The following is a 51,774-nucleotide window of genomic DNA, read 5'->3' on the forward strand; positions in this document are numbered from 1 at the left end:
GGACAGTAGCCTGACGCGTCATGCCCGCCGAGCGAAGCTGGACCCCGTCCGGCCCCCACGCCCGCCTCTACGACCTGCGCCGCAGCCTGATGGTGCTGCGGCGCGGGCCGTACGACCCGGCGTTCCGCGCGGGCCGGGACGGCGTGATCTGGCGGGCGACCAGGACCCCGGAGGGCCCGGCCACCCTCCGCCTGCGCCGGCCGGAGCCGCCCCGCGTGGCGGCCACGGCCTGGGGTCCGGGCGCCGACTGGGCGCTGGAGCGGCTGCCCGCGCTGCTCGGCGAGGAGGACCGGCCCGAGGAGTTCGTGCCGCACCACCGGCTGCTGGCCGAGGCGCTGCGCCGCCACCGCGGGGTGCGGCTGATCCGCACCGGCCTGGTGCTGGAGTCGCTGATCCCCTCCGTGCTGGAGCAGCGGGTCACCACCCAGGACGCCTACCGGGCCTGGCGGCTGCTGCTGCGGCGCTTCGGGGAGCCGGCCCCCGGCCCCGGGGCGGACCTGGGGATGTGGGTGATGCCCACGCCGGAGGCGTTCGCCCGCGTCCCGTCCTGGGAGTGGCACCGGGCCGGGGTGGACGGCAAGCGGTCGGCGGCGACCGTGCGCGCGGTGCGCCTGGCCCGCCGGATGGAGGAGGCCGCCGGGATGCAACTCCCCGAGGCCATGGCCCGGTTGCAGGCCGTTCCGGGGATCGGCCCCTGGACGGCGGCCGAGGCGCTGCAGCGCGTGTGCGGCGCGCCCGACGCGGTCACGGTCGGGGACCTGCACCTGCCGGGCATCGTCGGCCACGCGCTGGCGGGCGAGCGGGACGCGGACGACGCGCGGATGCTGGAGCTGCTGGCCCCCTACGCGGGCCAGCGCCACCGCGCGACCCGTCTCCTGCTGCTGACCGGAGTCTCCCCGCCGCGCCGCGCCCCGCGCCAGCGCCACGCGGACATCGCCCGCATCTGAACTCCCGCTGCGGTGGCGCCCGTCGCGGGGCCCGTCGCGGGCCGCGAAGCCCGCGGGGGCCATCGTTTGCGATGTTCCGGGTAGGCGCTGCGGCCCCGGAAACCGGGCTTCGACGGCCCGCGCGCCCCGCCGGAAAGGGCGTGAAACGTCCGCGATGCGCACCCGGTGCGCAAGGGCCCCCCCACCCGGCCCACACATCACCCGCCTTTAGCACCCGCATATTTCACGCCCCGGTCACGAGCCCCTGGCGTCACCCGGCGTGCGCCTCCTGCGCCCTGTCACGTCGCGCAACCTCTCCGTAACGTTTGACGCGGTCCTTCGACGGCTGTCGGAGGAACTATCCGCACAGCTCAACCATCCATGGAGGTGCAGCAATGAAGCGCGCCAGGATACTGACGATCACGGCGACCGCTCTTCTGGTGGCCGGCACGGCAACGGCCGCCGCCCAGGGCAGCGGCGGCGACGCCCGCGGCAACAACGTCAAGCGCGCCCCCGGCGCGGAGGTCGTCTCGCCGCTGGCCGCCCACAACCAGTACACGAGCACCCCGGTCAGCATCGCCCCCGGGACCTCCGGCTCGGCCTCGGTGGCCTGCCCGGCCGGCCAGGTGCCGACCGGCGGCGGCGCCGGCACCAGCGCCTTCGACATCTACCTGCTGGACACCCGCCCGTCGGGCAACGGCTGGGTCGCCTTCGGCCGCAACGTCGGCACCACCGCGCAGACCCTCACCACCTACGTGGTCTGCACGGTGCCCTGACCGGTATCTCCGCTCAGCCCGCACGCCCCCGGGCCGGCCGTCACGCGGCCCGGTACTCCGCGAGTCCCCGCCCGCCGGCTTCCCGCCGGCGGGCGGTCCCGCGTTCGCTCACTCCTCCGGCTGGCCCTGCCTGCCCCTGCGCCGGAGTTCGAGGATTTCGCGGCGGCGTGCGAGCCGGTGCGTGCGCCGGATCTGCGCCTCCTGGAAACGCCGCCGGTCACGGTCCGTGGCCGGGATGACGGGCGGCACGGGCCGCGGCCTGCCCTCCTCGTCCACGGCCGCGAACACGAGATATGCGGTCGCGACGCGTGAGGCGGCGGTCGCCTCGTTCCACCGCTCGGCCATCACCCGCACTCCGACCTCCATCGAGGTCCGCCCCGTCCAGTTCACCTGCGCGTGGGCGTGCACGAGGTCCCCGACCCGCACGGGCACGAGAAACACCATCTCGTCCATCGAGGCCGTCACGGCGGGCCCCCCGGAATGCCGCCCGGCGACGGCCCCCGCCGCGTCGTCCACGAGCTTCATGACCACGCCCCCGTGCACGGTCCCGAGCAGATTCACATCGTTCTGCGTCATGATCCGCGACAACGTGGTCCGCGAAGCGGCAGCGGCCTTCCCCGGCAACTCGGTCATGGGCCCCAGCGTAGGCGCGCCCCCCGCGCGCCGGTCCGCGAGCCGGGGATATGCGAGAGATACTCCTATTCATCCGACTCGATCGGGAGGGCGGCCGATGACCGACCACGAAGCGCTGGCGGAGGCCGCCAAGGTCTTCGGCACCCGGACGAAGAAGGACTCGGTCAACACCGCGCTTCGCGAGGCGGCCCTGCGCATTCGGCGCGCCCGTGCACTCGACCGCCTCGGCGAGATGGCCGACCAGGGCGACTTCGACGCCTACGCGGAGAGCAAGGACTCCTGACAGGGCTCCCCGTCCGTCGCCTGACCTGAGGCCGTTGGCCGCAGCAGGTCTGTCTCAGTCCGGCTCGTGCCCTTCCCGACCAGTGCGCGGACGTTCGGGCCCACCGGTCAGGCGCCGGGCGTGAGCCTCGCGCCACCGCCCGTCTCGGGACCGGCGTGGCGGGCGTTGGCTACGGCGTCGGTGTACAGCTCGGTGGTCAGGTCGCCCTCGTCGATGCCCAGCCCGGCCAGGACGCGGCGGATGCCGGCCAGCGCGGCGGGCACGTCCACCTCCTCGGGCACCAGCGTCTCCACCTCCAGGAACGTCCCGTCGATCTCCGGCACCCGCACCAGCGTGGCGAGCATCGCGCGCCCGTACGCCTCGAAGGCGTGATTGCGGCACAGCTTGCGAAACGCGATCACCGGCTCGTACCCCAGACCCCGCAGCACGGCCCCGGCCGCCTCCGCATCCCCGACCGGCGTCTCGTGCTCCGCCTTCGCCCCGGACGCCTCGTCCACCACCGCCCCCTTGAACGTCAGCACGCCCCTCCCCCAGCACCGCCAGCCCCTGGCCGCACCCTCGGGATCCCGGACCCGGTCCTTCAACTCCGCCTCGAACACAGACCGTCCTCCTCCTAGGATGCGGGCTGAAGGGGGAGGATCATCGCGGTGTAGAGGGGTGCTTCGGGCCAGGGGCGGGTGGCGGTGAGGGGGCGGTAGCCCCAGGCGGTGTACGCCGCTCGGGCCGGGGCGGCCTCGGGTTCCGGGCGGACGGTGAGGGTGGCGCGTTCGACGGGCTGGCCTTCGAGGAGCGCGGCGTGGAGGCGGCGGGCAATGCCCCGGCGGCGCCACGGCTTGCGGACGCCCAGCTCGACGACGGCGAAGGTGCGCCGCCCGTCCTCCCGGGTCAGGTCCGGCGGAAGGGGAGTCAGGGCACCGGTCCACCACGCGGTGTCGGCCGGTAGCCGGAAGCCGAAGGCGAAGCCCACGGTCTGGCCGTCGTCCTGCGCGAAGGCGACCCGGACGCCGGGGCGTTGCCTGGCCTGGTGGTGGTAGAGGTGGATGAAGTCCGCGATGCCCTCGGGGCCCTCGTGGTAGGGCGGCTCGGCGTACACCTCCGCATAGAGAGGCAGGAGCGAGTCCAGGGCAGCCAGAACGGCGTCGGCGCCCTCTTCCCGGCGAACGGTGACGGGCATGCTGCGGGCCTCCTCAGTCCGGTCAGCCGAGGTAGCCGGTGATCGCCTCGATGGCCTCGCGTGCGGGCGCGGTGTCGGCGGGGGCAAGCGCGCTGCGGACCTCGGCCAGCCGGGCGCGGACACGGCCGGAGTTCAGCTCGGAGACGTGGTCCAGCGTGCTCATGGCCTGGCCGGCCGCTTCCTCGACTTCTCCGGCAAAGGCCAGGCTGCGGGCGAGGGTGAGCCGGGAAAGGGTCCAGTTGCGGCCGTGGGTGGTTCGGTCCTCGTGGGCGACGGAGGCGCGCAGGTAGGGCACGGCGGCCTTGTGCTTTCCGGCCTCCACGTACAGGAGCCCCTGGACCCAGTTGAGCTCCGCCGGGCCGTAGAAAGAGGTCCAGGCGGGGGCGGGCCTGCCCTTGGCACGGTCGGCGGTACGCATGGCCTCGGCCATGGCGCGGTTGGCCGCAGCGGATTGCCGCATCTGAGCCAGCGCGCGGGCCTCGCGGGTGGCGGTGAGGGACACCAGAACCGGGATGTCCAGCTCCCTGGCCCGCTGCCCGGCCGCACGGGCTAGGTCGTAGCCCTCCCGAGGACGGCGCTCGACCAGAGCCTGGAGACTCATGCCGGCCAATACCTCGATCTCCAGCTCCTCATCGTTCAGGAGACGCGCCACCGACAGCGCCTCTCCCCGGTATCCGTGCGCTCGTTCCCGGTCACCCGCGTCGTAGAACAGCCAGGCGCACACGGCAGCAGACTCACCGGAGATCAACTGGAGCTCCCGCCCGATGGACTGGGAGTAACTGGCGGTGCTGATGACCCGGCGCACCCGCTGGAGGTGACGTAATCCGAGCTGGAGTAGATCGCCGCCGCCGTAGGAGGCGTCGAGGTTGACCAGCGAACGCAAGCCATCACGGAGTTCCGCGACGTGGGCCGTTCCCACCGCGCCTGCCACGACTGGAGCGGTCACGGCCAGACCGGTCGTTGCGCCGACGGTGCCTGCGACAAACGCGCGACGTTTCACGATCTCTCCTTCGTCGGGTTGGGAGACGGGCGCAGGACCGGGAAAGCCGAGGTGGAGCGGGCTCAGGCCGAACATCGCGTGGAGGACTCGCCAGGCGCGCGGGCGCGGACGGGGCGGGAACGGCTGGCGCCAGCGGCGGAACTGCCGGTCGGTCAGCGATACTTCCTCGCCGATCAGCCGGGCCGTCTCCGCGTACGCCCGCAGGAACCGCTGCGCCGAGCCCCAGCCGTGTCGGTCGCATTCACGCGCGCATGGCGTTTGCCCCATGCACCCCTCCAACTCCTGGCGGTCACCGTACTAGGAACACATCCCCGGAAAAGTCCGCTCGGCACCGGAAAGTCCATCCGAAAGTCCGCCCCGGATTCCGCCGGTGGCCGCACCGGAAGCGTTGCCTAGAGGTGACGACCAAGGCACGGAAGGTGATGATGGCGACAGCGATTCCCCTGTGGATTCCCCCGGATGAGGATGGGCCGCAACTGCTGCCCTGTGGGGGGTTGTTCGATGCGGTGCGGGTGCGGGTGGGGCTTGCTCCGTATGTGCTGGCGCGGCTGAACTCCGCTTCCGGGCCGGTGATTCAGGACGCCTGTGCGTGGACGTGGCTCGTGGAGGCCGGGGGTGCGCGGGGGTGGGACCTGGCCGGGGCGGAGGTGGTGTGCGGGGAGGCGGGGGTTCTGGTGCCGCCGTTGCGGCCGGAGCCCAGGGCGTTGCCCCGGTGGATTCTGCCCGGGGCCACGGCGACGTTTCTCATCGAGGCGGGGGCGCTGCGCGCCGCGCTCGCAGCGTTCGCGGGAGGCCGTATGGGGCGTGAGGTGCTGCCGCCCGCGCGGCGGCTGGTGAGGTGTGGCGGGTGTCCGGAGTACTACCCGGAAGGGTCGGTGCATGTGTGTGGGCCGCCGCCGGAGCTGGCCGGGGTGGATCTGGAAGCCCGGCTGAGTCTGGGGCAGTGGGCGCAGGAGGAGTGTGTGCTGTGCGGGGTGGCGTTCAACGGAGAAGAGAAGACGCGGACGCTGGGGCCCGTCTTCGACCGGATGCGGCAGCCGCACACGGTGCGGGCCTGCGCCAGCCGGTGCGAGGGGAAGGCGTGATCGCCGTACCCGTCCTCGTGGACGTGAAGAGCGTGCGGCGGGGGGATCAACTGCTCGTCGGCGGGTAGGCGTTCACCGTCGTCGACATCCTCGGGCAGCCACGCGGCGGGAAACGGCTCGACCTCGGGGACGGCGTTCAGCTCGTGATACAGCCGAACACCGTGCTGTACGCGACCAGGGCCGCCAGGCCGAGGCGGGCCGAGAGGCGTTCGTCACGTGACCCCCGTCACTGAGGCAAGGGGGACGCGGGGTGCGCGTGCCGCGACGCAATGCATCAGGTCTGTCTCAGTCCCGAAACCGGGTCCTCCGGGGGTCCGCGCGGCCAGGCACACTGGCTTGTCATGAGCGGCATGCACGGGTGGTCGGGAAGCGACCCGAACCAGGACCAGGACAGATACGGACGCGGCAGCGACGCCCGCCCCGAAGGGGCCCGGGTGATGCCGCACGTACCGCGCCCGTCGCAGCCGCGCGGGCCGGCGCAGCGGCCGGCCGTTCCGCCGCAGGCCCCGCCACGGCAGAGCTATGACTCGGGGTACAACGAGGGCCAGGTCTACCGGGGCGCGGGCCGTCGCCCCGCTCCCCCGCCGCCGGCGCCGCCGCAGCAGCGCGGCCCCCGCCCGCCGCGCGGGCCCCGGGGCCCGCGGAACTGGAAGAAGATCACCGGCTACTCGGTCCTGGGCCTGGTGCTCGTGCTGCTGGTGACCTCCGTCGCGACCTACTTCTGGGCGGAAAGCCAGCTACGCCGGGAGGTGGACCTGGCCTCCGTGGAGGACCGGCCGCCGGAGGGCGAGGGCACGAACTACCTCATCGTCGGGTCCGACAGCCGCGAGGGCCTGAGCGAGGAGGAGCAGCAGGAGCTGCACACGGGCGACACGGGCGGCCAGCGCACCGACACGATCATGATTTTGCACGTCGGGTCGAACGGGAACACGATGGTCAGCCTCCCCCGGGACTCCTGGGTGACCATCCCCGAATTCACCGGCTCGGTCAGCGGCAACCGGATACCCGCCTCGGAGAGCAAGATCAACGCCGCCTACTCCTCCGAGGGCGCCGAGCTGCTGGTCCGCACAGTCGAGTACAACACCGGCCTGCACATCGACCACTACGCGGAGATCGGCTTCGGCGGCTTCGCGAACGTCGTGGACGCCCTCGGCGGCGTGGAGATGTGCTTCGACGAGCCGATCCAGGACGAGAACTCGGGCGCGGACTTCGAGGCCGGCTGCCAGACGCTGGACGGCGCCGAGTCGCTGGCGTTCAACCGGCAGCGCTACCAGGAGGCGGAGGGCGACCTCGGCCGCACGCAGAACCAGCAGGAGTTCCTGGGAACGCTCTCCAGCCAGGCCGCCTCGCCCTCCACGATCCTCAACCCCTTCGTCCTCTACCCCACCCTCAACGCCGGGCTCGACGCGCTGATCGTGGACGAGGACATGAGCCTGTGGAGCCTGCGCGAGATGTTCTGGGCGATGCGCAGCGCGGAGCGGATGAACATCCCGGTCGCGGACCCCGGCTACAGCACGGACCAGGGCTCGGCGGTGCTGTGGGACATGGAGCAGACGGAGCGGCTGATGAACCAGCTGATCAACGACGAGGAAGTGACGGTCGGGCGCGAGCAGTAGCGTTCGCGTTCAGGACCGGACAGGCAACGGCCGGGGCGGGAGTCATTCCGCCCCGGCCGTCGGCGTGTGCGCGGCCCGCCGCGGAGTCAGCAGGCGCAGAGGCAGAAGGGGTGGCCCACCGGGTCGGCGTAGACGCGCCAGTTGCGCTTGCCGCCGTGGTCGTCCTCCAGGAGGCGGGCGCCGAGGCGGATGACCTCCTTCTCGGCGGCGTCCATCCGCTCGCGCGGGACCTGGAAGTCGAGGTGGAACTGCTGCGGCTGCTCCGTGCTCGGCCACCGCGGGGGCTGGTACCCCACGGAGCGCTGGAAGGCGAGCTGCGGGCCGTTCGGGCCGACCAGCTCGATCCACTCCCCGTCCGGGTCGCCGTCGTCGTCGATCCGCCAGTCCAGCACGGCGGCGTAGAACGCGGCGAGCTCGCGGGGGTTCGGGCAGTCCAGGACGGTGACGCCCAGAGTGGCGATGGCCATGTCGGTCGCTCCTTGATCGATGGCGTTACCTCATGATGGGCGGTTACCGGTAACGTTGCAACCGTGTCGTCCGACCGAATCCGGCCACCCGGGGATCTGGCCCTCATCGAGTCCCTGATCAACACCCTCGACGTGGAGCGCGGCGCGGACGGGCTCGCCGCGCCCGAGGGGCGCGCCGCCTTCGCCCGCGCGACGGGTGTCGCGGAGCTGTCCGAGGACGAGGTGCCGGCCGCCGTGCGGCTGCGGGAGCTGCTGCGCGCGGCCTGCGCCGCCCACGCGGGTACCCCGATGGCGGAGGCGGAGACCTCCGCGCTGAACGCCCTGCTGGCGGGCGCGCCGCTGCGGGTGCGGGTCGGCGCGGACGGGGGCGCGGAGCTGGTCCCGTCGGGGGACTCGCTGCTCGCCCGGGTCGCCGCGGCCCTCGCCGCCGCGCGGGCGGACGGCACCTGGGAACGCCTCAAGGTCTGCCCGGCGGACGACTGCCGCTGGGCGTTTTACGACCACAGTCCGGCGGGGCGCCGCCGCTGGTGCTCGATGCAGGTCTGCGGCGCCCGCGCGAAGATGCGCGCGTACCGCGCGCGGCGGGGGTGACGCGCGTCCCACGGACGCCGGGCTTTCGTAGAATCGTCGGACCATGTCACCGCTGATACCGCCGCCCTGGCCGCCCTCGCCGCCGGGGCTCGGCGGCGGGGCTCTTCCCTCGCCGCTGTCGGGGCCCCTGCGGGATCCGGCGCTCGACCGGGCCGGAGTCGTGCTGCGGCTGAAGCGGGACGACCTGATCCACCCGGACGTGCCGGGCAACAAGTGGCGCAAGCTCTCCCTCAACCTCCGCGCCGCGCTGGAGGCCGGGCACACCCGCCTGCTCACCTTCGGCGGCGCGTACTCGCACCACGTCGCGGCCGTGGCCGCCGCCGCGGCGGCGGCCGGGCTCGGCTCGACCGGCGTCATCCGGGGCGAGGAGCTGGCCGGCGCCCCGCGCAACGCCGTGCTCGCGCGCGCCGAGGCGGACGGCATGGCCCTGGCGTTCGTCAGCCGCGCGGAGTACCGCGCGACCCTGCGTGCGCTGGGGGAGCCCGAGACGGCCCGCGCGCTGCGCGAACGCTTCGGGCGCTGCTACGTGCTCCCCGAAGGCGGGTCGAACGCCCTGGGCGCGCGCGGCGCAGCGGCGACCGTGGAGGAGCTGACCGACCTGGGCCCCGGGGACGTGGTCTGCTGCGCGGTCGGCACCGGGGGCACCCTGGCCGGGCTCGCGGCGGCCCTTCCGCCGGGGGCGCGCGCCCTGGGCGTGGCCGTGCTGAAGGGCGGCGCCGGCTACCTGGAGGGCGAGGTCGCCCGGCTGCACGCGGCGGGCTGGGGGCGGACGTTCCCCGGCGCCTGGCGCATCGAGCACGGGCACCACCACGGCGGCTACGGCCGGGTGCCGGTGGGCCTGGCCGCGTTCGCCGCCGCGTTCGAGGAGCGGCACCAGGTGGCCGTCGAGCGGCGTTACGTCGCCAAGATGCTGCACGCCGTCCACGCACTGGCCGGCACGGCGGCGCTGCCGCCCGGCACGCGCGTGACGGCGGTGGTCACCGGCCCGCCGACTCCGGAGAGTCCGCCTGCTGGTCGGGCTCCGGCGCACGCTCCGGCGCGGAGCCCCGGCGGGAGGCCGTCCAGCGGTTGAACGCCCACACCCCGGCCCACAGCGCCAGGCCGACCACCATCAGCCAGCCGGCGATGCGGTAGTCCTCGCCGGCGCGGCCGGAGAGCGGGGTGGCGAGGTAGGCGCACAGGATCGCCCCCAGCACGGGCAGCGCCGTGGGGGCGCGGAAGTGGGCGTGCTCCACGGGGCTGCGGCGCAGCACGAGCACCGCGACGTTGACCACGGTGAAGACGCACAGCAGGAGCAGCGAGGTGGTGCCGCCCAGGGCGGCGAGGTCGGCGTAGCCGATGAGCAGGAACGCCAGCAGCGTGGTGAAGACGATCGCCACCCAGGGCGTGCGGCGGCGGGGCAGCAGGCGGCTGAGCGGGCCCGGCAGGACGCGGTCGCGGGACATGCCGTAGAGCAGGCGGCTGGCCATCAGCATGTTGATCAGCGCGGTGTTGGAGACGGCGAACATCGTGATCCACGCGAAGAGGTCGAGCGGGAAGCCCGGCGCCCCGGCCTCCACCACGCGCAGCAGGGGCGTGTCGCCGTCGCCCAGGTCGCCGGGGGACACCAGGGTGATGCTGGCGATGGCCACGAGGACATAAATTGCACCGGTGATGCACAGCCCTATCAGCATCATCCGGGGAAAGATGCGGACGGGGTCCTTCGTCTCCTCGGCCATGTTCACCGAATCCTCGAATCCGACCATGGCGAAAAACGCGAGGGCGGTCGCGGCGGTCACGGCGCCGAATGCGCTGTCGCCGCCTGAGGTGTCGAACTCGGTGACGCGCGAGAAATCTCCCTTTCCGTCGAGGACCGCCCAGACGCCGATCGCGATGACGATCAGCAGGCCGGTCAGCTCCACGAGGGTGAGGGCCACATTCGCCTTGACGCTCTCGCCCACGCCACGCAGATTGACCAGGCTGATCAGCGCCATGAACGCCAGCCCGACGACGAGGGTCAGGCGGGCGTGCTCACCCTCCACCTCCAGGGCGGACAGGAGGTTGGCGGCGAAGGCCTCGGAGGCGCTGGAGGCCGAGGTGAGGCCGGAGCACATGACGGCGAACGTCACCAGGAAGGTGAGGAAGTGGACGCCGAAGGCCCGGTTGGTGTACGCCGCCGCGCCTCCCGCCCGGGGGTATTTCGTGACCAGCTCCAGGTAGCTGGTGGCGGTGAGCAGGGCGACGGCGAAGGCGCACAGGAACGGCAGCCAGACCGCGCCGCCGACCTCCGCGGCGACGCGGCCGGTGAGCGCGTAGGCACCGGTGCCGAGAATGTCGCCGACGATGAAGAGCAGAAGCAGGCCTGGGCCGATGACGCGCTTGAGTTCCGTGTGTTCTTCCCGGGACGGCGGATCGGTGGCCGCCGGGCCCTTGGTCCCCGTCGTTTCTGTCATGCGCGGACGATAGCGCAGAATCCGCGGCCTAAATACGGGGCAAATCGGTCACAATTCCTTCGCAAATGCCCGCCCCAATGGACGTTTGGCGGAGGCGGCGGGCGTTCCCGGGGAATTCCGCGGCCCGCCCGCCTTGGCCGTTCGGACCGCGGTCCGGCTCAGACCGTGGGGCGGCCCAGGGCCCGGTATGTCCAGCCCGCCTTGCGCCACAGCGCCGGGTCCAGCGTGTTGCGCCCGTCCAGGAGGTGCCGCTCGCTGACCACCTCGCCCAGCACCGCCGGGTCCAGCTCGCGGAACTCGCGCCACTCCGTCAGGTGCAGCACGCCGTGCGCGCCCTCCGCCGCCTCCCGGGCGCTGCCGGCGTACCGCAGCGTGGGGAAGACGCGGCGGGCGTTCTCCGTCGCCTTGGGGTCGTAGATGGTGACCTCGGCGCCCTGGAGGTGGAGCTGGCCCGCGATGTTGAGCGCGGGCGAGTCGCGCACGTCGTCGGAGTCGGGCTTGAAGGCGGCGCCCAGCACGGCCACCCGCTTGCCCAGCAGGGAGCCGCCGAGCATCTCGCGGGTCAGCTCGACGGTGTGGACGCGGCGGCGCATGTTGATCGAGTCGATCTCGCGGAGGAACGCCACCGCCTCCGCCGCGCCCAGCTCGCCGGCGCGGGCCATGAAGGCGCGGATGTCCTTGGGCAGGCAGCCGCCGCCGAAGCCGATCCCGGCCCGCAGGAACTTGCGGCCGATCCGGTCGTCGTGGCCCAGGGCCTCGGCCAGCCGGACCACGTCCCCGCCGGCGGCCTCGCAGATCTCGGCCATGGCGTTGATGAAGGAGATCTTGGTGGAGAGGAAGGCGTTGGCGGCCGTCTTCACCAGCTCGGCGGTGGGCAGGTCGGTGGCCAGGAACGGCGTGCCGCCGTCGATGGGCGCGGCGTAGACCTCGCGCAGCAGGGCCTCGGCGCGCTCGCTGGTGACACCGGCGACGATCCGGTCCGGGTGCAGCGTGTCCTCGACGGCGAAGCCCTCACGCAGGAACTCGGGGTTCCACGCCAGCTCGGCGTCCTCGCCGGCCGGGGCCAGCTCCGCAATGCGGCGGGCCAGGCGGGCGGCGGAGCCCACGGGCACCGTGGACTTGCCGACGACGAGCGCGGGGCGCGCCAGGTGCGGGGCCAGGGATTCGACGGCCGCGTCCACGAAGCTCATGTCGCAGGCGTACTCGCCGGGCCTCTGCGGGGTATTGACGCAGATGAAGTGGACGTCGCCGAAGGCCGCGGCCTCGGCGTAGGAGGTGGTGAAGTCGAGGCGCCCGGAGGAGCCGGGGAGCCCGGCCACGTGCCGGCGCAGGATGTCCTCCAGGCCCGGCTCGTACATCGGGGTCCGGCCGCGGCGCAGCAGCGCGACCTTCTCCTCGGAGATGTCCAGGCCCAGGACCTCGAATCCCAGCTCGGCCATGGCGGCGGCGTGTGTGGCGCCGAGGTATCCGGTGCCGATCACCGTGATCTTCGGGGACATGGCACCGAGCATAAACCCGTGGGCTGTCGGGAACCTCACGTATCCGTGGCCCCCCGGGCGTCCTAGAATGACCTCCGGGAAAACAAGTTACTTAACGGTAGTTAGCAGCAGGCAGTCCGACAGGCAGCACCAGCAGCGTCGCTCGCAGGGAGAAGTGAGACAGGTGGCCGGTTCCGCAGACTTCGATCTCTACCGCCCGACCGAGGAGCACGCGCTGCTCCGCGAGTCCGTGCGTGCGCTGGCGGAGGCGAAGATCGCCCCGTACGCGGCCGAGGTCGATGAGGAGGGGCGTTTCCCCCGGGAGGCCCTGGACGCGCTGGTCGCCAACGACCTGCACGCGGTGCACGTCCCCGAGGAGTTCGGCGGCGCCGGCGCCGACGCCCTGGCCACGGTGATCGTGATCGAGGAGGTCGCGCGGGTGTGCTGTTCCTCCTCCCTGATCCCGGCCGTCAACAAGCTCGGCTCGCTCCCGGTCGCCCTTTCGGGCTCCAAGGAGCTGAAGGCCAGGTACCTCACGCCGCTGGCCCGCGGCGAGGCGATGTTCTCCTACTGCCTGTCCGAGCCGGACGCCGGCTCCGACGCCGGGGGCATGAAGACCCGCGCGGTCCGCGACGGCGACCACTACGTCCTCAACGGCGTCAAGCGCTGGATCACCAACGCCGGCGTCTCCGAGTACTACACCGTCATGGCCCTCACCGACCCCGAGAAGCGCACCCGCGGCGGCATCTCCGCCTTCGTCGTCGAGAAGTCGGACGAGGGCGTCTCCTTCGGCGCCCCCGAGAAGAAACTCGGCATCAAGGGCTCGCCCACCCGCGAGGTCTACCTCGACAACGTCCGCATCCCCGCCGGCCGCATGATCGGCGAGGAGGGCACCGGCTTCACCACCGCCATGCGCACCCTGGACCACACCCGCATCACCATCGCCGCCCAGGCCCTGGGCGTCGCCCAGGGCGCCCTGGACTACGCCAAGGGCTACGTCCGCGAACGCAAGCAGTTCGGCAAGCCCATCGGCGACTTCCAGGGCATCCAGTTCATGCTCGCCGACATGGCCATGAAGCTGGAGGCCGCCCGCCAGCTCACCTACGCCGCCGCCGCGAAGTCCGAACGCAACGACCCCGACCTGACGTTCTTCGGCGCCGCCGCCAAGTGCTACGCCTCCGACGCCGCGATGGAGATCACCACCGACGCCGTCCAGCTCCTGGGCGGCTACGGCTACACCCGCGACTACCCCCTCGAACGCATGATGCGCGACGCCAAGATCACCCAGATCTACGAAGGCACCAACCAGGTCCAACGCATCGTCATGGCACGCAACCTGCCGTAACCGCCGCCGTAACGGCGCCCGCGCGGGGCGGCGGCTCGTGTCATCGCGGGCTGCCGCCGCGGATGGCCCGGATCAGCAGGGTGCCCACCGTGCGCTTCCCGCCCCGCGGGGCGTCCAGGACCGTCGCGGTCGCCTCGCGGAAGCCGTGGTCCCGCAGGAGGGAGCACCAGGCTTCGGGCTCGTGGTCCCAGCGCGTGACGATAGCGGGGTCCTCGTCGGCGCCCCGGGGGATGTACGCGGCCTGGCGGCCGTAACAGCCCTCCCTCGGCGGCCGTTGGGACATCGCGAGGACGCCGCCGGGCCGGATGCGCGCGTGGACGGCCGGCAGCAGTGAGGCGGGGGCGCAGAACCAGGCGGCGCCGAACACGCTGTAGACGGCGTCGAAGACGGCGGGCGTCTCCGCCAAGTACGCCAGGGCGTCCGCCCGGTGCCACTCCGCGCCAGGCACATCGGCCCACCGCTCACGGGCCTTCCGCAGCTGCTCCTGCGAGAGGTCCACCCCCACGGCCTTCATCCCGAGCGCGGCGAGGTGGGCCGCGTTCCCGCCGGCCCCGCACCCGAGGTCGAGCACGCTGTCCCCGGGCCCGAGCGCGAGCACTTCGGCCCCGGGCCCGTGGTCGGCGTACTGCGTCCAGTTGAACCACGTCCTCTCCCCCCACTTGTTCGCCTGCCGCCGCGGCTTCTCCGCCCTGGCGTAGACGTCCCAGGCTGCTGCGCTTTCGGTATCGGACACCTGTCGTCCTAGTCGTCCTTCTGAACGCCGGGCGGCTGGTAGTGGTTGTCACCTGTTGACCGGGCTGCCGTGGCACCCGGCGTAGCTCTGGCTGCAGTCCGCCGCCGCGTTCTCGGGCCAGAAGTCGGGGTCGATGGCGAAGCCCGCGGCGCGGATCGCGTCGCGGGTCCTGGCCATGGCGGCGCGGCCCTCAGCCGGGTCGTGGCCGCGCCGGTCCGGCACATGGTGGATGAAGCCGGTCCCGAGCGCCGCGCAGAACGCGGCGTACCGAGCGGTGTGCAGGACGAAGGCGTGCCAGAAGAGGCCGACCCGCAGACTGGGGGTCATCCTTCCGGTGACGTCGATGGCGGAGGCGAGGAAGGCCGCCATCTGATCCACGCCCCTTTCACCGAGGTCGTCGGTGAGGTCGGGCCCAGTAGTCCTCGCGCACGACCGCGATCAGGTCCGCCCGCGTTTCGGGGCCGATCAGACGCAAGACCTCGGTCGGGGAGGGCCGCGAAGCGCGGCCCTGTAAGGCTTCGTGGGCAGTGGTCACGTCAGTGTCTCCCTCGCTGGACAGCTCGGTTTCCTGCGTCGACCGTAGGAGCCGGCGACTCGCAGGGGCCATCTTGTTGCACTTTGTTGCGGGCGAACTACGGAAGAGAATCGATGGCGCCATTGTTCAAGGCGCGGGCGCGGGGGCCGTACACCGCCATGCCGGCGAGGCGCCCGAAGGCCCGGCGGCAGACCTCCACCTACGCAGGGAGCGGGGGATGATGCCGAGCGATACGGCGGGATACGACATGGCGGCCAGAAGATGGCCGAGTTGGTCCGCCATCACGGCGTTGTCTCCAATGCGGTGGGTCAGTACGTCCTCCTCGACAACCAGGACGACGCGGTGGACCCGTCACGGGCGATGTGCGAGCGCTCCACGCGAGCGGCGGCCTCCTCACTGACGTCATCCGGGAGTCCACGGAAATCCGCGATCAATGCCAGCAGGGCGTGGGCGTACGCTTCCGTCTGAAGGAGTCCGGGCATGACGCGGGAGCAATACACGCGGAACAGCTCCGTGCGCTCGTAAAGCGGGACGTTGGCTTGCCGGAGCCGGCGAAGCCCCGTGCGCTGCATCCGGCGCCATTCGACGTACATGGTGTCTGCCGAGCGGGACGCGGCGATGAGGTCGACTGCCTGTCCCTCAGCGCCGCAGGCCGTGCACCATGCCCTGATATCGGCGTCGGAGGGTGTCGTCCTCGTGGCCTCGATGCGGGAGCTCTTCGCCTTGCTCCAACCGCAGCGATCGGCCAGTTCTTGCATCGTCAAGCCGGCATCCAGGCGTAGTTCCTTGAGCCGCGCCGCGACGGAGGCGCGGGCGGCACGCGTGCTGGAGAGCGGCGAGGAGGACAGGGGCCGGCTGCGGTTCAGTAAGTGATCAGACCCAGAAGTTCTCGTGCGGGATGCCGCGTTCCCAAGCGGCTTCGAATGACATGGCGAACAGCTTGAGGAGGGCCGGGTCGGAAGAGAACTGGTCCCGGACGAGGGAGCCGTCTCCGGCGAAGTGGTGCACCCTGGTCAGCGCCGACCGCTCCGGCGATCTGGTCGTGAAACGGCCGCCACCAGGATGACCGGTTGTCCCAGTCGATGCGGGCTCCCCCTCGCCACGCGGCAAACCGCTCGTTGTCGCCGTAGTCGTCGCGCATCTCCAGGTGGACCGCCGAACGGTCCGTGTCACGGAGGCACTCAGCGAAGCTCGGCTGCTGAGCGTTCTGCTGCATCGCACGCCTTCCGGATCTGCTCCACCATGCGGGCCGGGATGCGGATGACTGCTTCCGTCTTGTCAAGAGGGCGTGGCCGGCGCGGCCCTTCCGCGGCCGGAGGCAGGCACGTAGTCCTCGCAGGGAACGGCGTGCCTCAGCGCGACGCGTTTCTCTGCGTGGTAGGGCCCCGGGTTGCCGTCGGACACGACAGTTCGGAGCGTGGGCCCGGGGCGTCCACGCCGTCGGGGCGTTAGCAGCGTTGTCGGGTAAAGGCGTCAGGGCGCGCGCAAGCGCTTCGTGGCCTGGTCGCGCCAGGCCGGGTTGGTGAGGAGTTCGGCGGGGCCCGTGAAGGCCGTGGCGGCGCGGGAGTCGGAGAGGAGTTGGTAGCGGAGCCAGGCCGTGAGGTAGCCGCGGTAGCGACCGCCGTCGTCGGCCACCTCGTCGTGGTCGGCGCCGGTGAGGATGCCGAGGGCGGCGGGGCCGGCGACGCGGTCGTAGTAGCGGCGCTGGGTCTGGGGCGGGGCCATGACGTAGTCCGTGCTGCCGCCGATGAGGAAGGTGGGGACCCGGACGCTCTGCGGGCTGATGCGGTGCTCGGGGACCCAGATCCAGAACTCGTCGGGGAGGGCGACCGTCGCCAGCGCGGTGATCAGGCCCCGGCCGTTGACCGTGGCGTTGACCGCGCCGCCCGCGCCCTGGGAGTGGCCGGCGGCGGCGACGCGGCGGGGGTCGAGGCGGTTGTGGAGGTCGCTGCGCGGGTCGTCGTTGAGGGCGAGGACGTGGCGGGCCGCGGCCAGGATCTCCTCGCCGGTGCCGGTGAACGTCTCCTCCGCCGCCGCCACGACGAAGCCCCAGCCCGCCAGGTGCTCCAGCAGGCGACCGTAGTAGTCGGGCGTAGCCCAACTGCCGTTCCCCCAGGTGAGGACGGGGTGGCGCAGGCCGTTGGCGCCGAGGCGGGCGGGGCGGTAGACGCGGACGCCGTCCTCGGCGGTGACCGTGGCCGGGGAGTGGGGGCCGCGGGCGATGAACCGCTGCTCGACCGAGCCGGTGGCCTGGCCGGGCCAGGCGGCCCAGAGCCCCAGGGCCCCGGCGCCGGCTGCCGCGAGGAGACCGCGTCGGGTTGTCTTGCGCACGTCGCTCACATCCTGGGGGGCTCGCGTGGCCCGTGGGGGAACTGCTCAACGAGCGATGCTAGTTAACGCCCGGCCCCTCGGGAACCCCCGCGCCACCACGCGCTGCCCGGTGCGCCCGCGCGCCGATGAGCGCCTCCACGCCGTCCAGGATGAACGACAGGCCGTACTCGAAGTCCTCCTCCGGCCCCGAGCGTTCGTCCCCGAAGCCGCCCGCGCGCGCCACCCGTGCGAGCGTGGGGTAACGCCCGTCGCCGGCCACGCGCTCCAGCATGGCCGCGTACGCCTGGCCCCACTCGGAGTAGCCCACGCCGGTGCGGGGCGCCGCGCGGCTCATGGCGAGCTGCTGGCCGGCCTCGAAAAAGGTGTAGCCGCTGAGGATGGAGAGCACGCCGACCATCTCGCCCTCGTCGAGGCCGGTGCGGGCCAGCCGGGAGAGGGCGGCCTCCATCCAGGCGAGGTTGTTGGGGCCCATCGGGGGCGCGCTGATGGGAACGTCCAGCATCCAGGGGCGGGCCAGCAGCAGGGCCCGGGAGGCGCGGGCGAAGGCGGCCAGGCCGCCGCGCCAGTCCTCCGGCCACGCGGCGTCGTCGGGCAGCCCGGTGGCCATCTCGAACATGAGGTCCACCAGGTCGTCCTTGCCGGGGACGTAGCGGTAGAGGGACATCGTCGTCACGCCCAGGCGCTCGGCGACCCGGCGCATCGAGACGGCGGCCACGCCCTCGGCGTCGGCGATCTCCACGGCGGTGGCCACGACCCGGTCCAGGGAGAGCGAGCCGCGCGGGCCCCGGCTGCCGGGCGCGTGGGTGCGCCAGAGCAGGTCGAGGAGGTGCCCGGGGTCCCTCCGGTCGTCCGCCATGCCTGCCCGTCTCCTGCCTTCCGCCTTCCGTCCGGCCCGGCCACCGGAAGACCCTCCGGAGCGAGCCGGAGCGCTGGACCGCATCCTAAAACTGTGTAGGGTGTAGACCCAAGTCTACGGTGTACACGGTTTCGGGAGATCCGGGAGAGAGGAACGGCCGATGGAGCGGGAGGACGGCCCGGCGATAGCCGCCGAGGGCCTGCGCAAGCGGTTCGGGCGCGCTGCCGCCCCGGCGCTGGACGGCGTGAGCCTGTCCGTGCCCCGGGGCGTGGTGCACGCCCTGCTCGGGCCGAACGGCGCGGGCAAGACCACGACCGTCCGCGCGCTGGCGACGCTGCTGCGCTACGACGCCGGCCGCGCGGCGATCTGCGGCCTCGACGTGGCGCGGGAGCCGGAGCGGGTGCGCGAGCGGATCGCGCTGACCGGGCAGTACGCGGCGGTGGACGAGCAGCTCAGCGGGCGGCAGAACCTGGTGATGTTCGGGCGGCTGCACCGGCTCACCCCGCGCGCCGCCCGCCGCCGGGCGGAGGAGCTGCTGGAACGCTTCGGGCTGGCCGGGGAGGCCGCCGGGCGCAACGCCGGGACGTACTCCGGCGGGATGCGCCGGCGCCTGGACCTGGCTGCCGGTCTCATCCGCAGGCCGGAGGTGCTCTTCCTCGACGAGCCGACGACCGGCCTGGACCCGCGCAGCCGCAACCAGGTCTGGGAGGCCGTGCGCGGCCTGGTCGCGGAGGGCACGACGGTGCTGCTGACCACGCAGTACCTGGAGGAGGCCGACCAGCTCGCCGGGCGGATCTCGGTGATCGACGCGGGCCGGGTGGTCGCGGAGGGAACGGCCGACGAGCTGAAGACGCGCACCGGCGGGGACAGGGTGGAGGTCGTGGTGCGGGACGCCGCCGACCTCGGGCCGGTCGCGGCGATCCTGGGGCGGGTGTGCGGGGCCGAGCCGGAGACCGACCCGGACACCCGGCGGGCCGCGGCGCGGGCGGCGGACCGGGTGGCCGCGCTGACGGGCGTGGTGCGGGCGTTGCAGGAGGCGGGCATCGCGGCCGAGGACATCGGCACCCGGCGGCCCACTCTGGACGAGGTCTTCCTCGGCCTGACCGGGGCGGCAGGGGCGGCAGGGCCCGAGCGGGAAGGCAGGGCGGCGTGAGCGGGGCGACGGCGGGGGCAACGGTCGGGGCGGGCGCCGGGGGCCGGCCCGGTCCCATGGCGCGGCTGCGGCGCGCGGTCGCGGACGGGCGGGTGATGACCCGGCGGAACATGGCCCACCTGGTGCGCGCGCCCGAGGAGATGGCGCTCTACTTCACGCTGCCGGTGATGTTCGTGCTGGTCTTCGGGTACGTCTTCGGCTCGGGCATGCGGGTGCCGGGCGGCGGCTCGTACCGGGAGTTCCTGCTGCCGGGGGTGTTCGCGATGACGATGCTCTACGGCATGGGCGCGACGGGGACGGCCGTGGCCATGGACGCGGGGCGGGGTGTGGTGGACCGGTTCCGGTCGATGCCGGTGGCACGTTCGGCGCTGCTGACCGGGCGGAGCGCGGCGGACCTGCTGCGGGCGCTGCTGGAGATGGCCGTGCTGGTGGTCTGCGGGCTGCTCGTCGGCTGGGAGTGGCACCGGGGCGCGGGGCGGGCGCTGCTGGCGGTCGCGCTGGTGCTGGCGCTGCGGGTGGCGGTCACCTGGATCGGGATCTGGCTGGGCCTGGTGGTCCGCAACCCCGACACGGTCGGCACGATCGTCTTCCCGCTGGCGTTCCCGCTCACCGCGCTCTCCAACGTCTTCACCGCGCCGGAGCTGATGCCGGGCTGGCTGGCCACGGTGGCGGAGTGGAACCCGCTTTCCGCGACGGTGGCCGCGATCCGGGAGCTGTTCGGGAATCCGGGCGTGGCGGGGACGGGCTCGTGGGCGGCCGAGCACCCGCTGCTGCTGGCGGTGGCCTGGCCCGTCGCGCTCACGGCCGTGTTCGCGCCGCTGGCCGTGCGCCGCTACCAGCGCCTCTCCGCCTGAGGCGGACGGGGCGGGAAAACGCCGCTCGCCCCGCCCGGGCACGGGGCCGGGCGGGGCGAGCGGTCGGGGACGGGGCGCGGGTCAGATGGCCACGCCGTTGGCCCTCAGGTAGGCCAGCGGGTCGACGTCCGAGCCGTAGTCCGGGCCGGTGCGGACCTCGAAGTGGAGGTGCGGCCCTGTGCTGTTCCCGGTGGAGCCGGACAGGCCGATCTGCGTGCCGGCGGAGACCGCCTGGCCTGCCGAGACGGAGACCGAGGACAGGTGGGCGTACTGGCTGTAGTGGCCGTCGGCGTGCCGGATGACGACCTCGTTGCCGTAGGCGCCGCCGGTGTTGCCCGCGGAGACGACCTCGCCCACGCCGATGGAGACGACGGGGGTGCCGGTGCCCACCGCGAAGTCCACGCCGGTGTGGTAGCCGGAGGACCAGGAGGAGCCGGCCAGGCGGTAGGCGGTGGAGGGCGCCGCGTCCACGGGGGCGGTGAAGCCGCCCGCGCTCGCCTCGGGCGCCGGGGCCGGCTCGGGCTCCGGGGCCGGCTCGGGGGCGGGCTCCGGGGCGGGCTCCGGGGCCGGGGCGGCGGCCGGGGCCGCGGCGGCTCCGGCCAGGGCCAGCTCCTGGCCCGGGAGGATCAGCCGCGGGTCCTCCCCGATGACCTCGCGGTTGGCCGTGTAGAGGGTCTTCCAGCCGCCCTCGACGCGGTGCTCGACGGCTATCTCGTAGAGGGAGTCGCCGGACACGACCCGGTAGGTCTCGGCGGCACCGGAGACCGCGGCGGCCGGGGCCGCGGCGGGCAGCGAAACCGGCAGGGAAACGGCCGCGGCGGGCCGCTCCGCGGGCTGGGCGGCGGGCTGGGCGGCGCTCGCCCCGCCGGCCGCGATCAGCGGCCACGCCACGCCGGCGCCGCCGGCGGTGAGGGCGAGGGAGACGCGGGACAGGCGGGAGCGGCCCCAGGTCCTGGGGCGACGGTGGCGTCCGCGAGCGGGCATAGCGGTGCTCCTCTCCAACGCCTGCGAGGTGAGCTGTCGGGTTCGGGCTGGAGTAGTTGCCCGGCCACGGCGGAATCCGGACGCGTGAGGGACACGCGCGGGCCGGATCCGGCGGTGGCTTCACCCCTAGCCGGGCCCCGGGGATTCGGGTCCGGCGGGAAGTGGGTCCCCCGCTCCTGTCACACGGAATTCTGCGTTTCCGCTGCCGGTGACAGGATTCGGCGTCCGGGAGCGGATCGCCGCGGGTGCGGCGCGGAGAGCACCGTAAACCGATGAATTCGGACGGGACAAGAAAGTCGGGGCCTACGCTCCATGATCGGAAATACCGCGACGAATATTCCGCGACGCAAAGCGAGGAAACCGTGACGCTGCGCGCAGCGGTCAATTACGGGTAAAGGCTCAACTGCGGCGCGCGGAAAGGGCGTTGAACGGAAGGGCGGGAAACGGCCCCGGCCGGGGGCGTTCCGGTTGCGCGCCCGCGAGTGACCTCGGTCACCCCACGCGCCCCGCCGACCCCTTTGGGTCGATTGCCCGTTGTGCCGGTTTCGGGGGCGGGCGCCCCCGGTCAGCCGTCAAGCTGCTCGATGGTCGCCAGCGAGGGGCCGCGCCGCGCGGACAGGTCCCGGGCGACGGCCTCCGCGTCCGCGAGCACCCGGGCCGCGTTCCCCCAGGTCAGACGCGCCACCTCGGCGGCGGACCAGCGCCGCCGCAGCAGCTCCGCGATCAGCCGGGGGTAGCCGTCCACGCCGCCCAGGCCCTCGGGCAGGTGGGTCGTGCCGTCGAAGTCCCCGCCGATGCCCAGGTGGTCCACGCCCGCCACCGCCCGCATGTGGTCCAGGTGGTCCGCGACCGTGGCCACCGTGGCGCGCGGGCGCGGGACGTTCTCCTCGAACTCCGCCAGCAGCCGCATCGCGGACGGGCTCCGGTCCAGCGGGTCGTGGCCATGCGCGCGCAGGTGGTCGTCGGCCCGCTCTGACCAGGCCACGGCCGCCGGCAGCACGAACTGCGGCACGAAGGTGACCATGGCCACCCCGCCGTTCGCGGGCAGGGCGGCGAGCACGTCGTCGGGGACGTTGCGCGGGTGGTCGCACACGGCACGGGCCGAGGAGTGCGAGAAGAGCACGGGCGCCTCGGTGACCCGCAGCGCGTCCCGCATCGTGGCCGGGGCGACGTGGGAGAGGTCCACGAGCATGCCCAGGCGGTTCATCTCCCGCACGACCTCCTCGCCGAAGGCGGTCAGGCCGTCGTGGCGCGGGGCGTCGGTGGCCGCGTCCGCCCAGTCGGTGGTCGCGTTGTGGGTCAGGGTCAGGTAGCGCACGCCGAGGCGGTGGAACGTCCGGAGCGTGGCGAGGGAGTTGTTGATCGTGTGGCCGCCCTCGGCGCCCATCAGGGAGGCGATGCGGCCCTCGGCGCGGGCCAGCTCCATGTCCTCGGCGCTCAGCGCGGGCCGCAGGTCGGCGGGGTAGCGGGCGTGCAGCATCCGCACGGCGTCGATCTGCTCCAGGCAGGCGCTGACCGCGCTGTCCCCGGTGTGGGCCACCGAGACGTACACCGACCAGAACTGCGCCCCGACCCCGCCGGCCCGCAGGCGCGGCAGGTCGGTGTGCAGGCGGGCGCTCTGGTCGGCGGCGATGTCGCGCCGGGAGAGGTCGTAGCGGACCTGTTGGCGCAACGCCCAGGGCAGGTCGTTGTGCCCGTCCACCACGGGGTGCCCGGCCAGCAGCCGGCGGGCCTCGGCCAGCTCCGGCCCCTCGGCCTCCGGCGCGGGCCCGCTCACCCCCGGCCGCCCGCCGGGGCCGGGGCCAGCGCCTCGCGCAGCCGGCGTCCCTTCTCGGTGGCCTGGAGGCGCAGCGCGTCCTGGAAGGCCACCATCCGCTCGCGCAGCTCCGGGTCGTGGGCGGCCAGGATGCGGACGGCGAGGAGCCCGGCGTTGCGCGCGCCGCCGATGGAGACGGTGGCCACGGGGACGCCCGCGGGCATCTGCACGATGGACAGCAGCGAGTCCATGCCGTTGAGCTGGGCCAGCGGGACGGGGACGCCGATGACCGGGAGCGCCGTCAGCGAGGCGAGCATGCCCGGCAGGTGGGCCGCGCCACCCGCGCCCGCGATCACCGCCTTCAGGCCGCGGGCGGCGGCCTGCTCGCCGTAGGCCACCATCTCGTGCGGCATGCGGTGCGCGGAGACCACGTCCGCCTCGTACGGGACGGCGAACTCGTCCAGGGCCTCGGCCGCGGCGCGCATCACCGGCCAGTCGGAGTCCGAGCCCATCACGATGCCGACCAGGGGGGACGTGCCGCTCATTCGTCGATGACTCCTCGCAGGTAGTCGGCGGCGTGCCGGGCCCGCTCGCGGACCTCGTCCAGGTCGGCGCCGAAGGCGGTGACGTGGCCGACCTTGCGGCCGGGCTTCACGTCCTTTCCGTACAGGTGGATCTTCAGGCCCGGGTCGCGCGCCATGCAGTGCAGGAACGCCGGGTACAGGTCGGGGTAGTCGCCGCCCAGGACGTTGGTCATCACGGTCCACGGCGCGCGGGGGCGCGGGTCGCCCAGCGGCAGGTCCAGGACGGCCCGCAGGTGGTTGGCGAACTGCGAGGTCACCGCGCCGTCCTGCGTCCAGTGGCCCGTGTTGTGGGGGCGCATGGCCAGCTCGTTGACCAGCAGGCGGCCGTCCGCGGTCTCGAACAGCTCGACGGCCAGGTGCCCGGTGACGTCCAGCTCCTTGGCGACGCGCAACGCCAGCTCCTGCGCGTGCAGGGCCAGCGGCTCGGGCAGACCGGGCGCGGGGGCGATCACGGTGTCGCAGACGCCGTCGACCTGCACGGACTCCACGACGGGGTACGCCACCGCCTGGCCGTGCGGGGAGCGGACCACGCCGGCGGCCAGCTCGCGGGTGAAGTCCACCAGCTCCTCGGCGAGCACCGGGACCCCGGCGCGGAAGGGATCCTCGGTGGCGCGGGCCGCCTCGGCGGAGCGGACCACCCACACGCCCTTGCCGTCGTAGCCGCCGCGCACGGTCTTCAGGACCACGGGCCACCCGGCGGCCCCTTCGTCGGCCTCGGCGAAACGGCGCACGTCCTCGGGGCCGTCGACGATCCGGTGCCGCGGGCAGGGGATGCCCAGCTCGGTCAGGCGGGCGCGCATCACGCCCTTGTCCTGCGCGTGGATCAGGGCGGCGGCGCCGGGGCGCAGCGTCACGCCCTCGGCCTCCAGGGCCCGGAGGTGGGCGGCGGGCACGTGCTCGTGGTCGAAGGTGAGCACGTCGCAGCCGCGGGCGAAGGCCCGCAGGGTGTCCAGGTCGCGGTAGTCGCCGACCGTGACCTCGGGCGCCACGCGCGCCGCGGAATCCCCCGGGCCGTCGCTGAGGACCCGGAATCCGACCCCGAGGGGAATGCCCGCCTCCAAGGTCATGCGGGCGAGCTGGCCGCCCCCGACGATGCCGACCACCGGAAATGTCACGCACCCAGAGTAACGGGCGGCGGGGAACCGTCGGGCACCCGCGCTCGTCCATCGGAGAGCGGCGGTCGGGCCGGGTCGGGCAGCGGGCGAGGGAGCCACATGAGCGGCGGCGGGAAAAGGCTGGTTAGCATGGCCGCCATGACGGATTCGCCCACGTTCCGTGACCGCTTGCGCGGCCTCGCCGACGAGGTCGCGAAATTCGGCGCGGTCGGGGCGTTCGGCTTTCTGGTCAACGTCGTGGTGTTCAATCTCTGCACCCAGGGGGCCGGGCTCGCGCCCGTGCGCTCGGGGGTGATAGCAACGACCGCCGCGATCTGCACGAATTACTTCGGGAACCGGCACTGGACGTATCGCGACCGGGACAAGTCGCGGCGCAGCCGGGAGGCCAGCCTCTTCCTGCTCTTCTCGTGCGTCGGCATGATCATCGAGAACGGCCTGCTCGCCCTCTCCCACTACGGCCTCGGCTTCACGTCGCCGCTGGCCGACAACCTCGCGAAGAACGTCCTGGGTCTGGGCATCGGCTCCCTCTTCCGCTTCTGGTCCTACCGCACGTGGGTCTTCCGCACAGCACCGGCCCCCGAAACATCCGCCCCGCCCCCCGAGCCGGTCCGCGCGGGTCCGTCCCCGACGCCCTGAGCCATGCCCTGCGGGCGGCCGGGCCGGTACGGGATCACGCCGTGGCCCGGCAGGTACGCGCGGCGCCGCGGCGGGGCTTGCGCCCCGGCCCGGCGCTCCCGCTCATGGTCCGCTTCGCGGACGGGCGGCCTGCCCTGGCCCCCGCCGGGCGACCCGTTTTGCCTCGCGGCCGGTGCCCCCCTCCGTGACCTGATCCGGCTCTCGGCTCGAACCCCCCTCGCCCGTCTGATCCGCTTCGCGGCCCTGACCGCGGCCGTCGCCCTGATCCGCTCCGCGGCCCTGACCCCTGTCATCGGCGTGATCCGCCCCGCGGCTCGAACCCCCGTCATCGGCGTGATCCGCCCCGCGGCGCTGACCGCGGCCGTCGCCCTGATCCGCTCCGCGGGCCAGCCCCTTCCGGTGCGCCTGATCCGCTTCGCGGCTCAGGAAGAGCGCGAAGATCGGCGGTCGTTGCTGGAGGAGTTCGAGGCGGCCGCCGTCCGCCTCGGCCAGGTCGCGGGCGACGGCCAGGCCCAGGCCCGTGGAGTTGTGGCCGCTGACCGTGCGCTCGAAGACGCGGGCGCCCAGCTCGGCCGGGACCCCCGGGCCCTCGTCCGTGACCTCGATCACGGCCTGGTTGCCGGTGGTCCGGGTGCGCAGGGCGACCGTTCCCGAGCCGTGCATCAGGGAGTTCTCCACCAGGCAGGCCAGCACCTGGGAGACCGCGCCCGGCGTGCCCACCGCGCGCAGGCCGGGCCGACCGGAGTGGACGATGACGCGGCCCGCGCTGCGGTAGGCGGGCCGCCACTCCTCGGCCTGCTGGAGAACGATCTCGTCCAGGTCGAAGCCGACGGCCGAACCGAGCTTGGGATCACGGGAGTTGGTCAGGAGGCGCTGCACGACGTCCGTCAGGCGCTCGACCTGGGCCAGGGCGATGGCGGCCTCCTCCTTGACCGTACCCGGGTCCTCGGTGCCGATGATCTCCTCCAGGCGCATGGTGAGCGCCGTCAGCGGCGTCCGGAGCTGGTGGGAGGCGTCGGCGGCCAGTCGGCGTTCGGCCGTGAGCATCCGGGCGATGCGCTCGGCACTGGCGTCCAGCACGTCGGCCACCCGGTCCAGCTCCTCGACCCCGTACCGGCGGTGGCGCGGGCGCGGGTCGCCCGAGCCCAGGCGTTCCGCCGTCTCGGCCAGGTCGGTCAGGGGCGCGGCCACCCGGTGGGCCTGCCGGACGGCCAGCAGGGCGGCGGCGATGACGGCGAGCAGGGCGACGATCAGGATGATGGTGAGCATCCGCCCGATCTCGTCGTCGACCATGCTCTCGGGCTGGCCCACGGTGATCGTCTCGCCGTGGACGCCGGTCTCCTCGGCGGTCATCAGCTCCTTGCCGGCCAGCTCGCTGCCCAGCTCGACCACGGGCTGGCCGGGCATCTCGATGCGCACGTAGCGCTTGGCCGGGGCGGCGGCACGCATGGCCTCGGCGGTGACCGGCTCGTCGTTGGCGATGCGGCTCTCGACGTCGCCGAGCAGGCGGGAGACCTCTGCCACGAGGCCGTCGCGGGCGCTGGACTCGATGGAGCGGGCCTCGACGAGGAAGAGCGAGACCCCGAAGACCGCGACGACGACCAGGACGACGGCGAGGGTGGAGTTGATCAGACGGCGGCGCATGCCGGGGCCCCCGTCAGCTCTTCTCGAAGCGGAAACCCACTCCCCGCACGGTGGCGATGTAGCGGGGATTGGCCGCGTCGTCGCCGAGCTTCTTGCGCAGCCAGGAGATGTGCATGTCCAGCGTCTTGGTGGAGGACCACCAGGTGGTGTCCCAGACCTCGCGCATAAGCTGCTCGCGGGTGACCACGCGCCCTGCGTCCCGGACCAGGACGCGCAGCAGGTCGAACTCCTTGGCGGTGAGGTGCAGCTCCTCCTCGCCCATCCACGCGCGGTGGGACTCGACGTCGATCCTGATGCCGTGCACGGCCGGGGCGGCGGCGCCGGACTCCGCGCTGCCCCGCCGCAGCAGGGCCCGGACCCGGGCCAGCAGCTCGGCCAGCCGGAACGGCTTGGTGACGTAGTCGTCGGCGCCGGCGTCCAGGCCGACCACGGTGTCCACCTCGTCGGCGCGGGCGGTGAGCACCAGGACGGGCAGGCCGTGTCCCTCGGTGCGAAGTCTTCGGCACACCTCCAGGCCGTCCATCCCCGGCAGGCCCAGGTCGAGGACGACCAGGTCCACGTCCCCCCGCAGCCCCGCCCGCAGCGCCCCGGGGCCGTCCTCCCGCACCTCTACCTCGTATCCCTCGCGGCGCAGCGCTCGGGCCAGCGGCTCCGAGATGGACGCGTCGTCCTCGGCGAGCAGTACTCGGGTCATGGGCCCGATGGTAGACGGCCTTGGCTGACCTGCCAGGAACGCCGACGGGAGCGGAGCGGGGCACGAGGGGGCGCGGGGAGGAACGGCGAGGGGCGGGAAGGGGGTCAGTCCTGGGTGGGGGCGGCCAGCTCGGCCCAGACGGTCTTGGCGCCGGTCCCGGGCGGGGCCCCAGCGTCGCGCAGCACGCCCCAGTCCAGGCACAGCCGCTGCACGATGAACATGCCGTGCCCGCCCGGCTTCCCGGCGGCGCGGGTGGTCTGGAGGGCGGGAACGCCCTGGGCGCGGTCGCTGACCTCGATCCGCAGCAGCTTGGTGCCCCGGCCGATGCGGACCTCCTCGGGGCCGCCGGCGTGCAGGCAGGCGTTGGTCACCAGCTCGGAGACGACCAGCAGCACGTCCTCCGCGGCGGCGCGCTGCTCCTCGGTGGTGGCGGGCAGCCAGTCCCAGTCGTGCAGGGCCGCGCGGGCGAACTCGCGAGCGCGGGCGACGACTCCGGGGGCGCCGGCCAGGTGGAGAGTGCGCACCTGGAGGAGGGGCTCGGACAGCTGATCCCGGTCCCGGGGGCCGGGTCCGCCCCCGTCCCCGGCGAACGGCCGGGTGGTACTCAATGGCGCCTCCCCTCACCGCATCGCCGCGCCCGTGGCTGACTGATCCGCGTGGTCCCGATCCCGCCGGCGGGCCCTGGTGCGCCGGCCGGCTGCGCCGGGCCCCGGTGCCGGGGCCGGCGTGATGGTCTCCTGCCCCGCCGGGCGGGGACCACACCCGCCCGTTCCCGGCAATAGTGTGACGCGACGGACCCGCTTCCGTACAGCGGGCCCCGCCGCCGCGCCCGGCTCACTCGCCCGGGAGGGCCGCCAGCGCGTCGTCCAGATTCCGGTGCACGGTGAAGACGGCACCGGCGCCGGTGATCTCGAAGACGCGGGCGACGATCGGGCGCATGCCGGCGAGGTGGACCTGGCCACCGGCGGCCTCGGCCTCCATCCGCGTCCCGAGGAGGACGTTCAGCCCGGTGGAATCGCAGAACTCCAGGCCCGAACAGTCGATCACGATGCGGGGGCAGCCCTCGGCGACGCAGTCGTGGAGCGTCGTCCGCAGCTTCTCGGCCGTGTGGTGATCCAGCTCACCCGCCGGCGAGACCACCGCGGAAGCGCCCATGCGCCGCACGGCGACCGCCAGCTGGCGCCGGTTCGTCTCGCCCGGCATCGCACGGTCCATGCAGCCCCCTTCGGATCGGAGCGCGGTCCTGGCTAGGTTCGAAACCTTAGCCCGTCAATCCGCGAGCCAACACCCGAACAACCCGGACAAAGAATGCAATTCGGGTGGAGCAGGCTTGCCATGGCCGCCGTGCAGCGGGTAGGTCTAGTGAACGTCCGTATTCACTCGCCGGCCTCGGAGGCGCCGCACCCCGCAGTGCACATGGCTTCGGCAGCCATATGCCGAGAAACCACGGAGGACAGAGACATGTCACCGGCCGCTCGCATTCAGATTCCCGCTGCTTCCGCTGATTCCGCCGACCCCACCGGCGGCGCCGCTCCGGCGCAGGGCGCCGCGGCGGAGGACGCGCTGGCACCCCTGCCCGAGATCCCCCCCTTCGACGAGGTCGCCCCGCAGGACGCGCGCGCCTTGTCCAAGAGCCTCTTCGCACGGCTGAAGCTCCTCGAAGAAGGCACCCACGAGTACGCCTACGTACGCAACACCCTCGTCGAGCTGAACCTGGCGCTGGTGAAGTACGCCGCGTCGAGATTCCGCTCCCGCAGCGAGCCCATGGAGGACATCGTCCAGGTCGGCACCATTGGGCTGATCAAGGCGATCGACCGCTTCGAGGCCGACCGCGGGGTGGAGTTTCCCACCTTCGCCATGCCGACCATCATCGGCGAGATCAAGCGCTTCTTCCGCGACACCTCCTGGTCGGTCCGGGTGCCGCGGCGGCTTCAGGAGCTGCGGCTCGACCTCGCCAAGGCGGGCGACGAGCTGGCGCAGAAGCTGGACCGCTCCCCCACCGTCGCCGAGCTGGCCGAGCGCCTGGGCATCAGCGAGGACGAGGTCGTGGAGGGCATGGCCGCCTCGAACGCCTACACCGCCAGCTCCCTGGACGCCCAGCCCGAGGAGGACGACTCCGAGGGCGCCCTGGCCGACCGCATCGGCTACGAGGACCACGGCCTGGAGGGCATCGAGTACATCGAGTCCCTCAAGCCGCTGATCGCCGAGCTGGCGCCGCGGGACCGGAAGATCCTCTCGCTGCGCTTCGTGGCGAACATGACGCAGTCCGAGATCGGCGAGGAGCTGGGCATCTCGCAGATGCACGTCTCCCGCCTGCTCGCCCGCACGCTGGGCCGCCTGCGCCGCGGCCTGATGGCCGAGGACTGACGCCCGCCCCCGCCCGCCGTCCCCCGGGTCCCCGCGAAATGCGCGGGACCCGGGGGACGGCGGGCGGTTAGGGTCGCGGGCATGCCGCGCACCGACGCCGCCGACCCGGCCGTTCCGCCCACGTCCGCCACGCCCCGCGTGCTCACCGTGAACGTGGGCCGCCCGCGCCCCTCACCCGACACCCGGGCCCCCGGCGGGCTCACGGGCATCGACAAACGCCCCGTGCAGGGGCCCGTCGAGGTGTCCGCGCCGGGGCCGGCCGGGGTGGGCGGCAGCGGGCTGGCCGGGGACGCCGTCTGCGACCTGGACCACCACGGCGGGGACGACCAGGCCGTCTACGCCTACGCCCGCGAGGACCTGGACCACTGGGAGGCGGCCCTGGGCCGGGAGCTGTCCAACGGCCTCTTCGGCGAGAACCTCACCACCGCGGGCATCGACGTCAACGCCGTTCTGATCGGGGAGCGTTGGCGGCTGGGCCCCGCGCTGCTGCTGGAGGCCACCTCCCCGCGCATCCCGTGCCGCACCTTCGCGGGGCGTCTGGGGGTGGACGGCTGGGTCAAGCGCTTCACGGCCGGGGCCAGGCCGGGTGTCTACTTCCGGGTGCTGCGGCCCGGCCCGGTGCGGGCCGGGGACCGGGTGGAGGTCGTGCACCGGCCGGACCACGAGGTGACCTCCGCGTTCCTCTTCCGCGCCCTGACCACGGCTCCCGAGCTGCGTCCCCGCGTCATCGCCGCCGGCGAGGCCCTGCACGCCGAGGCCCTGACGAAGGCCCGCGCCTGGGCGGCGGCTACGGGCTGAACGCCCGGGGCGGGCACGGCGGGCGGTGAACGGCCGGGGCGGGCACGGCCGTTGGGGAACGCCTGCGGCGGGCGCGGCCGTTGACGCGTCGCGCCGGGACGGCGCCGCCCGCGGACGTCCGGGCCGCTCACGGCGGTGACGTCCCGCGCCGCGGCGGTTCGCCGTGAATGTCCCGGCCGCGCACGGTCGTTGACGGACGGCCGCGGTCAGGGCGTTTCGCCCAGGGTCTCGCGCAGGATGCGGGGGCTCAGGCGGCGGCGGACGAAGAGGGCCGTCAGGGCCAGGGAGGCAGCCGCCACGAGGAGCGGGACGCGCAGGGACGCCTCGCGGCCCCACAGGGGCTCGGTCAGGGCGGCCAGGGCGCCGCCCGCCGCCATGCCCAGCGGGATCGCGCCCCAGCCAAGCAGCCGGTAGGCGCCGTTGACCCGGCCCAGCAGGTGGTCGGGGATGACCGTCTGCCGCAGCGAGACGGTGACGACGTTCCACAGCACCACGCCGAACCCGCTGACGGACATGGCCGCCCCCACCAGCACCGCGTGCGAGGCCAGCCCGGCGATCGCGTAGACCACCACGTCCACGGCGAGCACCGCGGACAGCACGCCGGAGGGGCCGAGGCGGCGGCTGACGGGCGCGGCCAGGAAGCCGCCGAGCAGGGCGCCGAGGCCGCCCGCCGAGGCCAGCACGGCGAAGGCGACCGGGCCCAGGCCCAGCACCTCCTGGGCGTACAGGACGTAGACGGCCTGGGCAGCGGAGAGGGCGCCGGTGACCGCGCCGAGGGTCAGCGCCAGGCGGCGCAGGACCGTGTGCCGCCACAGCCAGCCCAGGCCCTCGGCGATCTCGCGCCGCATGCTCCGGACCCCGGCGGCGCCGGCGCCGCCGGGGGCCGCGGCGCGGTAGGAGCCGGGCAGCAGGAGCAGGGCGACCAGCGCCAGGGCGGCGGCCCCGGCGTCGAAGAAGAACGGCGCGGCCAGGGCCAGGCCGGTCAGCGCGCCGCCCAGGGGGCGGGCCAGGAAGTCCTCGGTCACGATCATCGTGGACATCAGGCGGCCGTTGGCGCGGGTCAGCCGGTCGCGCGGCACCACGGAGGGCAGCAGCACCTGGGAGGTGTTGTCGAAGAGCACCTCGCCGAAGCCCAGCAGCAGCGCGCAGGCCAGGAGCAGCGGCAGGGTCAGCGCGTCCAGCGCGACCAGCAGGCCGACGAGGCCGACGGCCGCCGCGCGGGCCGCGCTCATCGCGACCATGACCCGGCGCCGGTCGAGGCGGTCGGCCAGCACCCCGGCGGGGAGGCTGAACAGCAGCCAGGGCAGCCGCTGGGCGGCGGCGGCCAGGGCGACGAGCACCGGGTCTGAGGTGAGGGTGGTCGCCAGCCACGGGAAGGCGATGCCGGTGGCGCCCTGGCCGAGGTTGGTGAGGGTGGTGGCCGACCACAGGGTCCAGAACGGCCGTCCCAGGCCACGGGGTTGAGGCGCGGGCGGCGCGGTGGCGGGGGCGTCCTCCTCCGGCGGCCGGGTCAGTTCCTCGCTCATGGTGCCCCCTCCCCGGGCCGCGCGGCGCGCGGCGTTCCCGACACCCTGCCAGGTCAGCGTTGCTCGCGCACCGCCCTTACGGCGCGGGCGAGTTCGCCGGGGACGTCCGGGAGGAGCTGGTGGTGGCCGTCGCGGACGATGTGGCGGCCGGCGACGACCGTGTGCCGCACGTCGGCGGCGGTGGCCGCGAACACGGCGGCCTCGGGGGCGAGTCGGGCCGGGGGGCCGGCCGTGCGCACGGAGTCCAGCGCGACGGTGGTGAAGTCGGCGGTGGCGCCCGGCTCCAGGCGGCCGGCCTCGGGCCAGCCGAGGGCGGCGTGCCCGTACTCCGAGGCGGCGCCCAGCAGTTGGCCGGCCGTGAAGTGGCCGCGGGAGCGCCCGGCCAGGCGCTGGTGCAGCTCCAGGGCGCGGGCCTCGGCGAGCAGGTCGATGACGGCGTGGCTGTCGCTGCCCAGGCACAGGGGGCTGCCGGCCGCGCGCAGCCGGGCGGCGGGGCCGATGCCGTCGCCGAGGTCCGCCTCGGTGGTGGGGCACAGGCAGACGGCGGTGCCGGTGCGGCCGAGCAGCGCGATGTCCTCGTCGGTGAGGTGGGTGGCGTGCACGGCGGTGGTGCGCGGGCCCAGCGCGCCGTGCGCGTCCAGCAGGGCGGCGGGGGTGAGGCCGTGGGCGGCGAGGCAGTCGGCGTTCTCCGAGGGCTGCTCGGAGAGGTGGACGTGCAGGGGGGCCTCGCGCTCGGCGGCCCAGGCGGCGACGGTGGCCAGCGCGTCGGCGGGGACGGCGCGCACGGAGTGGATGGCGGCGCCGACGCGGGTGGTGGCGTTGCCGCGCAGGGCGGCGGCGCGCGCGGCCCAGTCCTCGGCGGAGGCGTCGGCGAAGCGGAGCTGGGCGCGCTCGGGGGCGCGGCCGAAGCCGGCGGCGAGGTAGCAGGTGTCGAGCAGGGTCAGGCGGATGCCGGCCTCGGCCGCGGCGGCGGTCAGGGCCTGGGCCATGACGTTGGGGTCCCCGTAGGGGATGCCGCCGGGCTGGTGGTGCACGTAGTGGAACTCCCCGACGCAGGTGACGCCCGCCAGGGCCATCTCGGCGTAGGCGGCGCGGGCGATGAGGTAGCAGGTGTCGGGGGTGAGGCGGCCGGCCGCGTCGTACATGGTGCTGCGCCAGGTCCAGAAGGTGCCGGCGCCGACCTGGACGGTGGAGCGCAGGGCGCGGTGGAAGGCGTGGGAGTGGGCGTTGGCCAGGCCGGGAAGGGTCAGGCCGCGCAGGGTGACGGCCCCGGCGGGGGGCGCGGGGGTGCCGGGGACGACGCGGGTGATCAGGCCGTCGGGGGCGGTGGCCAGGAGCACGCCGGGCTCGGGGGTGCCGTTCAGCCAGGCCAGTTCGGACCAGTACGTCTGGGCGGTCAGCGACACGCGAGCTCCTCCAGTACGTCGGCCAGCGCCGCGACGCCGGCGAGGCAGTCCCCCTCCTCCACGCGCTCGGCGGGGGCGTGCGAGACGCCCGTCGGGTTGCGCACGTACAGCATGGCGGTGGGAACGGCCGAGGCGAGGATTCCGGCGTCGTGTCCGGCGCCGGTGGGCAGCTCGGGCGGGCCGCCGAGGACGGCGGCGAGCCGGGCGCGCAGGGCGGGGTCGAAGGCGACGCCGGGAGTGTGGGACTCGCGGGTGACCGTGACGGCCACGCCGTCGCGCTCGCCGCGCTCGGCCGCGGAGCGGGCGATGCCCTCCACCAGGGCCGCCAGGGTGGGCTCGTCGGGGGCGCGGGCGTCCAGCCAGGCGGTGACGCGGCCGGGGACGGCGTTGACGCCGCCGGGGTGGACGGCGACCTTGCCGACGGTGGCCAGGGCCCCGGCCTGGCGGGCGCGCTTGCGGGCGGCCAGGACGGTGTGGGCGTGGGTGAGCATCGGGTCGCGGCGGTCCTCCAAGCGGGTGGTGCCCGCGTGGTCGGCGGCGCCGCGGAAGTCCAGGCGCCAGCGGCCGTGCGGCAGGATGCCGGAGCCCAGGCCGACGGCGTGGCCGGTGCCGTCCAGGGCGCGGCCCTGCTCGATGTGCAGCTCGACGAACGCCCCGAGGCGGGCGAGTCGTTCGGGGTCCGGGCCCAGGGCCTGGGGGTCGTGGCCGGCGGCGGCCAGGGCCCGTTCCAGGGTGACCCCCTCGGCGTCCCGCAGGGCGCGGGCCGCGCCCGGGTCGAGGAGGCCGCAGGCCAGGCGGGAGCCGGCGCAGGCCACGCCGAACCGGGCGCCCTCCTCCTCGGCGAAGGCGGCCACGCCCAGGGGACGGAGGGGCCGGGCGCCGCGGGCGCGCAGGGCGTCGAGGGCGGCGAAGGCGGAGACGACGCCGAGGGGGCCGTCGTAGGCGCCGCCGTCGGGGACGGAGTCCAGGTGCGAGCCGGCGACGACGGCGCCGGGGCCGTCGCCGGTGAGGGCCCACAGGTTGCCGTTGCGGTCGCTCTCGCAGGCCAGGCCGCGGGCGGCGGCCTCGGCCCGGAACCACTCCCGCAGCGCCCGGTCCTCCTCCGTCCACGCGAACCGCCGGTACCCGCCCGAGGCCGCCCGCCCCACGGGTTCGATCGCCGCCCACATCCGCCGGAAGGAGGCGGCGGCCTCGGAGGCCGGCCGGCCGGTCACGGCTGCTCCCGCATCGGGAGGCGGACGTCCCTCTCGGCGGCCACGTCCAGCGCCCGCTCGTAGCCCGCGTCCGCGTGGCGCAGAACGCCCGTGGCGGGGTCGTTGGTCAGGACGCGGTGGATCTTCTCCGCGGCCCGGGGCGTGCCGTCCGCGACCGTGACCTGCCCGGCGTGCAGGGAGCGGCCCATGCCGACGCCGCCGCCGTGGTGCAGGGAGACCCAGGAGGCGCCGGAGGCGACGTTGACCAGGGCGTTCAGCAGGGGCCAGTCGGCGATGGCGTCGGAGCCGTCGCGCATGGCCTCGGTCTCGCGGTAGGGCGAGGCGACGGAGCCGCAGTCGAGGTGGTCGCGGCCGATGACGATCGGCGCGGCCAGCTCGCCCGAGGCGACCATGGCGTTGAACCGCTCGCCCGCCCGCTCGCGTTCGCCGTACCCCAGCCAGCAGATCCGGGCGGGCAGGCCCTGGAAGCGGACCCGCTCCCGGGCCAGCGTGATCCAGCGGGCCAGCGGTTCGTTCTCGGGGAAGAGCTCCAGCACGGCCCGGTCGGTGGCCGCGATGTCCGCCGGGTCGCCGGAGAGCGCGGCCCACCGGAAGGGGCCCTTGCCCTCGCAGAACAGCGGCCGGATGTAGGCGGGCACGAAGCCGGGGAAGTCGAACGCCCGCGCGTAGCCCGCCAGTCGGGCCTCCCCGCGGATGGAGTTGCCGTAGTCGAAGACCTCCGCCCCTGCGTCCAGGAAGCCGACCATCGCCTCCACGTGCCGGGCCATCGACTCCCGGGCACGGGCGGTGAACGCCGCCGGGTCCTCGGCCGCACGGGCGGCCATCTCCTCGTGCGGAACGCCCAGCGGCAGGTAGGAGAGCGGGTCGTGCGCCGAGGTCTGGTCGGTCACCACGTCGGCGGGGGCGCCCAGCTCCAGCAGCCGCGGCAGGGCCTCGGCGGCGTTCCCCACCACGCCGACGGACAGCGGGCGGCGCTCCTCGCGGGCGCGGAGGGCCAGGCGCAGGCCCTCCTCCAGCGAGCCGGCCGCGAGGTCCAGGTACCCGTGGGCGATCCTGCGCTCGACGGCCCGCGGGTCGCAGTCCACGCAGAGCGCGGCGCCGCCGTTCATGGTGACGGCCAGCGGCTGCGCGCCGCCCATGCCGCCCAGGCCCGCGGTGAGGGTGAGGGTGCCGGCCAGGGAGCCGCCGAAGCGCTTGGCGGCCACGGCCGCGAAGGTCTCGTAGGTGCCCTGGAGGATGCCCTGGGTGCCGATGTAGATCCACGAACCGGCCGTCATCTGGCCGTACATGGTCAGCCCGAGGCGTTCCAGGCGGCGGAACTCCTCCCAGGTCGCCCACTCGCCCACGAGGTGGGAATTGGCGATCAGCACGCGGGGCGCCCACTCGTGGGTGGTGAGCACGCCCACCGGGCGGCCGGACTGGACGAGCATCGTCTCGTCGGGGCCCAGGGTGCGCAGGGTGGCGACCATCGCGTCGAAGGAACGCCAGTCGCGGGCCGCCTTGCCGGTGCCGCCGTAGACCACGAGCTGGTCGGGGTGCTCGGCGACCTCGGGGTCGAGGTTGTTCTGGAGCATCCGCAGCGCGGCCTCCTGGGGCCAGCCGCGGGCGGTGCGGGCGCTGCCGCGGGGCGCGCGCACGGGGCGGGGTCCGGGTGACGCGTCAGGTGCCATGGGCCGGCCTCCTCGCCGGATCGGCGTATGCGCAGGCTCTGTCCACGATAGGGCTGATCATCGGGGGCCGACAGCCGGGCGTTCCGGGCCGGTCCGCCGCGGGCCGTGCCGCGCCGGGGGGCGGCGTGCTTCGCTGGGGTGCATGGTGCCCACCGAGACCGAGCCCGCCGGCCCCGCCGCCCGCCGCGACCTGGCCGTCCGCGCGGCCCTGCGCCGGGGCCTGCTCACCGACGAACGGCCGCTGGTCGCGCTGCTCGACCTGGACGGGGTGCGGGAGGCCGCCCGCGCGCTGCGGGAGGCGTTCGAGGCCGTGGCCGCGCCGGGGACGCCCGTCCTGCACACCTTCGCCGTCAAGGCCGGGTCGCTCGTGCCCGTGCTGCGGCTGCTGGACGGGCTCGGGATCGGCTGCGAGGTGGCCAGCCCCGGGGAGCTGGCGCTGGCCCGCGCCGCAGGCGTGGCCCCGCAGCGGATCGTGCTGGACTCGCCCGCCAAGACGGCGGCCGAGCTGCGCGAGGCGGTGGCCCTGGGCGTTGCCCTGAACGTCGACAACCCGCAGGAGCTGGCCCGCCTCGACGCGCTGCTCGCCGGGGGCGAGGGCCGGGGCGGGGCGTTCGGGATCCGGGTGAACCCCCAGGTCGGCGGAGGCGCGATCGACGCGATGAGCACGGCGACGGCCACCTCGAAGTTCGGGGTGCCGCTGCGCGACCCGGGGGCGCGCGAGTGGGTGCTGCGCGCCTACCGGGAACGGCCGTGGCTGACCCGCCTGCACTGCCACACCGGCTCCCAGGGCGTCCCGCTGGAGCGGATGGCGGCGGGCGTGGCCGCCCTGTGGGAGCTGGCCGAGGAGATCAACGCGGGGGCGCCGGGGGGACGGCAGGTGGACACGCTCGACATCGGCGGCGGGCTGCCGGTCAACTTCGCCTCCGAGGAGGTCTCCCCCTCCTTCGCGGAGTACGCGGGGGTGCTGCGCGCCCGGGTGCCGGGGCTGTTCGACGGGAGGTACGGGCTGGTCACCGAGTTCGGGCGGTCGCTGCTGGCGAAGGCCGGGGCGGTCCTGGCGCGCGTGGAGTACACCAAGTCGGCGGGCGGGCGCGCGATCGCCGTCACGCACGCCGGGGCACAGGTCGCGGTGCGCACGGTGTTCGCGCCCGCCTCCTGGCCCCTGCGGCTGGCCGCCTACGGCCCGGACGGCCGCCCGCTGTCGGGGCCGCCCGTGCCCCAGGACGTGGCGGGCCCCTGCTGCTTCGCGGGCGACCTGGTGGCCCGCGAACGCCCCCTGCCGCTGCTGTCCCCCGGCGACCTGGTCGCCCTGCTGGACACGGGCGCGTACTACTTCTCCACGCCCTTCGGCTACAACGCCCTCCCGCGCCCCGGCGTCCTCGGCTACACGGTGAGCGACGCTCCCCCGCGTGGGGGTCCCCCCGGGCGAAGCCCGGGGGAGGCAGGTACCCCCAGCGCGGCTGCCGGGCCGCGGACGGTGACGACGCCCGCACTGGGCCGCGCGGGCGGAGATGGGGGCACCCCCGTGGGGGTCCCCCCTAAGGGCACCTCCCAGACGGAGTCCGGGGGAGGAGTTCGGGGGAGAAGCCTGGGGGAGAACGCGGTGACAGGGGTCGGCGGGGACGGAAGCGTGGCGTTCACCGTGCTGCGGCGACCCCAGAGCACGGCGGAGCTGGTCGCGGAGTACGGCGGCGACTGCTGAGGCGGGGGCGGCGCGGGAGGGGTCCGCCGCCGGGGCGATAGGGGGGCTATCCCCCGTGCCGCACGGGCCGCGTGGCCTTACGGTGGGCGCCATGACGAGTGGCCGTGATTCCGACCTCGCCCGCGACACCGATCTGCGCAAGGACCTCGACGCCGCCGTGCAGACCCGCAGGGAACTGGGCGAGACGTATGAGCCCGAGCTGGTGGAGTCGTTTTTGGAGAAGGTCGAGCAGCGCATCGCCGCCACGGTGGACAAGCGGGTCCGCCGCCAGCTCGCCGAGCACCAGATGGTCGTCGCGCGCGGCGGCCGGCCCCCGGCCGGGGGCGGCGAGGGCGTGCAGGGGCCGGGCGCGGCCTTCGGCCTGGCGGCGCTGTCGCTGGTGCTGGCCATCCCGCTGTCCGCCATCGCCGCGGTACAGACCAACCTCGCGGGCCTGCTGGTGTGCTGGGGCGGCATCGTGGGCGTCAACGCCTGCTACGCCGCGCGGCACATCGTGATCCAGCGGGACCCGGACCGCAAGCGCGACGACTGGGACTGAGCCCTCGGGACCCGGGGCCGGAGGACTGGCGCCGGGCCCGGCGGGAAAGGCTTCCGGGGCGGGAGCCGCCCACGGGACCGGCCCTCGGGCCGGGAGGAAGTTGGCGGGGACCGCCGCACCCCGGCGGTAACGCCAGGGGCGGGACGACGGCGGTCCCCGCGGGGACGCGGGCCGGGTCGGGGCCTCGCATCCGGGCGACCAGGGAGGTCCGGGAGCCGCTCCGGAGGTCCTTGGTGCCGACATCCAGAACTCTGCCGGACCGGTGTTAACGAGGCGTTGCCCGGCCGTGACACTTCGGGATCCGTTGCCCGGGGTCCCGCACCGGGCCCGCCGTGCCTTCGCGCGGCCCCCGCCGCGGCCGTTCCGTGGCGCCCGCCGCGGCCGTTGGCCACGCCCGCCGCCCCTAATCCTCGCGGGCGAGGAACGCCAGCAGGTCCTGGCGGCTGACCACCCCGGCCGGCTTGCCGTCCACGAGGACCACGGCCGCGTCCGCGCCCTCCAGGACGGCCATCAGGTCGCCCACCGGCTCCCCGGAGCCGACGTGCGGCAGTGGCGGGCTCATGTGCCGCTCCAGCGGGTGGTCCAGCGCGGCCCGCTCGGTGAACAGGGCGTCCAGCAGCTCGCGTTCGACCACCGAGCCGACGATCTCGGCGGCCATCACGTCCGGGTGCCCGGCCCCCGGCTTGACCACCGGCATCTGCGAGACGCCGTACTCGCGCAGCACGTCGATGGCCTGCCCGACCGTCTCGCCGGGGTGCATGTGGACCAGCGAGGGCAGGCCTCCCTCCTTGCGGCGCAGCACGTCGGCGACCCGGGTGGCGGGCTCGCCGCCCGCGAGGAAGCCGTAGTCGGCCATCCACTCGTCGTTGAAGATCTTGCTGAGGTAGCCGCGCCCGCCGTCCGGCAGCAGGACCACGACCACGTCCTCCGGGCCCAGGCGCCGGGCCACGCGCAGCGCGCCGACGACGGCCATGCCGCAGGAGCCGCCCACGAGCATGCCCTCCTCGCGGGCCAGGCGGCGGGTCATACGGAAGGAGTCCTTGTCGGAGACGGCCACGATCTCGTCGGCCACGCCGCGGTCGTAGGCCTCGGGCCAGAAGTCCTCGCCCACGCCCTCGACGAGATAGGGACGGCCGCTGCCGCCGGAGTACACCGAGCCCTCCGGGTCGGCGCCGATCACCCGGACCCGGCCGCCGCTGACCTCCTTGAGGTAGCGGCCGGTGCCGGTGATGGTGCCGCCGGTGCCGACGCCCGCGACGAAGTGGGTGATCCGGCCCTCGGTCTGCTTCCACAGCTCGGGGCCTGTGGTCTCGTAGTGGGAGCGGGGGTTGTGCGGGTTGCTGTACTGGTCGGGCTTCCAGGCGCCGGGGGTCTCGCGCACCAGGCGGTCGGAGACGTTGTAGTACGAGTCGGGGTGCTCGGGGTCCACGGCGGTGGGGCAGACCACGACCTCGGCGCCGTACGCGCGCAGGGTGTTGATCTTGTCGGTGGACACCTTGTCGGGGCAGACGAAGACGCAGCGGTAGCCCTTGCGCTGGGCCACGATGGCCAGGCCGACGCCGGTGTTGCCCGAGGTCGGCTCGACGATGACGCCGCCGGGGCGCAGCTCGCCGGACTCCTCGGCCGCCTCGATCATCCGCAGCGCGATGCGGTCCTTCACGGAGCCACCGGGGTTGAAGTACTCCATCTTGGCCAGCACGGTCGCCTGGATGCCCGCCGTCACCGCGGACAGCCTCACCAGCGGGGTGTTGCCGACCAGTTCGATCATCGACTCGTGATACTGCACCTGGTTCTCCGCACGTCAGGGGCGGGTTCCTCCGCCCTCCGCACGCCACCCTAGTCGGGGGACAGGCGGGGCGCGGGCGTTGCGGGGGCGGGCGGGGTGGGCAGCACACAAGCGAAGGGACAGCACGGACGAAGCGGGAGCGAAACGACATGGCGAGCGCGAGGGTGGCACGCAGGATCGCGACCGCGGCGGCGTACGGGGGCGGGGGGATCGGCCTGCTGGGCGGGGCCGCGGCGGGCCTGGTCCTCACCGAGGTGAAGTGCGCCCGGCGGCGGGTGAGGGACGGCGGGCGGCACGAGGAGGCGCCCTCGGCGGAGGGCATCTACGGCCAGGACTTCGCGGCCCGCCCGGGGCCGCCGTGGCGGCTGGCGCTGCTGGGGGACTCGACCGCCGCGGGTCTCGGGGTGCGCCGGGCCGCGCAGACGCCGGGGGCGCTGCTGGCCTCGGGGCTTGCGGCGGTCTCGGAGCGGCCGGTGGAGCTGCACAACGTGGCGCTCTCGGGAGCGGGTTCGGCCGATCTGGAGCGGCAGGTGTCGTTGCTCCTGACCGAGCCGGGCCGCGCGCCGGTGCCGGACGTGTGCGTGATCGTCGTGGGGGCGAACGACATCACCGGGCGCGTCCCGCCGGCGCGCTCCGTGAAGTACCTGGCGGAGGCGGTGGCGCGGCTGCGGACGGCCGGGTGCGAGGTGGTGGTGGGCACCTGCCCGGACCTGGGGTCGGTGGAGCCGGTGGGGCAGCCGCTGCGGTGGATCGCGCGGCGGCTGTGCCGGCGGCTGGCGGCGGCGCAGACGATCGCGGTGGTGGAGCTGGGCGGGCGGACGGTGTCGCTGGGCGCGCTGCTGGGGCCGGAGTTCGCCGCCCACCCGCGCGAGCTGTTCGGGCCGGACCGCTACCACCCCTCGGCGGATGGGTACGCGACGGCGGCGATGGCGCTGCTGCCCACGGTGTGCGACGCGGTCGGGGCCTGGCCGGCGGAGGAACGCCCGGGGCTGCCGCGGCGGCGGGAGCGGGTGCTGCCGGTGGCGGACGCGGCGGCGCGGGCCGCGGCGCGGGAGGGCACGGAGGTCAGCGCGGCCGAGGGCCTTCCGGGGGGTGCGGGGGGCGGGCGGCGCACGCCCTGGGCGCGGCTGCGGCTGCGCCGCCGTAGGCTGCTGCTGCCGGAGCGGGACGCGGATCACGTGTCCCGGCAGGTGACACCGGAGGCTACCTGAGGGTAACTTCGCTTCGGGTATCCGTGTCAGCAGCCGCCTGGAGGTCCCGATGCCCGAAGCAGTGATCGTCTCCGCCGCCCGCTCCCCCATCGGGCGCGCCTTCAAGGGCTCGCTCAAGGACGTCCGCCCCGACGACCTGACCACCACCATCGTGCGCACGGCGCTGGAGAAGGTGCCGCAGCTCGACCCGGCGCAGATCGACGACCTGCTGCTCGGCTGCGGCATGCCCGGCGGCGAGCAGGGGCACAACCTGGCTCGCGTCGTCGCGGTGCAGCTCGGCCTGGACACCCTGCCCGGCGCCACGGTCACCCGGTACTGCGCCTCCTCGCTGCAGACCACGCGGATGGCCTTCCACGCCATCAAGGCGGGCGAGGGCGACGTGTTCATCTCCGCGGGCGTGGAGATGGTCTCCCGCGCGGTCAACGGCACCTCGGACAACATGCCGGGCACCCACAACCCCCTGTTCGCGGACGCCGAGGCGCGCACCGCCGCCCGCGCCGAGCAGGAGGGCGCGGAGTGGGAGGACCCGCGCGCGCAGGGCGAGCTGCCCGACGTCTACATCGCCATGGGCCAGACCGCGGAGAACCTCGCGCGCCTGAAGGGCGTCACCCGCGCCGAGATGGACGAGTTCGGCGTCCGCTCGCAGAACCTCGCCGAGAAGGCGCTCGCGGACGGCTTCTGGCAGCGCGAGATCACGCCCGTCACCACGCCGGACGGCACGGTGGTCTCGGCGGACGACGGCCCGCGCCCTGGGGTCACGATGGAGGGCGTGGCGGGCCTGAAGCCGGTCTTCCGCCCCGACGGCCGGGTCACGGCGGCCAACTGCTGTCCGCTCAACGACGGCGCCGCCGCGCTGGTGATCATGTCGGACGTCAAGGCCCGCGAGCTGGGCATCACGCCGCTGGCCCGCGTCGTCTCCACCGGCGTCTCGGCCCTCTCCCCCGAGATCATGGGCTACGGCCCCGTGGCCGCCACCGAGCGGGCCCTGGCGCTGGCCGGGATGAGCATCGGGGACATCGACCTGGCCGAGATCAACGAGGCGTTCGCCGCGCAGGTGATCCCCTCCTACCGCGACCTTGGCCTGGACGTGGACCGGCTCAACGTCAACGGCGGGGCCATCGCGGTGGGCCACCCCTTCGGGATGACCGGCGCCCGGATCACCGGCACGCTGATCAACTCCCTCCAGTGGCACGACAAGCAGTTCGGCCTGGAGACCATGTGCGTCGGCGGCGGCCAGGGCATGGCCATGATCATCGAGCGGCTCTCCTGAGGCGAGGGGCCACCGTCCCTTCCCGTGACACGCGTTCTCCCAGGTGCCGGTGAGGCTCCTGGGGCGCGTGTGATCCCGAACACCCCGTATACCGACGCGATATCGAAGCGGACCCGGGATGTGATGCACGCCGGAGCCTCCCGTGAACCCGCAGGTCAGAGCGGGTGAGCGGGGGGCTTTCCGGACCAAAGTCCTGTCCTTTGATGTCGTTTTCATGACGTTTTGCACTGCACGGCGTGGCCGCGCCCCGGAAACCTGAGATAAGAAGTCAGGGACCGAGAGCACTGGGAGCGAGTCCGTGAGCGCCATATCCGTCATCCTGCTGGTGACCACAGGCACCGCCGTCGCCCTGGGCGCAGCGGCCCTGCACACCGCCCGCGGCCTGCGGGGCGAGCTGACCGCACTGCGCCGCGAGCTGACCGGCCGGGCCGCCGTGCCCCCGGCCCGGCAGGCGCCCGCCGAGGAGATCCGCTCCGCCGTGGCCCAGGCCCTGGCGGAGGAGCGCGAGCGCGAGCTGGCCGAGGCCCGCGCGTACTGGGCCGAGCAGGACGCCCGGGACGGCGACGGGCCAGGCGCCCTGCTGGCCGGACGCGGCGGCCTGGGCTACGAGGTCGCGGAGGCCGACGAGGAGCTGCTGGACGCCATGCTGGAGCGGTACCTGCTCAGCGACTCCGGGCAGCTCGCCGGGCCGCGCGAGGGCGCGGCCTTCGTGCCCCGGCAGCCCTCCGAGGAGGCCGAGGGCTCGGCCCACGAGCCCGAGGACGCGGGCGAGGAGGGCGGGGAGTCCGCCGAGCTGGCCGCGGCCCGGCGGCGCCACCCCTCCCACCCGGGCTTCACGCTCTCCGGCGAGCCGGCCGGGCGCGGGCCCGAGCCCTCGGCCGCCCCGGCGCCCGGCCAGGCCGAGGAGCAGCGCCGCACGGCGGACCGGCTGGCGCGGCTCGCGGAGGCCCGCACGCCGCTGGCCGACGTCCGGCCCGGCCCGCTCGGCACGCTGGACGTCTTCCTCTTCGCGGACGGCACGACGCTGTGCCTCTCGCCCAGCCACCAGGAGGCCGCGGCGCGGCTGGCGGCGGCCGTGCGGGACGGGGAGCCGCCGTTCCTCATGGGCGGCTCGGGCGTCTCGGGCGCGTACGCGCTGACGTTCTCCTGCGGCCGGGACAGCGTCTACCTGCTGGCCGACCGCGTCGTCACCTCGACCTTCCGGAGCGAGTGAGCATGCCCGACGCGGCAACGCTGGAGGCGGCCGTGGACGCGGCGGCCGACCGCCTCCGCCGCCTCCCCGAGAGCCGGCTGCGCCGCGGGGCGGCCACGGCCGGCCTCGACCTGGCCCGCGAACTCGCCCGCCGCGCCCAGCTCCTGGAGAACCCCGCGGCGCCGCCCCGGGAGCTGCCCGACGACGGCGTCTTCGTCACCGGCGACCAGCTCGCCGTCGCCGGCCACGACCTGGCCCACGCCATCCGCCACGCCCCCGACCCCGCGGCGGCCAGGGCCGCCCTGACGACGGCCCTGGCCCTGCTGTCCTCGGCGACGGACTTCTGAGTCCGGGGGACGAAACGCGCGGGCACCGGCCCCGGGCGTCCCGACGCCCGGCCCGCACCTGCCCTCCCGGACTCGCGAACCACCGCGCCCGTGCCGGGACGGGTCGCGCGAGGGGCCGTCCGCGCGGGCCGTGAGGCCGGGGGCGGAACGACGCGGGCCCCCGCCGGATGGCGGGGGCCCCTCGTCCGTGCGTCGGGCGCGGCGCAGCCGGTCTCACTCGCCCTGGAGGATCGCGATCAGCCGCAGGAACTCCAGGTAGATCCAGACCAGGGTCAGGGTCAGGCCGAACGCGGCCAGCCACGACTCCTTCTCCGGGACGCCGTACGCGACGCCGTCCTCGACCATCTTGAAGTCCAGGGCCAGGAAGCAGGCGCCGAGCACGACGCCGATCAGCCCGAAGACGATCCCGAGGCCGCCGTCGCGCAGGCCCAGGCCGTTGCCCCCGCCGATCATGGCGACGACCAGGTTGACCATGGCCAGCAGGACAAAGCCGACCGCCGCGGCCAGCACGAACTGCGTGAACCGCTTGGTGACCCGGATGATCCGCTGCTTGTACATGAACAGCACGCCGGCGAAGACGGCCATGGTGCCGATGACGGCCTGCATGGCGGCGCCGGACGCGCGCTCGTTGATGGCGTTGCTGATGGCGCCCAGGAAGAGTCCCTCGAACACCGCGTAGGAGAGGATCAGCGCGGGCGAGGCCTCGCGCTTGAAGGACTGCCACAGGCCGAGACCCATCGCGACGAGCGCGAAGAGGACGCCGAGGCCGATCGGCATGTCCGTGACCCAGGCCACCGTCGCGGCGGCGACCACGGCGCCCAGGGTGAGCGCGGTGCGGGAGACGACGCTGTCGATCGTCATCACGCCGGAGCGCGGGGGCGCTCCGGGGGGCACGACGCCGGGCTGCGCGTAAGGGTTCCCGGGCTGGGCGTAGGGGTTGGTCGGGCTCCCGGCGTAGGGGTTGGTCCCGGTCTGCGGCTGCGGGCCGGCGTTGAAGCCGGCGTAGCCGCCGTCCCGACTGAACCCCCGACGCGTGAAGACCGGGTTGCTGCTCCTCATCTCACTCCTCCATGGCCGCACGGCACGGCTTCGGCTACCAGGGTAATGCGTAAGCAAAGACCGCACGGCAGTGCGCTCGTAGAAACGAGCGAGCGGGAGGGTTTGTTCCGCCCGCCCCGCCGCGGTCACCCCTCCCGTACCCCCGCCGGGCGGGCGGAAGCACGGCGGCGCGCCGTCAGACCGACGCCTTACGCCCGCGGCGGGTCCTGGCCGCGCTCAGCGAGGCGGTGAACCGGCGGCTGACCGCGGCGAACGGCCGCTGGTAGGCGGAGCCCAGGGCGCGGACGAGGAGGTCGAGAGCGACGGCGTCGGGGCCGACGAGGACCCGGGCGCGGCGGGCGGTCACCCCGCGCAGGATGATGCGCGCGGCCTGGTCGGCGGAGGTGCGGGTGAGGCGCCGCTCGAAGGTCCGCGCGATGCCCGAGAGGTCCGCGCCGTTGCCGGCGGTCGCGTTGTTGACGATGTCGGTGCGGACGCCGCCGGGGTGCACGCAGGTGACGCCGACGGGGTGGCCGGCGGTCAGCATCTCCTGGCGCAGGGCCTCGGTGAAGCCGCGCACGGCGAACTTGGCCGCGTTGTAGGAGCTCTGGGTGGGGACGCCGAAGAGGCCGAAGACGCTGGAGACGTTGACGAGGTGGCCGTCGCCCGAGGCGATGAGGTGCGGCAGGAAGGCCTTGGTGCCGTGGACGACGCCCCAGAAGTCGACGTCCATCACACGCTCGATGTCCTCGTAGGGGGACTCCTCGACCGTGCCGAAGACGGTGATGCCCGCGTTGTTGACGACCAGGTCGACCGTGCCGAAGTGTTCGGCGACCTCCTCGGCCCAGGCGTGGACGGCGGCGCGGTCGCGCACGTCGAGCACCCGGGTGTGCGGGCGCTCGCCCGCCGCGGCGCACAGCTCCGCGGTCTCGGCCAGGCCCGCGGCGTTCCAGTCGCTCAGCGCGAGACGGGCGCCCTCGGCGGTCAGGCGCAGGGCCAGCGCCCGGCCGATGCCCGAGCCGGCGCCGGTCACCACCGCCGTCCTTCCCCGGAAGTCCTTCACCTTCGGCTCCTCCCACGCGACTGCGCACGACCGCGCACGACATCCGTTGCGACTCGGGGGATGCTATGCACCGGTCAGGCGACTTACAAGTCATCCGACCTGTAATCTGGGACTCGGCGGTCACTACCCTGAGCGGGCGGGCGAGCAGGGCCGAGGATCTTGGGAGAGGCGCATGGCGGGGCCGGGCGAGGGGAGGCGGCAGCCTCCCCGGCGGCGCACCCAGGCCGAGCGAACGGCCGCGGCGCGCCAGGCGATCATGAGCGCCACGCTGGAGCTGCTGGTGGAGGTGGGCTGGTCGGGGGCCACGACGCGGCTGATCGCCCAGCGGGCGGGAATGAGCCAGGGCGCCCTGCAGCACCACTTCCCCGACCGGGCCGGGCTCGCCGTCGCCGCGCTGCACCGGCTCGCGGCCGAACTCGCCGCCCAGATCGCCTCCCGCCCCCGGCCGACGGGGGGCGAACGCGAGCGGCTGGCCGCCGGCCTCGACCTGCTGTGGGAGATCCACAACACGCCCCCGCTGATCGCCTACCTCGAACTGGCCACCGCGTCCCGGACCGACCCCGGGCTGGCCCCGCACGTGGCGGGCCTGACCGTCTCCGTCACGGACCTCGTCCTGGACCTGGCCGCCGGGCTGGCACCCGAGCGGGCCGCCTCGGGCGAGCTGCGCGGCTTCGTCCTGACGGCCCTGGCCACGATGCGGGGCACGGTCCTGCTCGACCCCCTGCACGCCGACGCCGCCCGCGCGGACTGGGCGACGATGCGGGCGGTCCTGCTCGCGGGCCTTCCCGCCCCTCAGGCGGGCCCGGCGGGCGGGCGCGAGGAGGAGCCGGCCGCGCGTGCCGCGCCCGGCTCCTGAAGAACGTTCCTGATGGTCACTGGTCGGCGCTCTGGGGTGCCCGGAGCCGGACTTGAACCGGCACGGCCCGAAGGCCAGCGAGTTTTAAGCTCACCGTGTCTGCATTCCACCATCCGGGCACAGATCCCAAGCCGTACCGGGCGCGTGCGCGCCAGTGTCTCCTCCGAGCTTATCCGGCGTGATCGGCTGAACACCGGTGCCTCATACCGATGTTGTCTGATTTTATGAGCCGCTGAGGCGGCATCAGGCAGCGACGGCCCGGTCACGGGCCGCTTCGGCGAGGCCGGCGCCCGGGTGGAAGGTTCGAAGGTTGACGCAAATCAACCCTCTGCCACCTCTTAGGTACTCAGGGCTTCCCTCATCCTCAGGTATGACGGGCGACCGGCACGCGTACCTCTGGAGAACTCCACCGAACCGGCACGGGGAGGGATCCCTCCGGGCACCCCCGCGGACCACCATGGACGGCATACGCACCGCCCTGCCTTCCCGCCCCGTCCGCGGGACCCGGGGGCGTTCGCACGGCCCGCAATCCCGCAGCCCGACAGGAGTAGCAGTGTCCACCTTCGTCGCCCAGCCCCACGCCAGCGCGACCGCCGCGGTGGCCGCCAAGGCCACGGACCTGAGCAAGGTCTACGGCGAGGGCGAGACCCGCGTCATCGCGCTCGACCAGGTCTCGGTCGAGTTCCGGCAGGCCGAGTACACCGCGATCATGGGCCCCTCGGGCTCGGGCAAGTCGACCCTGATGCACTGCATGGCCGGGCTCGACACGGTCTCCTCCGGGTCCGCCCGGATCGGCGACACGGAGCTGACCGGCCTCAGCGACAAGAAGCTGACCCGCCTGCGCCGGGACCGGATCGGCTTCATCTTCCAGGCGTTCAACCTGCTGCCGACCCTGAACGCCCTGGAGAACATCACCCTCCCGATGGACATCGCGGGCCGCAAGCCGGACAAGGAGTGGCTGGAGCGCGTCATCGCCACCGTCGGCCTCGCGGACCGCCTCAAGCACCGCCCCGCCCAGCTCTCCGGCGGCCAGCAGCAGCGCGTCGCCGTCGCCCGCGCGCTGGCCGGACGGCCGGACATCATCTTCGGGGACGAGCCCACCGGCAACCTCGACTCCCGCGCCGGCGCCGAGGTCCTGGGCTTCCTGCGCAACTCCGTGCGGGAGCTGGGCCAGACCGTGGTGATGGTCACCCACGACCCCGTCGCCGCCGCCTACGCCGACCGCGTCGTCTTCCTGGCCGACGGCCGGGTCGTGGACGACATGCCCGAGCCGACCGCCGAGCGCGTACTGGAGCACATGAAGCGCTTCGACGCGAAGGGGCGCACCAGCTAGCACGCCGCACGCCGGGGCTGAGCGCCGGGGCACGACCGCCTCCGCGCCGACACCCCGGTGCCGCCCGCCCGTTCGACGCCCGATTGATCCGGAATCTCCCGATCGCCCCGGGCCTTTCCGGGCTTCTCGACTTCCGCCTTCCCGCCCCGGCCGGGCGCCCCGCAGGGGCCCGCCACCACCGCGATGGATACCGCCATGTTCCGAACCGCCCTGCGCAATGTGCTCGCGCACAAGGCCAGGCTGCTGATGACCACCCTGGCCGTCCTGCTCGGCGTCGCCTTCGTCTCGGGCACGCTCGTCTTCACCTCCACCGTCTCCGAGGCGTTCCAGCGCAGTTCGGAGGAGGGCCTGACCCACGTAGACGTGGCGGTGAGGCCGGACAACGACAGCGAGGCCGCCGAGGCCTCCCCGGGCGACGCCGCGAACCTCCCGCAGGAGCTGCTGGACGAGGTGGCCGCGCTGCCCGGCGTCGCCTCCGCCACCGGCGCCGTCTCCGGGTTCGCGGCGCTCGCCGACCAGGACGGCGACCTGGTCGGCGCCGGCTGGGACACCACGGGAGCCAACTACTACGCGGGCCCCGACGGCGGCGCCCAGGACGTGCGTTACCCCATGGCCGAGGGCCGGGCCCCCGAGCGGGCCGGGGAGATCGCCATCGACTCCGAGACGGCCGAACGCACCGGGTACCGGGTGGGCGACACCGCCCGCGTCTCGGTGGACGGGCCCGTCCGCGAGGAGACCATCACCGGCGTCTTCACCACCGACGACGGGGCCGTGGCCGCCGGCGGCTCGCTGGTCCTCTTCGACACCGCCACCGCGCAGGAGCTGTGGACCGCGCCCGGCGAGTACACCCAGATCACGCTCCAGGCCGCGCCCGGCACCAGCCAGGAGGCGCTGCGCGAGGCCGTCGCCCCGCTGATCCCCGGGGACGCCGAGGCCATCACGGGCGAGCGGCTGGCCGCCGACCAGGCCGAGAGCATCGAGCAGGCCACCAGCGGCATGCGGACCGCGCTGCTGGCCTTCGCCGGGATATCGCTGTTCGTCGGCGTCTTCATCATCGCCAACACCTTCACCATGCTGGTCGCCCAGCGCACCCGGGAGCTGGCCCTGCTCCGGGCGGTGGGCGCGAGCCGGCGCCAGGTGACGCGTTCGGTGCTGATCGAGGCCCTGGTGGTCGGCACGGTCGCCGGGCTGGCCGGCTTCGCCAGCGGCATCGGGATCGCCGCGGGCCTGCGCTCCCTGATGGGCTCGCTGGACATCACCATCCCCGAGGGCCCGCTGCTGATCCCCGCCAGCGCGGTCATCGCCTCCGTGGTCGTCGGCGTGGTCGTGACCATGCTCGCCGCCTACCTGCCCGCCCGCCGGGCCGCCAAGATCCCGCCCGTGGCGGCGATGAGCAGCATCCACGCCGCGCCCACCGCCCGCGGCCTGCTGGTGCGCAACGCCATCGGCGCGGTCATCTCGGCCGGCGGCGGCGCGCTGGTGCTGGCCGGGATCGGCGCGGACGACAACCGCGGCGCCACGATGGGCCTGGGCGCGGCGCTGCTGGTGATCGGCGTCTTCGTCCTCACCCCGCTGCTCTCCCGCCCGGTCATCGCCGCCGCCGCGCCGCTGCTGCGCCTGGGCGGGGTCTCGGGCCGGCTGGCGCGGCTGAACGCGGTCCGCAACCCGCGCCGCACCGCCGCGACCGCCTCGGCGCTGATGATCGGCCTGACGCTGATCACCGGCATCACCGTCATCGCGGACTCGATGGCCCGCAGCATCGACCGGATGGCGACGGAGTCGCTGCGCGCCGACTACGTGGTCTCGATGGCCAACTTCGCGCCGCTCTCCCCCGAGGTCGAGTCGATCCTCGCCGGGCAGCCGGGCGTCACCGCGATCACGGGCCTGCGGATGTCGCCCGCCCTGGTGGCCGGCGACCCCGACCCGATGGACCTGGTGGGCGTCAACGGCCGTTCCATCGGCGAGCTGACGGACCTGGACTTCACGGCCGGCTCCTTCGAGGGCCTGGCCGGGGACCGGGCGGTGGTGGACACCGACACAGCCGAGGACTTCGGCTGGTCGGTGGGCGACAGCTTCCCGGTGACGTACGAGGACGGGACGGCCGGCGAGCTGACGGTCTCCGGGCTCTACGAGGGCAACATGATGATCAGCGGGATCATGATGGACGCCGCCACGCTGGAGCCGCACATGGACCGCGTCACCGACATGCAGGTGATGCTGCGCACCGAGGGCGGCGCGGGGGACGCCACGCGGGAGCGCCTCGAGGCCGCGCTGGGCGACAACCCGGCGGTGCAGGTGCAGGACCGGGAGGACATCTCCGAGGACATCGCCTTCATGTTCACGCTGATGCTCAACCTGCTCTACGGCCTGCTGGCGATGGCGGTGATCGTCGCGGTGCTCGGGGTGATCAACACCCTGGCGATGTCGGTCTTCGAGCGCCGCCAGGAGATCGGGATGCTGCGCGCGATCGGCCTGGACCGGCGGGCCACCAAGCGGATGGTCCGGCTGGAGTCGGTGGTCATCGCGCTCTTCGGCGGGGTGCTCGGAGTCGGGCTCGGCGTCTTCTTCGGCTGGGCCGTGGGCGAGCTGCTCTCCGACGTCATCTCCACCTACGAGCTGGTGCTGCCCTGGGGCCGGATGGCGGTCTTCCTGGCCCTGGCGGGCCTGGTGGGCGTGCTGGCCGCCCTGTGGCCGGCCCGCCGTGCGGCCCGGCTGAACATGCTGGCCGCCATCAAGGCGGACTAGCGAGGCGGCGCGGGGCGGCGCCTCGCTAGTC

At 74.2% G+C, this 51,774-nt stretch carries 48 protein-coding genes, 1 tRNA gene, 3 pseudogenes and 1 riboswitch; of the genes and pseudogenes, 22 read left to right on the top strand and 30 right to left on the bottom strand.

What is annotated here, in order from left to right; genetic code table 11:
- Window positions 1-20: 20 nt before the first annotated feature.
- Window positions 21-947: a DNA-3-methyladenine glycosylase family protein gene (locus RM780_RS20710; protein WP_311632323.1), complete on the top strand. Its 927-nt coding sequence runs from the start codon at window positions 21-23 to the stop codon at window positions 945-947.
- Window positions 948-1,321: 374 nt separating this feature from the next.
- Window positions 1,322-1,702, top strand: coding sequence for a hypothetical protein (locus RM780_RS20715; protein ID WP_311632324.1), 381 nt, complete (start codon window positions 1,322-1,324; stop codon window positions 1,700-1,702).
- Between the two features lie 108 nt (window positions 1,703-1,810).
- Here the strand turns inward: RM780_RS20715 and RM780_RS20720 are convergent, their stop codons facing one another.
- Window positions 1,811-2,335, bottom strand: coding sequence for an acyl-CoA thioesterase (locus RM780_RS20720; RefSeq protein ID WP_311632325.1), 525 nt, complete (start codon window positions 2,333-2,335; stop codon window positions 1,811-1,813).
- A gap of 97 nt (window positions 2,336-2,432) precedes the next feature.
- Here RM780_RS20720 and RM780_RS20725 point away from each other — a divergent pair, with 97 nt between their 5' ends.
- Window positions 2,433-2,618 carry a DUF2191 domain-containing protein gene (locus RM780_RS20725; RefSeq protein ID WP_311632326.1) on the top strand — a complete coding sequence of 62 codons (186 nt, stop codon included), beginning with the start codon at window positions 2,433-2,435 and terminating at the stop codon, window positions 2,616-2,618.
- Window positions 2,619-2,725: 107 nt separating this feature from the next.
- Here RM780_RS20725 and RM780_RS20730 read toward each other — a convergent pair whose 3' ends face one another.
- The 3 genes from RM780_RS20730 to RM780_RS20740 form a co-directional block, all read right to left on the bottom strand.
- Window positions 2,726-3,139: a class IV adenylate cyclase gene (locus RM780_RS20730; RefSeq protein WP_311632327.1), complete on the bottom strand. Its 414-nt coding sequence runs from the start codon at window positions 3,137-3,139 to the stop codon at window positions 2,726-2,728.
- Window positions 3,140-3,231: 92 nt separating this feature from the next.
- Window positions 3,232-3,915 carry a GNAT family N-acetyltransferase gene (locus RM780_RS20735; RefSeq protein WP_311632328.1) on the bottom strand — a complete coding sequence of 228 codons (684 nt, stop codon included), beginning with the start codon at window positions 3,913-3,915 and terminating at the stop codon, window positions 3,232-3,234.
- Window positions 3,815-5,059, bottom strand: a complete 1,245-nt coding sequence (locus RM780_RS20740; protein ID WP_311632329.1) for a hypothetical protein — start codon at window positions 5,057-5,059, stop codon at window positions 3,815-3,817. The genes RM780_RS20735 and RM780_RS20740 overlap by 101 nt, the downstream gene beginning before the upstream one ends.
- A gap of 131 nt (window positions 5,060-5,190) precedes the next feature.
- Between RM780_RS20740 and RM780_RS20745 the strand changes: the two genes are divergently transcribed.
- Window positions 5,191-5,877, top strand: a complete 687-nt coding sequence (locus RM780_RS20745; RefSeq protein ID WP_311632330.1) for a hypothetical protein — start codon at window positions 5,191-5,193, stop codon at window positions 5,875-5,877.
- Between the two features lie 437 nt (window positions 5,878-6,314).
- Window positions 6,315-7,493: an LCP family protein gene (locus tag RM780_RS20750; protein ID WP_311632331.1), complete on the top strand. Its 1,179-nt coding sequence runs from the start codon at window positions 6,315-6,317 to the stop codon at window positions 7,491-7,493.
- An 86-nt stretch (window positions 7,494-7,579) separates the two neighbouring features.
- On the opposite strand, the gene RM780_RS20755 is transcribed toward RM780_RS20750, so the two are convergent.
- Window positions 7,580-7,960, bottom strand: a complete 381-nt coding sequence (locus RM780_RS20755; RefSeq protein ID WP_311632332.1) for a VOC family protein — start codon at window positions 7,958-7,960, stop codon at window positions 7,580-7,582.
- A 63-nt stretch (window positions 7,961-8,023) separates the two neighbouring features.
- Between RM780_RS20755 and RM780_RS20760 the strand changes: the two genes are divergently transcribed.
- Together RM780_RS20760 and RM780_RS20765 are read left to right on the top strand one after the other, a co-directional pair.
- Window positions 8,024-8,551 (top strand): CGNR zinc finger domain-containing protein, encoded by a 528-nt coding sequence (locus RM780_RS20760; RefSeq protein ID WP_311632333.1) that lies wholly within the window; start codon window positions 8,024-8,026, stop codon window positions 8,549-8,551.
- A gap of 43 nt (window positions 8,552-8,594) precedes the next feature.
- The gene (locus RM780_RS20765; RefSeq protein WP_311632334.1) at window positions 8,595-9,623 is read left to right on the top strand and encodes a 1-aminocyclopropane-1-carboxylate deaminase/D-cysteine desulfhydrase; all 1,029 of its coding nucleotides are present in this window, start codon (window positions 8,595-8,597) and stop codon (window positions 9,621-9,623) included.
- Here the strand turns inward: RM780_RS20765 and RM780_RS20770 are convergent.
- Entirely contained in the window at window positions 9,529-10,983 is a 1,455-nt protein-coding gene (locus tag RM780_RS20770) for an APC family permease (protein ID WP_311632335.1), read from the bottom strand. The two genes, RM780_RS20765 and RM780_RS20770, sit on opposite strands and share 95 nt — an antisense overlap.
- A 158-nt stretch (window positions 10,984-11,141) precedes the next feature.
- Window positions 11,142-12,482, bottom strand: a complete 1,341-nt coding sequence (locus RM780_RS20775; protein ID WP_311632336.1) for a UDP-glucose dehydrogenase family protein — start codon at window positions 12,480-12,482, stop codon at window positions 11,142-11,144.
- Window positions 12,483-12,645: 163 nt separating this feature from the next.
- Here RM780_RS20775 and RM780_RS20780 point away from each other — a divergent pair, with 163 nt between their 5' ends.
- On the top strand, window positions 12,646-13,806 hold the full coding sequence (locus RM780_RS20780; protein WP_311632337.1) for an acyl-CoA dehydrogenase family protein: 1,161 nt from the start codon (window positions 12,646-12,648) through the stop codon (window positions 13,804-13,806).
- Between the two features lie 40 nt (window positions 13,807-13,846).
- Here the strand turns inward: RM780_RS20780 and RM780_RS20785 are convergent, their stop codons facing one another.
- The 7 genes and pseudogenes from RM780_RS20785 to RM780_RS20810 form a co-directional block, all read right to left on the bottom strand.
- The gene (locus RM780_RS20785) at window positions 13,847-14,539 is read right to left on the bottom strand and encodes a class I SAM-dependent methyltransferase (protein ID WP_311632338.1); all 693 of its coding nucleotides are present in this window, start codon (window positions 14,537-14,539) and stop codon (window positions 13,847-13,849) included.
- Window positions 14,540-14,587: 48 nt separating this feature from the next.
- The gene (locus RM780_RS20790) at window positions 14,588-14,917 is read right to left on the bottom strand and encodes a glycine-rich domain-containing protein (RefSeq protein ID WP_311632339.1); all 330 of its coding nucleotides are present in this window, start codon (window positions 14,915-14,917) and stop codon (window positions 14,588-14,590) included.
- A gap of 254 nt (window positions 14,918-15,171) precedes the next feature.
- Window positions 15,172-15,922 (bottom strand): annotated as a pseudogene (locus RM780_RS20795) (Scr1 family TA system antitoxin-like transcriptional regulator).
- 25 nt (window positions 15,923-15,947) lie between these two features.
- Window positions 15,948-16,082, bottom strand: a complete 135-nt coding sequence (locus tag RM780_RS20800) for a DUF6879 family protein (RefSeq protein ID WP_311632340.1) — start codon at window positions 16,080-16,082, stop codon at window positions 15,948-15,950.
- 43 nt (window positions 16,083-16,125) lie between these two features.
- Window positions 16,126-16,290 (bottom strand): annotated as a pseudogene (locus tag RM780_RS27890) (DUF6879 family protein); the annotation flags it as partial.
- A 257-nt stretch (window positions 16,291-16,547) separates the two neighbouring features.
- Window positions 16,548-17,405: a poly(ethylene terephthalate) hydrolase family protein gene (locus tag RM780_RS20805; RefSeq protein ID WP_311632341.1), complete on the bottom strand. Its 858-nt coding sequence runs from the start codon at window positions 17,403-17,405 to the stop codon at window positions 16,548-16,550.
- Between the two features lie 58 nt (window positions 17,406-17,463).
- A complete protein-coding gene (locus RM780_RS20810; protein ID WP_311632342.1) occupies window positions 17,464-18,261 on the bottom strand; it encodes a TetR/AcrR family transcriptional regulator in 798 nt (265 codons plus the stop codon).
- Between the two features lie 160 nt (window positions 18,262-18,421).
- Between RM780_RS20810 and RM780_RS20815 the strand changes: the two genes are divergently transcribed.
- Entirely contained in the window at window positions 18,422-19,414 is a 993-nt protein-coding gene (locus RM780_RS20815; RefSeq protein ID WP_311632343.1) for an ATP-binding cassette domain-containing protein, read from the top strand.
- On the top strand, window positions 19,411-20,268 hold the full coding sequence (locus RM780_RS20820) for an ABC transporter permease (RefSeq protein ID WP_311632344.1): 858 nt from the start codon (window positions 19,411-19,413) through the stop codon (window positions 20,266-20,268). The genes RM780_RS20815 and RM780_RS20820 overlap by 4 nt, the downstream gene beginning before the upstream one ends.
- An 81-nt stretch (window positions 20,269-20,349) precedes the next feature.
- Here the strand turns inward: RM780_RS20820 and RM780_RS20825 are convergent, their stop codons facing one another.
- The 4 genes from RM780_RS20825 to RM780_RS20840 form a co-directional block, all read right to left on the bottom strand.
- On the bottom strand, window positions 20,350-21,252 hold the full coding sequence (locus RM780_RS20825) for a M23 family metallopeptidase (protein ID WP_311632345.1): 903 nt from the start codon (window positions 21,250-21,252) through the stop codon (window positions 20,350-20,352).
- Between the two features lie 5 nt (window positions 21,253-21,257).
- A riboswitch (cyclic di-AMP (ydaO/yuaA leader) is annotated at window positions 21,258-21,458 on the bottom strand.
- Between the two features lie 359 nt (window positions 21,459-21,817).
- Entirely contained in the window at window positions 21,818-23,029 is a 1,212-nt protein-coding gene (locus RM780_RS20830) for a dipeptidase (protein WP_311632346.1), read from the bottom strand.
- Window positions 23,026-23,553, bottom strand: coding sequence for a 5-(carboxyamino)imidazole ribonucleotide mutase (gene purE / locus RM780_RS20835; protein ID WP_311632347.1), 528 nt, complete (start codon window positions 23,551-23,553; stop codon window positions 23,026-23,028). Before purE ends, RM780_RS20830 begins: the two co-directional genes overlap by 4 nt.
- The gene (locus RM780_RS20840; RefSeq protein WP_394813034.1) at window positions 23,550-24,707 is read right to left on the bottom strand and encodes a 5-(carboxyamino)imidazole ribonucleotide synthase; all 1,158 of its coding nucleotides are present in this window, start codon (window positions 24,705-24,707) and stop codon (window positions 23,550-23,552) included. Before RM780_RS20840 ends, purE begins: the two co-directional genes overlap by 4 nt.
- Window positions 24,708-24,845: 138 nt before the next feature.
- Here RM780_RS20840 and RM780_RS20845 point away from each other — a divergent pair, with 138 nt between their 5' ends.
- Complete coding sequence (locus tag RM780_RS20845) at window positions 24,846-25,343, top strand: GtrA family protein (protein ID WP_311632348.1); 498 nt, start codon at window positions 24,846-24,848, stop codon at window positions 25,341-25,343.
- Between the two features lie 408 nt (window positions 25,344-25,751).
- On the opposite strand, the pseudogene RM780_RS20850 reads toward RM780_RS20845, so the two are convergent.
- The 4 genes and pseudogenes from RM780_RS20850 to RM780_RS20865 form a co-directional block, all read right to left on the bottom strand.
- A pseudogene (locus RM780_RS20850) lies at window positions 25,752-26,987 on the bottom strand (ATP-binding protein); the annotation flags it as partial.
- 13 nt (window positions 26,988-27,000) lie between these two features.
- A complete protein-coding gene (locus RM780_RS20855) occupies window positions 27,001-27,681 on the bottom strand; it encodes a response regulator transcription factor (RefSeq protein WP_311632349.1) in 681 nt (226 codons plus the stop codon).
- Window positions 27,682-27,785: 104 nt separating this feature from the next.
- Window positions 27,786-28,289 (bottom strand): ATP-binding protein, encoded by a 504-nt coding sequence (locus RM780_RS20860; protein ID WP_394813035.1) that lies wholly within the window; start codon window positions 28,287-28,289, stop codon window positions 27,786-27,788.
- A gap of 226 nt (window positions 28,290-28,515) precedes the next feature.
- Window positions 28,516-28,896 carry an STAS domain-containing protein gene (locus RM780_RS20865; protein ID WP_311632350.1) on the bottom strand — a complete coding sequence of 127 codons (381 nt, stop codon included), beginning with the start codon at window positions 28,894-28,896 and terminating at the stop codon, window positions 28,516-28,518.
- A gap of 246 nt (window positions 28,897-29,142) precedes the next feature.
- Here RM780_RS20865 and RM780_RS20870 point away from each other — a divergent pair, with 246 nt between their 5' ends.
- Together RM780_RS20870 and RM780_RS20875 are read left to right on the top strand one after the other, a co-directional pair.
- Window positions 29,143-30,048: an RNA polymerase sigma factor SigF gene (locus tag RM780_RS20870; protein WP_311632351.1), complete on the top strand. Its 906-nt coding sequence runs from the start codon at window positions 29,143-29,145 to the stop codon at window positions 30,046-30,048.
- Between the two features lie 81 nt (window positions 30,049-30,129).
- Window positions 30,130-30,846 carry an MOSC domain-containing protein gene (locus RM780_RS20875; RefSeq protein ID WP_311632352.1) on the top strand — a complete coding sequence of 239 codons (717 nt, stop codon included), beginning with the start codon at window positions 30,130-30,132 and terminating at the stop codon, window positions 30,844-30,846.
- 206 nt (window positions 30,847-31,052) lie between these two features.
- Here RM780_RS20875 and RM780_RS20880 read toward each other — a convergent pair whose 3' ends face one another.
- The 4 genes from RM780_RS20880 to hutU are packed head-to-tail and all read right to left on the bottom strand — an operon-like array spanning window position 31,053 to window position 36,662.
- Entirely contained in the window at window positions 31,053-32,372 is a 1,320-nt protein-coding gene (locus tag RM780_RS20880) for an MFS transporter (RefSeq protein ID WP_311632353.1), read from the bottom strand.
- Window positions 32,373-32,425: 53 nt separating this feature from the next.
- Window positions 32,426-33,772, bottom strand: a complete 1,347-nt coding sequence (locus tag RM780_RS20885) for a formimidoylglutamate deiminase (RefSeq protein WP_394813037.1) — start codon at window positions 33,770-33,772, stop codon at window positions 32,426-32,428.
- Window positions 33,769-34,947: an allantoate amidohydrolase gene (locus RM780_RS20890; protein WP_311632370.1), complete on the bottom strand. Its 1,179-nt coding sequence runs from the start codon at window positions 34,945-34,947 to the stop codon at window positions 33,769-33,771. The genes RM780_RS20885 and RM780_RS20890 overlap by 4 nt, the downstream gene beginning before the upstream one ends.
- A gap of 41 nt (window positions 34,948-34,988) precedes the next feature.
- The gene (hutU, locus tag RM780_RS20895; protein ID WP_311632355.1) at window positions 34,989-36,662 is read right to left on the bottom strand and encodes a urocanate hydratase; all 1,674 of its coding nucleotides are present in this window, start codon (window positions 36,660-36,662) and stop codon (window positions 34,989-34,991) included.
- Between the two features lie 142 nt (window positions 36,663-36,804).
- Here hutU and RM780_RS20900 point away from each other — a divergent pair, with 142 nt between their 5' ends.
- Both RM780_RS20900 and RM780_RS20905 read left to right on the top strand, forming a co-directional pair.
- A complete protein-coding gene (locus RM780_RS20900) occupies window positions 36,805-38,364 on the top strand; it encodes a type III PLP-dependent enzyme domain-containing protein (RefSeq protein ID WP_311632356.1) in 1,560 nt (519 codons plus the stop codon).
- A gap of 91 nt (window positions 38,365-38,455) precedes the next feature.
- Window positions 38,456-38,902 (top strand): hypothetical protein, encoded by a 447-nt coding sequence (locus tag RM780_RS20905; protein ID WP_311632357.1) that lies wholly within the window; start codon window positions 38,456-38,458, stop codon window positions 38,900-38,902.
- Between the two features lie 403 nt (window positions 38,903-39,305).
- Here the strand turns inward: RM780_RS20905 and RM780_RS20910 are convergent, their stop codons facing one another.
- Window positions 39,306-40,688, bottom strand: coding sequence for a cystathionine beta-synthase (locus RM780_RS20910; protein ID WP_311632358.1), 1,383 nt, complete (start codon window positions 40,686-40,688; stop codon window positions 39,306-39,308).
- 149 nt (window positions 40,689-40,837) lie between these two features.
- On the opposite strand from RM780_RS20910, the gene RM780_RS20915 reads away from it, so the two are divergent.
- The 4 genes from RM780_RS20915 (at window position 40,838) to RM780_RS20930 (ending at window position 44,708) form a co-directional block, all read left to right on the top strand.
- The gene (locus tag RM780_RS20915) at window positions 40,838-41,899 is read left to right on the top strand and encodes an SGNH/GDSL hydrolase family protein (RefSeq protein WP_311632359.1); all 1,062 of its coding nucleotides are present in this window, start codon (window positions 40,838-40,840) and stop codon (window positions 41,897-41,899) included.
- 49 nt (window positions 41,900-41,948) lie between these two features.
- A complete protein-coding gene (locus RM780_RS20920; RefSeq protein WP_311632360.1) occupies window positions 41,949-43,169 on the top strand; it encodes an acetyl-CoA C-acetyltransferase in 1,221 nt (406 codons plus the stop codon).
- A 298-nt stretch (window positions 43,170-43,467) separates the two neighbouring features.
- Complete coding sequence (locus RM780_RS20925; protein ID WP_311632361.1) at window positions 43,468-44,382, top strand: hypothetical protein; 915 nt, start codon at window positions 43,468-43,470, stop codon at window positions 44,380-44,382.
- Between the two features lie 2 nt (window positions 44,383-44,384).
- Complete coding sequence (locus RM780_RS20930) at window positions 44,385-44,708, top strand: hypothetical protein (protein WP_311632362.1); 324 nt, start codon at window positions 44,385-44,387, stop codon at window positions 44,706-44,708.
- A gap of 213 nt (window positions 44,709-44,921) precedes the next feature.
- On the opposite strand, the gene RM780_RS20935 is transcribed toward RM780_RS20930, so the two are convergent.
- On the bottom strand, window positions 44,922-45,767 hold the full coding sequence (locus RM780_RS20935) for a Bax inhibitor-1/YccA family protein (RefSeq protein ID WP_311632363.1): 846 nt from the start codon (window positions 45,765-45,767) through the stop codon (window positions 44,922-44,924).
- Window positions 45,768-45,942: 175 nt separating this feature from the next.
- Window positions 45,943-46,809 (bottom strand): SDR family NAD(P)-dependent oxidoreductase, encoded by an 867-nt coding sequence (locus RM780_RS20940; RefSeq protein WP_311632364.1) that lies wholly within the window; start codon window positions 46,807-46,809, stop codon window positions 45,943-45,945.
- A 256-nt stretch (window positions 46,810-47,065) separates the two neighbouring features.
- On the opposite strand from RM780_RS20940, the gene RM780_RS20945 reads away from it, so the two are divergent.
- Complete coding sequence (locus RM780_RS20945; RefSeq protein ID WP_311632365.1) at window positions 47,066-47,665, top strand: TetR/AcrR family transcriptional regulator; 600 nt, start codon at window positions 47,066-47,068, stop codon at window positions 47,663-47,665.
- Window positions 47,666-47,702: 37 nt separating this feature from the next.
- Here RM780_RS20945 and RM780_RS20950 read toward each other — a convergent pair.
- Window positions 47,703-47,784 (bottom strand) — tRNA-Leu (locus tag RM780_RS20950).
- 434 nt (window positions 47,785-48,218) lie between these two features.
- On the opposite strand from RM780_RS20950, the gene RM780_RS20955 reads away from it, so the two are divergent.
- Window positions 48,219-48,998: an ABC transporter ATP-binding protein gene (locus tag RM780_RS20955; RefSeq protein ID WP_311632366.1), complete on the top strand. Its 780-nt coding sequence runs from the start codon at window positions 48,219-48,221 to the stop codon at window positions 48,996-48,998.
- 195 nt (window positions 48,999-49,193) lie between these two features.
- Complete coding sequence (locus RM780_RS20960) at window positions 49,194-51,743, top strand: ABC transporter permease (protein ID WP_311632367.1); 2,550 nt, start codon at window positions 49,194-49,196, stop codon at window positions 51,741-51,743.
- The last annotated feature ends 31 nt before the right edge of the window (window positions 51,744-51,774 follow it).

It is taken from the genome of Streptomyces boetiae, from assembly GCF_031845405.1.
In the GTDB taxonomy this organism is placed as follows: Bacteria; Actinomycetota; Actinomycetes; order Streptomycetales; family Streptomycetaceae; genus Streptomyces; species Streptomyces boetiae.

Bases quoted from the DNA above. Each gene is read 5' to 3' on its own strand.
- RM780_RS20945 (WP_311632365.1), top strand. From the start codon at position 47,066: ATGAGCGCCACGCTGGAGCTGCTGGTGGAGGTGGGCTGGTCGGGGGCC.
- RM780_RS20870 (WP_311632351.1), top strand. From the start codon at position 29,143: ATGTCACCGGCCGCTCGCATTCAGATTCCCGCTGCTTCCGCTGATTCC.
- RM780_RS20865 (WP_311632350.1), bottom strand. From the start codon at position 28,896: ATGGACCGTGCGATGCCGGGCGAGACGAACCGGCGCCAGCTGGCGGTC.
- RM780_RS20855 (WP_311632349.1), bottom strand. From the start codon at position 27,681: ATGACCCGAGTACTGCTCGCCGAGGACGACGCGTCCATCTCGGAGCCG.
- RM780_RS20845 (WP_311632348.1), top strand. From the start codon at position 24,846: ATGACGGATTCGCCCACGTTCCGTGACCGCTTGCGCGGCCTCGCCGAC.
- RM780_RS20770 (WP_311632335.1), bottom strand. From the start codon at position 10,983: ATGACAGAAACGACGGGGACCAAGGGCCCGGCGGCCACCGATCCGCCG.
- RM780_RS20725 (WP_311632326.1), top strand. From the start codon at position 2,433: ATGACCGACCACGAAGCGCTGGCGGAGGCCGCCAAGGTCTTCGGCACC.
- RM780_RS20710 (WP_311632323.1), top strand. From the start codon at position 21: ATGCCCGCCGAGCGAAGCTGGACCCCGTCCGGCCCCCACGCCCGCCTC.
- RM780_RS20815 (WP_311632343.1), top strand. From the start codon at position 18,422: ATGGAGCGGGAGGACGGCCCGGCGATAGCCGCCGAGGGCCTGCGCAAG.
- RM780_RS20715 (WP_311632324.1), top strand. From the start codon at position 1,322: ATGAAGCGCGCCAGGATACTGACGATCACGGCGACCGCTCTTCTGGTG.
- RM780_RS20755 (WP_311632332.1), bottom strand. From the start codon at position 7,960: ATGGCCATCGCCACTCTGGGCGTCACCGTCCTGGACTGCCCGAACCCC.
- RM780_RS20875 (WP_311632352.1), top strand. From the start codon at position 30,130: ATGCCGCGCACCGACGCCGCCGACCCGGCCGTTCCGCCCACGTCCGCC.
- RM780_RS20720 (WP_311632325.1), bottom strand. From the start codon at position 2,335: ATGACCGAGTTGCCGGGGAAGGCCGCTGCCGCTTCGCGGACCACGTTG.
- RM780_RS20960 (WP_311632367.1), top strand. From the start codon at position 49,194: ATGTTCCGAACCGCCCTGCGCAATGTGCTCGCGCACAAGGCCAGGCTG.
- RM780_RS20890 (WP_311632370.1), bottom strand. From the start codon at position 34,947: ATGTGGGCGGCGATCGAACCCGTGGGGCGGGCGGCCTCGGGCGGGTAC.
- purE (WP_311632347.1), bottom strand. From the start codon at position 23,553: ATGAGCGGCACGTCCCCCCTGGTCGGCATCGTGATGGGCTCGGACTCC.
- RM780_RS20900 (WP_311632356.1), top strand. From the start codon at position 36,805: ATGGTGCCCACCGAGACCGAGCCCGCCGGCCCCGCCGCCCGCCGCGAC.
- RM780_RS20915 (WP_311632359.1), top strand. From the start codon at position 40,838: ATGGCGAGCGCGAGGGTGGCACGCAGGATCGCGACCGCGGCGGCGTAC.
- RM780_RS20905 (WP_311632357.1), top strand. From the start codon at position 38,456: ATGACGAGTGGCCGTGATTCCGACCTCGCCCGCGACACCGATCTGCGC.
- RM780_RS20810 (WP_311632342.1), bottom strand. From the start codon at position 18,261: ATGGCGGACGACCGGAGGGACCCCGGGCACCTCCTCGACCTGCTCTGG.
- RM780_RS20765 (WP_311632334.1), top strand. From the start codon at position 8,595: ATGTCACCGCTGATACCGCCGCCCTGGCCGCCCTCGCCGCCGGGGCTC.
- RM780_RS20740 (WP_311632329.1), bottom strand. From the start codon at position 5,059: ATGGGGCAAACGCCATGCGCGCGTGAATGCGACCGACACGGCTGGGGC.
- RM780_RS20935 (WP_311632363.1), bottom strand. From the start codon at position 45,767: ATGAGGAGCAGCAACCCGGTCTTCACGCGTCGGGGGTTCAGTCGGGAC.
- RM780_RS20920 (WP_311632360.1), top strand. From the start codon at position 41,949: ATGCCCGAAGCAGTGATCGTCTCCGCCGCCCGCTCCCCCATCGGGCGC.
- hutU (WP_311632355.1), bottom strand. From the start codon at position 36,662: ATGGCACCTGACGCGTCACCCGGACCCCGCCCCGTGCGCGCGCCCCGC.
- RM780_RS20930 (WP_311632362.1), top strand. From the start codon at position 44,385: ATGCCCGACGCGGCAACGCTGGAGGCGGCCGTGGACGCGGCGGCCGAC.
- RM780_RS20750 (WP_311632331.1), top strand. From the start codon at position 6,315: ATGCCGCACGTACCGCGCCCGTCGCAGCCGCGCGGGCCGGCGCAGCGG.
- RM780_RS20775 (WP_311632336.1), bottom strand. From the start codon at position 12,482: ATGTCCCCGAAGATCACGGTGATCGGCACCGGATACCTCGGCGCCACA.
- RM780_RS20825 (WP_311632345.1), bottom strand. From the start codon at position 21,252: ATGCCCGCTCGCGGACGCCACCGTCGCCCCAGGACCTGGGGCCGCTCC.
- RM780_RS20880 (WP_311632353.1), bottom strand. From the start codon at position 32,372: ATGAGCGAGGAACTGACCCGGCCGCCGGAGGAGGACGCCCCCGCCACC.